At 37.9% G+C, this 57,671-nt stretch carries 55 protein-coding genes and 1 tRNA gene (1 of these 56 running past the window's edge); 37 read left to right on the top strand and 19 right to left on the bottom strand.

Annotated features, from left to right (window positions below; genetic code table 11):
- Positions 1 to 1,197, bottom strand: the 5' portion of a protein-coding gene (locus FRZ67_RS00270) for a Gfo/Idh/MocA family protein (RefSeq protein ID WP_147187611.1). The gene continues 162 nt to the left of window position 1, outside the view; 1,197 of the gene's 1,359 nt are visible here — the first part of the coding sequence; it begins with the start codon at positions 1,195 to 1,197; its stop codon lies beyond the left edge, outside the window.
- A 174-nt stretch (positions 1,198 to 1,371) separates the two neighbouring features.
- On the opposite strand from FRZ67_RS00270, the gene FRZ67_RS00265 reads away from it, so the two are divergent.
- The 11 genes from FRZ67_RS00265 to FRZ67_RS00220 all read left to right on the top strand — a co-directional run bounded on the left by FRZ67_RS00265 (position 1,372) and on the right by FRZ67_RS00220 (position 11,599).
- A complete protein-coding gene (locus FRZ67_RS00265) occupies positions 1,372 to 2,397 on the top strand; it encodes a DUF6807 domain-containing protein (protein ID WP_147187610.1) in 1,026 nt (341 codons plus the stop codon).
- A gap of 211 nt (positions 2,398 to 2,608) precedes the next feature.
- Entirely contained in the window at positions 2,609 to 3,202 is a 594-nt protein-coding gene (locus FRZ67_RS00260) for a LemA family protein (protein ID WP_147187609.1), read from the top strand.
- Positions 3,203 to 3,219: 17 nt separating this feature from the next.
- The gene (locus FRZ67_RS00255; RefSeq protein ID WP_147187608.1) at positions 3,220 to 3,681 is read left to right on the top strand and encodes a TPM domain-containing protein; all 462 of its coding nucleotides are present in this window, start codon (positions 3,220 to 3,222) and stop codon (positions 3,679 to 3,681) included.
- A 42-nt stretch (positions 3,682 to 3,723) separates the two neighbouring features.
- Positions 3,724 to 4,512, top strand: a complete 789-nt coding sequence (locus tag FRZ67_RS00250; protein WP_147187607.1) for a TPM domain-containing protein — start codon at positions 3,724 to 3,726, stop codon at positions 4,510 to 4,512.
- A gap of 183 nt (positions 4,513 to 4,695) precedes the next feature.
- A complete protein-coding gene (locus tag FRZ67_RS00245; RefSeq protein WP_147187606.1) occupies positions 4,696 to 5,445 on the top strand; it encodes a glucosamine-6-phosphate deaminase in 750 nt (249 codons plus the stop codon).
- Positions 5,442 to 6,629 carry an N-acetylglucosamine-6-phosphate deacetylase gene (gene nagA / locus FRZ67_RS00240; protein ID WP_147187605.1) on the top strand — a complete coding sequence of 396 codons (1,188 nt, stop codon included), beginning with the start codon at positions 5,442 to 5,444 and terminating at the stop codon, positions 6,627 to 6,629. Before FRZ67_RS00245 ends, nagA begins: the two co-directional genes overlap by 4 nt.
- Before the next feature lie 58 nt (positions 6,630 to 6,687).
- Positions 6,688 to 7,254, top strand: a complete 567-nt coding sequence (locus tag FRZ67_RS00235; protein ID WP_147187604.1) for a helix-turn-helix domain-containing protein — start codon at positions 6,688 to 6,690, stop codon at positions 7,252 to 7,254.
- A gap of 250 nt (positions 7,255 to 7,504) precedes the next feature.
- Positions 7,505 to 9,958: a heavy metal translocating P-type ATPase gene (locus tag FRZ67_RS00230; protein ID WP_225975458.1), complete on the top strand. Its 2,454-nt coding sequence runs from the start codon at positions 7,505 to 7,507 to the stop codon at positions 9,956 to 9,958.
- A 196-nt stretch (positions 9,959 to 10,154) separates the two neighbouring features.
- Positions 10,155 to 10,928, top strand: coding sequence for an MBL fold metallo-hydrolase (locus FRZ67_RS00225; RefSeq protein WP_147187603.1), 774 nt, complete (start codon positions 10,155 to 10,157; stop codon positions 10,926 to 10,928).
- 239 nt (positions 10,929 to 11,167) lie between these two features.
- Positions 11,168 to 11,329, top strand: a complete 162-nt coding sequence (locus tag FRZ67_RS23295) for a hypothetical protein (protein ID WP_158638267.1) — start codon at positions 11,168 to 11,170, stop codon at positions 11,327 to 11,329.
- A gap of 54 nt (positions 11,330 to 11,383) precedes the next feature.
- Positions 11,384 to 11,599 (top strand): heavy-metal-associated domain-containing protein, encoded by a 216-nt coding sequence (locus FRZ67_RS00220; protein WP_147187602.1) that lies wholly within the window; start codon positions 11,384 to 11,386, stop codon positions 11,597 to 11,599.
- A 235-nt stretch (positions 11,600 to 11,834) separates the two neighbouring features.
- Here the strand turns inward: FRZ67_RS00220 and FRZ67_RS00215 are convergent, their stop codons facing one another.
- The 3 genes from FRZ67_RS00215 to FRZ67_RS00205 are packed head-to-tail and all read right to left on the bottom strand — an operon-like array spanning position 11,835 to position 13,874.
- On the bottom strand, positions 11,835 to 13,169 hold the full coding sequence (locus tag FRZ67_RS00215; RefSeq protein ID WP_147187601.1) for an erythromycin esterase family protein: 1,335 nt from the start codon (positions 13,167 to 13,169) through the stop codon (positions 11,835 to 11,837).
- Positions 13,170 to 13,184: 15 nt separating this feature from the next.
- On the bottom strand, positions 13,185 to 13,673 hold the full coding sequence (locus FRZ67_RS00210; RefSeq protein WP_147187600.1) for a YbhB/YbcL family Raf kinase inhibitor-like protein: 489 nt from the start codon (positions 13,671 to 13,673) through the stop codon (positions 13,185 to 13,187).
- A gap of 12 nt (positions 13,674 to 13,685) precedes the next feature.
- Positions 13,686 to 13,874, bottom strand: a complete 189-nt coding sequence (locus tag FRZ67_RS00205; protein ID WP_147187599.1) for a hypothetical protein — start codon at positions 13,872 to 13,874, stop codon at positions 13,686 to 13,688.
- A gap of 294 nt (positions 13,875 to 14,168) precedes the next feature.
- On the opposite strand from FRZ67_RS00205, the gene FRZ67_RS00200 reads away from it, so the two are divergent.
- Genes FRZ67_RS00200 through FRZ67_RS00190 form a run of 3 tightly spaced genes read left to right on the top strand, consistent with a single transcriptional unit; the run spans position 14,169 to position 16,036 of the window.
- Positions 14,169 to 14,693: a YciE/YciF ferroxidase family protein gene (locus FRZ67_RS00200; protein ID WP_147187598.1), complete on the top strand. Its 525-nt coding sequence runs from the start codon at positions 14,169 to 14,171 to the stop codon at positions 14,691 to 14,693.
- Positions 14,694 to 14,703: 10 nt separating this feature from the next.
- On the top strand, positions 14,704 to 15,360 hold the full coding sequence (locus FRZ67_RS00195) for a dienelactone hydrolase family protein (RefSeq protein WP_147187597.1): 657 nt from the start codon (positions 14,704 to 14,706) through the stop codon (positions 15,358 to 15,360).
- A gap of 43 nt (positions 15,361 to 15,403) precedes the next feature.
- Entirely contained in the window at positions 15,404 to 16,036 is a 633-nt protein-coding gene (locus tag FRZ67_RS00190) for a phosphoribosyltransferase (protein WP_147187596.1), read from the top strand.
- Between the two features lie 33 nt (positions 16,037 to 16,069).
- On the opposite strand, the gene FRZ67_RS00185 is transcribed toward FRZ67_RS00190, so the two are convergent.
- A complete protein-coding gene (locus FRZ67_RS00185) occupies positions 16,070 to 16,534 on the bottom strand; it encodes an NUDIX hydrolase (protein WP_147187595.1) in 465 nt (154 codons plus the stop codon).
- A gap of 232 nt (positions 16,535 to 16,766) precedes the next feature.
- On the opposite strand from FRZ67_RS00185, the gene FRZ67_RS00180 reads away from it, so the two are divergent.
- The 9 genes from FRZ67_RS00180 (at position 16,767) to FRZ67_RS00140 (ending at position 28,398) form a co-directional block, all read left to right on the top strand.
- Positions 16,767 to 16,840, top strand: a tRNA-Pro gene (locus FRZ67_RS00180).
- A 167-nt stretch (positions 16,841 to 17,007) separates the two neighbouring features.
- Positions 17,008 to 17,829, top strand: a complete 822-nt coding sequence (locus FRZ67_RS00175) for a universal stress protein (protein ID WP_147187594.1) — start codon at positions 17,008 to 17,010, stop codon at positions 17,827 to 17,829.
- A 401-nt stretch (positions 17,830 to 18,230) separates the two neighbouring features.
- On the top strand, positions 18,231 to 19,325 hold the full coding sequence (locus FRZ67_RS00170) for a baeRF3 domain-containing protein (RefSeq protein ID WP_147187593.1): 1,095 nt from the start codon (positions 18,231 to 18,233) through the stop codon (positions 19,323 to 19,325).
- Positions 19,326 to 19,336: 11 nt separating this feature from the next.
- On the top strand, positions 19,337 to 20,155 hold the full coding sequence (locus FRZ67_RS00165; RefSeq protein WP_147187592.1) for a universal stress protein: 819 nt from the start codon (positions 19,337 to 19,339) through the stop codon (positions 20,153 to 20,155).
- A 136-nt stretch (positions 20,156 to 20,291) separates the two neighbouring features.
- Complete coding sequence (gene ppsA, locus FRZ67_RS00160; RefSeq protein WP_147187591.1) at positions 20,292 to 22,694, top strand: phosphoenolpyruvate synthase; 2,403 nt, start codon at positions 20,292 to 20,294, stop codon at positions 22,692 to 22,694.
- 10 nt (positions 22,695 to 22,704) lie between these two features.
- Positions 22,705 to 23,160 carry a pyridoxamine 5'-phosphate oxidase family protein gene (locus FRZ67_RS00155; RefSeq protein ID WP_147187590.1) on the top strand — a complete coding sequence of 152 codons (456 nt, stop codon included), beginning with the start codon at positions 22,705 to 22,707 and terminating at the stop codon, positions 23,158 to 23,160.
- A gap of 151 nt (positions 23,161 to 23,311) precedes the next feature.
- Positions 23,312 to 25,825: a cation-translocating P-type ATPase gene (locus FRZ67_RS00150; protein ID WP_147187589.1), complete on the top strand. Its 2,514-nt coding sequence runs from the start codon at positions 23,312 to 23,314 to the stop codon at positions 25,823 to 25,825.
- Between the two features lie 298 nt (positions 25,826 to 26,123).
- Entirely contained in the window at positions 26,124 to 27,338 is a 1,215-nt protein-coding gene (locus FRZ67_RS00145; RefSeq protein WP_147187588.1) for a PAS domain-containing sensor histidine kinase, read from the top strand.
- Between the two features lies 1 nt (position 27,339).
- Positions 27,340 to 28,398 (top strand): response regulator, encoded by a 1,059-nt coding sequence (locus tag FRZ67_RS00140; RefSeq protein ID WP_147187587.1) that lies wholly within the window; start codon positions 27,340 to 27,342, stop codon positions 28,396 to 28,398.
- Positions 28,399 to 28,452: 54 nt separating this feature from the next.
- Here FRZ67_RS00140 and FRZ67_RS00135 read toward each other — a convergent pair whose 3' ends face one another.
- The 7 genes from FRZ67_RS00135 to FRZ67_RS00105 form a co-directional block, all read right to left on the bottom strand.
- Positions 28,453 to 28,833 carry a hypothetical protein gene (locus FRZ67_RS00135; protein ID WP_147187586.1) on the bottom strand — a complete coding sequence of 127 codons (381 nt, stop codon included), beginning with the start codon at positions 28,831 to 28,833 and terminating at the stop codon, positions 28,453 to 28,455.
- Positions 28,834 to 29,071: 238 nt separating this feature from the next.
- A complete protein-coding gene (locus FRZ67_RS00130) occupies positions 29,072 to 29,515 on the bottom strand; it encodes an Hsp20/alpha crystallin family protein (RefSeq protein ID WP_147187585.1) in 444 nt (147 codons plus the stop codon).
- A gap of 350 nt (positions 29,516 to 29,865) precedes the next feature.
- Positions 29,866 to 31,512, bottom strand: coding sequence for an alpha-glucan family phosphorylase (gene glgP / locus FRZ67_RS00125; protein WP_147187584.1), 1,647 nt, complete (start codon positions 31,510 to 31,512; stop codon positions 29,866 to 29,868).
- 15 nt (positions 31,513 to 31,527) lie between these two features.
- On the bottom strand, positions 31,528 to 31,971 hold the full coding sequence (locus tag FRZ67_RS00120) for an Hsp20/alpha crystallin family protein (protein ID WP_147187583.1): 444 nt from the start codon (positions 31,969 to 31,971) through the stop codon (positions 31,528 to 31,530).
- 82 nt (positions 31,972 to 32,053) lie between these two features.
- Positions 32,054 to 34,654, bottom strand: a complete 2,601-nt coding sequence (locus tag FRZ67_RS00115) for a cation-translocating P-type ATPase (protein WP_225975457.1) — start codon at positions 34,652 to 34,654, stop codon at positions 32,054 to 32,056.
- A gap of 159 nt (positions 34,655 to 34,813) precedes the next feature.
- Positions 34,814 to 37,354 (bottom strand): magnesium-translocating P-type ATPase, encoded by a 2,541-nt coding sequence (mgtA, locus tag FRZ67_RS00110; RefSeq protein WP_147187582.1) that lies wholly within the window; start codon positions 37,352 to 37,354, stop codon positions 34,814 to 34,816.
- Between the two features lie 161 nt (positions 37,355 to 37,515).
- Positions 37,516 to 38,103 (bottom strand): DedA family protein, encoded by a 588-nt coding sequence (locus tag FRZ67_RS00105; RefSeq protein ID WP_147187581.1) that lies wholly within the window; start codon positions 38,101 to 38,103, stop codon positions 37,516 to 37,518.
- A 271-nt stretch (positions 38,104 to 38,374) separates the two neighbouring features.
- On the opposite strand from FRZ67_RS00105, the gene FRZ67_RS00100 reads away from it, so the two are divergent.
- Positions 38,375 to 39,133: an SDR family oxidoreductase gene (locus FRZ67_RS00100; protein WP_147187580.1), complete on the top strand. Its 759-nt coding sequence runs from the start codon at positions 38,375 to 38,377 to the stop codon at positions 39,131 to 39,133.
- A 123-nt stretch (positions 39,134 to 39,256) separates the two neighbouring features.
- Positions 39,257 to 40,264, top strand: coding sequence for a zinc-dependent alcohol dehydrogenase family protein (locus FRZ67_RS00095; RefSeq protein WP_225975456.1), 1,008 nt, complete (start codon positions 39,257 to 39,259; stop codon positions 40,262 to 40,264).
- A gap of 124 nt (positions 40,265 to 40,388) precedes the next feature.
- Here the strand turns inward: FRZ67_RS00095 and FRZ67_RS00090 are convergent, their stop codons facing one another.
- From FRZ67_RS00090 to FRZ67_RS00075, 4 genes are all read right to left on the bottom strand, one after another.
- Entirely contained in the window at positions 40,389 to 40,838 is a 450-nt protein-coding gene (locus FRZ67_RS00090) for a pyridoxamine 5'-phosphate oxidase family protein (RefSeq protein ID WP_147187579.1), read from the bottom strand.
- Positions 40,839 to 40,976: 138 nt separating this feature from the next.
- Entirely contained in the window at positions 40,977 to 42,011 is a 1,035-nt protein-coding gene (locus FRZ67_RS00085) for an AI-2E family transporter (RefSeq protein WP_225975455.1), read from the bottom strand.
- Positions 42,012 to 42,088: 77 nt separating this feature from the next.
- Positions 42,089 to 43,306 (bottom strand): hypothetical protein, encoded by a 1,218-nt coding sequence (locus tag FRZ67_RS00080; RefSeq protein ID WP_147187578.1) that lies wholly within the window; start codon positions 43,304 to 43,306, stop codon positions 42,089 to 42,091.
- 86 nt (positions 43,307 to 43,392) lie between these two features.
- Entirely contained in the window at positions 43,393 to 43,986 is a 594-nt protein-coding gene (locus tag FRZ67_RS00075) for a Crp/Fnr family transcriptional regulator (RefSeq protein WP_147187577.1), read from the bottom strand.
- A 176-nt stretch (positions 43,987 to 44,162) separates the two neighbouring features.
- On the opposite strand from FRZ67_RS00075, the gene FRZ67_RS00070 reads away from it, so the two are divergent.
- The 12 genes from FRZ67_RS00070 (at position 44,163) to FRZ67_RS23525 (ending at position 54,861) form a co-directional block, all read left to right on the top strand.
- Positions 44,163 to 44,645: a c-type cytochrome gene (locus tag FRZ67_RS00070; RefSeq protein WP_147187576.1), complete on the top strand. Its 483-nt coding sequence runs from the start codon at positions 44,163 to 44,165 to the stop codon at positions 44,643 to 44,645.
- 115 nt (positions 44,646 to 44,760) lie between these two features.
- Complete coding sequence (gene nosZ / locus FRZ67_RS00065; protein WP_147187575.1) at positions 44,761 to 46,752, top strand: Sec-dependent nitrous-oxide reductase; 1,992 nt, start codon at positions 44,761 to 44,763, stop codon at positions 46,750 to 46,752.
- A 312-nt stretch (positions 46,753 to 47,064) separates the two neighbouring features.
- Positions 47,065 to 47,640 (top strand): fasciclin domain-containing protein, encoded by a 576-nt coding sequence (locus FRZ67_RS00060; protein ID WP_147187574.1) that lies wholly within the window; start codon positions 47,065 to 47,067, stop codon positions 47,638 to 47,640.
- Positions 47,641 to 47,705: 65 nt separating this feature from the next.
- The gene (locus tag FRZ67_RS00055; protein WP_147187573.1) at positions 47,706 to 48,734 is read left to right on the top strand and encodes a nitrous oxide reductase accessory protein NosL; all 1,029 of its coding nucleotides are present in this window, start codon (positions 47,706 to 47,708) and stop codon (positions 48,732 to 48,734) included.
- 2 nt (positions 48,735 to 48,736) lie between these two features.
- The gene (gene nosD / locus FRZ67_RS00050; protein WP_147187572.1) at positions 48,737 to 49,981 is read left to right on the top strand and encodes a nitrous oxide reductase family maturation protein NosD; all 1,245 of its coding nucleotides are present in this window, start codon (positions 48,737 to 48,739) and stop codon (positions 49,979 to 49,981) included.
- Positions 49,978 to 50,679 (top strand): ABC transporter ATP-binding protein, encoded by a 702-nt coding sequence (locus tag FRZ67_RS00045; protein ID WP_147187571.1) that lies wholly within the window; start codon positions 49,978 to 49,980, stop codon positions 50,677 to 50,679. The genes nosD and FRZ67_RS00045 overlap by 4 nt, the downstream gene beginning before the upstream one ends.
- A gap of 94 nt (positions 50,680 to 50,773) precedes the next feature.
- The gene (locus FRZ67_RS00040) at positions 50,774 to 51,541 is read left to right on the top strand and encodes an ABC transporter permease subunit (protein WP_147187570.1); all 768 of its coding nucleotides are present in this window, start codon (positions 50,774 to 50,776) and stop codon (positions 51,539 to 51,541) included.
- A 180-nt stretch (positions 51,542 to 51,721) separates the two neighbouring features.
- On the top strand, positions 51,722 to 52,012 hold the full coding sequence (locus FRZ67_RS00035) for a cupin domain-containing protein (RefSeq protein ID WP_147187569.1): 291 nt from the start codon (positions 51,722 to 51,724) through the stop codon (positions 52,010 to 52,012).
- 5 nt (positions 52,013 to 52,017) lie between these two features.
- The gene (locus FRZ67_RS00030) at positions 52,018 to 52,422 is read left to right on the top strand and encodes a group III truncated hemoglobin (RefSeq protein WP_147187568.1); all 405 of its coding nucleotides are present in this window, start codon (positions 52,018 to 52,020) and stop codon (positions 52,420 to 52,422) included.
- Positions 52,423 to 52,516: 94 nt separating this feature from the next.
- The gene (locus FRZ67_RS00025; RefSeq protein ID WP_147187567.1) at positions 52,517 to 53,791 is read left to right on the top strand and encodes a PAS domain-containing sensor histidine kinase; all 1,275 of its coding nucleotides are present in this window, start codon (positions 52,517 to 52,519) and stop codon (positions 53,789 to 53,791) included.
- A gap of 15 nt (positions 53,792 to 53,806) precedes the next feature.
- Positions 53,807 to 54,745 (top strand): response regulator, encoded by a 939-nt coding sequence (locus tag FRZ67_RS00020; RefSeq protein WP_225975454.1) that lies wholly within the window; start codon positions 53,807 to 53,809, stop codon positions 54,743 to 54,745.
- A complete protein-coding gene (locus FRZ67_RS23525) occupies positions 54,724 to 54,861 on the top strand; it encodes a helix-turn-helix domain-containing protein (RefSeq protein WP_262713654.1) in 138 nt (45 codons plus the stop codon). The genes FRZ67_RS00020 and FRZ67_RS23525 overlap by 22 nt, the downstream gene beginning before the upstream one ends.
- 262 nt (positions 54,862 to 55,123) lie before the next feature.
- Here the strand turns inward: FRZ67_RS23525 and FRZ67_RS00015 are convergent, their stop codons facing one another.
- From FRZ67_RS00015 to FRZ67_RS23515, 3 genes are all read right to left on the bottom strand, one after another.
- Entirely contained in the window at positions 55,124 to 55,339 is a 216-nt protein-coding gene (locus FRZ67_RS00015; RefSeq protein WP_147187566.1) for a hypothetical protein, read from the bottom strand.
- A gap of 341 nt (positions 55,340 to 55,680) precedes the next feature.
- Positions 55,681 to 55,983: an oxygen-independent coproporphyrinogen III oxidase gene (locus tag FRZ67_RS23520; RefSeq protein ID WP_225975453.1), complete on the bottom strand. Its 303-nt coding sequence runs from the start codon at positions 55,981 to 55,983 to the stop codon at positions 55,681 to 55,683.
- Complete coding sequence (locus FRZ67_RS23515; RefSeq protein WP_225975452.1) at positions 55,974 to 56,750, bottom strand: radical SAM protein; 777 nt, start codon at positions 56,748 to 56,750, stop codon at positions 55,974 to 55,976. Before FRZ67_RS23515 ends, FRZ67_RS23520 begins: the two co-directional genes overlap by 10 nt.
- Positions 56,751 to 57,671: the final 921 nt, after the last annotated feature.

Below are 57,671 nucleotides of genomic sequence, written 5' to 3'. Positions count from 1 at the left end.
TTCCATCCAGTTGCGTACATGTGCCTGTGTAAGCGGGTCTCCGCCAGTATTAGCACCTGTATTTACTTTTACTGCCATATCATTTAAATTCATTTCCGGCAATAGGTTTGGCTGCATATTCATGGCTTTTGCATACTCTGCAGTAAGTCCGCCTTCCGGTGTAATTTTATTGGTATCAAGATTAAGCGTTCCGCCATTAGAGTAATAAATTTCTTTTACATCACCGGCACTGTTTGTTTGTCTTGAAGTAAACACTACCTGAAAACCATTGCTCATGTCATTAAGCGGGCCGTAATCAAATACTGCAGTTAATGTATCTGCATTTTGCCTGCCATCTTTCCAAACATAATTGCCACCATTCACAGATACACTGCGTGGGTGTGGTAATCCTGTAAACCAATGTACTGTATCTATTTGATGACACATCCATTGCCCTGGAATGCCAGATGAATAAGGCCAGAACAAACGATACTCTAAATAATGTCTTGCATTAAATGGAGCTGCAGGCCTGTTGATCAAAAATCTTTTCCAGTCTGTATCTTCTTCTTTTAATTGCGCAACAAGTTCTGGTCTGCGCCAACGCCCCGGCTGATTGACATTCCAGGTTAATTCCACCATTACTATAGGGCCAAACTTTCCCGACTTTATAAAATCATAGGCAGCTGCATAATTTGCACCGCTTCTTCTTTGAGAACCTATCTGCACGATCTTGTTACTTTCTTTCACTGCTTTCAACACAGCACGTGCATCTTCCATTGTTTCTGCCAATGGCTTTTCAGTGTACGCATCTCTTCCGGCTTTTACTGCTTCAATACAATGTGTTGCATGTTGAAAATCTGCAGTACTTATAAATACTGCATCAACATCTTTTATATTATACAATTCATCATTGTTCATGCATGCCTTAATATCATGTCCCAGTTTTTCTTTCCATATACCAACGCCCTCTTCTCTCCTTTTCTTCCATATATCACTTACTGCAATCACATCAAAATTCAATTCCTTATAAAGGTTCATAAAAGAAGGCATATGCGCATCCTTGTGTCGGTCTGAAAAGCCCACCACACCTACATTTACACGATCATTAGCACCTATGATGCGGTTATAACTCTTTGCACTTAAGCCCAATGTACCAAGGTAAGTTGCCGCACCCGTTAATGTTGTTCTCTTAATAAAATCTCTGCGTGAATTGTTCATGATAGCAATATTTATAAGTTGAATTTTATGAGCCTGACTTTAGTTTAATAATCATACATTCGTTGCGTCGCACTCTTGTGCATACTGTTCGTTATGCAGCATTTTGCAATCGCCATTAAAGTTATATATTTTGCAAATTATAAAACCAGTCACTAAAGATAACAGAGTTGATAAATGAAAAACTTTCTTCCATTATTTTTATTTCTTATTGCAACAAATCTCCAGGCACAGCAAATAAAAGTTGTGCAGGTAAAAAATCAGCAAAAGGTTCTGGTTACTGTTGATGGTAAGCCATTTACTGCTTTCTGTTACCCCGATAGTTTGGAAAAACCTTTTCTCTACCCGATCTATGCAACTGATGGTGAAATAATAACAAGAGGCTTTCCTTTGCAGCCAAGAGCCAATGAGCCTGTTGATCACCCACACCACATTGGGCTTTGGCTTAATTATGAAAATGTGAATGGACTTGATTTCTGGAACAACTCTTATGCGATTCCTAAAGATAAAAAATCGAATTATGGCTGGATAAGAACTGTACGCATCGTATTTATGAAAAGTGGTAAAGAAGGTCAGTTAACTTACGAAGCAAACTGGACCGATATACATAATAATATTCTTCTTAAAGAATTAACCACTTTTATTTTCAACTCACGTGGCAATACAAATATTATAGACAGGGTAACAACGCTTACAGCCATGCAGGATGTAAACATGCCCGACATAAAAGATGGTTTTCTGGGTTTGCGTGTAGCGCATGAATTAGAAATACCTTCAAAAGAAGACCGTGATTTTACTGATGCAAATGGCATTGTAATAACAGTAAAAGCAAGTGCAGATACACTTCCATCCGGTAACTATATTACGAGTGCAGGAAAAGAAGGTAATGATGCATGGGCAACAAGAGCAGACTGGTGTATGTTGTACGGCAGGAAAGGAAACGACAGCATCAGTATCGCCATTATTGATCATCCGAAAAATGTTGGATATCCTACTTACTGGCACGCAAGAGGCTATGGTTTATTTGCCGCCAATCCTTTGGGGCAAAAAAATTTTAGTAATGGAAAAGAATCACTCAACTTTAGTTTGAAAAGAGATGAAGGTGTAAGATTTCGTTACCGCATTGTAATAAATGCGGCAAAGGAGCGACTAACAAACGAAGTTATAGATAAAATGGCAAAAGAATTTGCAGGATTATATTAGTTGTAAATTGCGAACCATAATTGTTAAATAAGATTGCTAACGATAAGCTTCCTGTTTTGATTGATCATCAAGATTCAGCAGTACAAGAGTGCGACGCAACAAAAGTTTCATGCATGCACTTATGTTTGGTTCACAAAAATGACTTAACGTCATAATTTTTTAAACGGTATTTATTTTGATAACTATATTTAATAAATAAATTCATCAGCACATGAAAACAAAAAGCCTTGGTTTAATAGTCGTTGTAGCACTTATTCTTGTTCTTGGCGGTTGCGGCTGCAGCAGTTATAATGGTCTTGTAAAAGGTGATCAGAGTGTAAAACAGGTATGGAGCAATGTAGAAACAAACTACCAGCGCCGTACAGATCTTTACAGCAGCGTTATTAAGACAATTGAAGGTTCTGCCAACTTTGAAAAATCTACTTTAAAAGAAGTAATCGAAGCAAGAGCAAAAGCTACGAGTGTGCAGGTTGATATAAACGATCCTGAATCGCTTGCCAAATACCAGGCGGCACAGGGTCAGTTGCAAAGCGCATTTGGCAGGTTAATGGCTGTTGCAGAAGCATATCCTGATCTTAAAACAACAAAAGCTTTCCAGGATTTTCAAACACAGATCGAAGGAACTGAAAACCGCATCAACATTGCAAGGCAGGATTATAATAAATCAGTAAACGATTATAACCTGCAGGTAAAAACTTTCCCGAATAGTCTTTTTGCAGGCATATTTGGCTTTAAAGAAAAAGCATACTACAAAGCAGATGCGGGCAGTGAAAAAGCACCTGACGTCAATTTCAATATTAAATAATTTCTTACCTCAAACGCATGTTTGGATTATTCAGGAAGAAAACGCATGAATTCTTTTCCGCACCGGAAAAAGAAAAAATCCTTGCTGCCATAAATGAAGCGGAACGGAACACCAGCGGTGAAGTAAGGGTTTATATTGAAAGCCGTTGCAGTTATGTAGATCCCATTGACAGGGCTATGGAGATATTTTATAGCCTGAAGATGGATGCAACAGAATTACATAATGGCGTATTGGTATACGTTGCCATGAAAGACAGGCAACTGGCCATTTTTGCAGATGAAGGTATTTACAAAAAAGCCAGCGCAGCTTTCTGGAAAGAAGAAGTATCAAAAATGTTGTCCCAATTCAACAAAGAAAATTATGCTGATGGTATTGCCACTGTTGTGAAAGAGATTGGCGAATTACTACATGCCAATTTTCCTTACGATGCCGATACAGATAAGAATGAGTTACCAGACGATATAGTTTTTGGAAAATAAATTTCTCAAAGGTCCTGTCGCAAAGCGGGACTTCTTTATAAAATGAAAAAACTTTTATTCATATTATCCTTTCTAATTGTTGCTGCTGTTGGTTTTGCGCAGGATCTTTTGCCAAAGCCAAATCCGCCGCGACTGGTAAATGATGTAGCGAATGTTTTATCGCCAGAGCAAAGAGATATTCTTGAGCAACGTTTGGTAGAATTAGACAACAGTTCTTCTAATCAGATCGCTATAGTTACCATCCCTGATCTTAAAGGTTATGACGTGGCAGACTACGCTAATAAATTATTTCGCTCATGGGGCATTGGAGGATCAAAACACAACAATGGTATTCTTATTCTTGTAGCGCCAAACGAAAAAAAGGTAAGAATAGAAGTTGGTTATGGACTGGAAGGCGCCATACCTGATATAACTGCCAAGAGCATTATCGATAATGATATTATTCCCAATATAAAGAACGGAGATTATTACCGTGCTTTTGATGAAGCCATCACTTCACTTGGTAAAGCAGCCGCAGGAGAATATAACGAACAAAGAAAACGAGATGACGGAGGTGGCGGAGGCGGTTCTATTATAGGCTTCATTGTTATTCTCTTTGTAGTTATTATGATCGTTAGCAGAGGAGGTGGTGGCCGCGGTGGCGGTGGAATGATGAGTCGCAGAGGCTATAGCAGTTTATTGTGGCCGCTTATATTCAGCAATCTTGGCGGAGGTAACCGCGGTGGCGGCTGGGGCGGCGGAGGTGGAGGCGGCTTCGGTGGTGGTGGTGGCGGATTTGGAGGTTTTGGTGGTGGAAGCAGCGGTGGCGGCGGTGCCAGCGGAGGGTGGTAATAATTTCAATAACATATTACAAAAGCCGGGTTCTTTTTATGAGCCCGGCTTTTGTATTTCTATTAAGCTTTACTTGCGTCGCACTCTTGTACAGTATAGTTTAAATGCATCTTTCATACAAGGACAATTTGTTGCTAATGCAGTAAGAATAAAGTACAGCTAATAGCTTACTTTTAAAGTAGCATGAAGATTAATATTTATAATGACACACATGAATTAGGTAAAGCAGCAGGCACTACTGCAGCCCAATTAATACGTGAAGCCATTAAACAAAAAGGATCAGCAAATATTATTCTTGCAACAGGCACCAGCCAGTTCGAAACATTAAATCAATTGATAACAGAAAAAGAAATCGATTGGAGTAAAGTTGTTATGTTTCATCTCGATGAATATATTGGTTTGCCTATTACACATCCTGCGAGTTTCAGGAAATATTTACAGGAAAGATTTATATCAAAAGTTCCTAAATTAAAAGCTGCACATTTAATAAACGGAGAAGCGAATCCACAAGAGGAATGTGAAAAAATAGGAAATTTAATTTCAAAGCATCCCATAGATGTGGCGCTCGTTGGTATTGGAGAAAACGGTCATCTTGCATTCAACGACCCGCCTGCAGATTTTGAAACTGAACAGCCTTACATCGTTGTTACATTAGATGAACAGTGCCGCAAACAACAATTGGGTGAAGGTTGGTTTAAATCATTTGATGAAGTACCAACCCATGCAATCAGTATGTCTGTAAAACAAATACTGCGATCAAAACATATTATCTGTTCAGTACCGGATGAACGGAAAGCAATGGCTGTAAAAAACAGTTTGGAAAAACCAATCAATAATTTATATCCTGCAACTATTTTGCAACAGCATGAAGATTGTACTTTCTATCTTGATAAATTCTCTTCAGCACTTCTTTCCAAAAAGACATTGGCATGAATAAGCAGCGCTTAAAAATATTCAATGGAAAAATTATAACACCAGATAAAATAATTGATGGTGGTGCTGTTCTTATAACCGGCGATACCATCACTGCTATAAGTGAATCAGGCATTGAGTTTGAAGATGCCATTGAAATAAATGCAAACGGCAAATATATTTCTCCTGGCTTTATTGATATACATGTACACGGTGGTGGCGGGCATGATTTCATGGATGGTACAGAAACTGCTTTTCTTAAAATTGCTGAAACACATGCACAGTATGGAACAACATCAATGTTGCCAACAACTTTGTCGGCAAGCAAAACAGAAATATTACAAACACTTGCTGTGTACGAAGATGCCAACAGGAATAACATCAATGGCGCACAATTCCTTGGTATGCATTTAGAAGGTCCATACTTATCCATGAACCAATGCGGTGCGCAGGATCCTAAATATATCAGAGATCCAAACCCTGAAGAATATAAAGAAATATTATCACGTTCATCATCAATAAAAAGATGGAGTGCCGCACCGGAATTAAAAGGAGCATTTGAATTTGCAAATTATATAAAATCAAAAGGAGTACTGCCAGCATTAGCGCATACTGATGCTATTTATGAAGAAGCTATGGCAGCATTTGAAAACGGTTATACACTTGCCACGCATTTGTATTCAGCTATGACTGGTGTTACCAAAAGAAATGCATACCGCTATGCCGGTGTGGTTGAAGCTGCATACCTAATTGATGAGATGGATGTGGAAATTATCGCAGATGGTATTCATCTTCCTGCGCCATTATTAAAGCTGGTATATAAAATAAAAGGTGCAGACAAAACTGCACTGATCACCGATGCTATGCGTGGCGCAGCCATGCCCGAAGGTGAAAGCATCTTAGGCAGTTTGCACAATGGTTTAAAAGTAATTATAGAAAATGGTGTGGCAAAACTCCCCGACCGCAGCTCTTTTGCAGGTAGTGTTGCAACAGCAGACCGGCTTGTAAGAAACATGGTAAACATGGCAGGCATTCCCCTGATCGATGCTGTAAAAATGATCACCGCTACACCTGCACGCATTATGAATGTATCAGATAAAAAAGGAACTTTAGCAAAAGATAAAGATGCTGACATTGCAATTTTTGATAACAATATCAATATTGAAATGACGGTTGTAAAAGGAAAAATAATTTTTAAACGTTAAAAAAAAGCTATATGGCCTTATAAAATTTCCTCCTGTAATTTTGCTATGAAATTACAGTATGAAACAGCTTTACATAAAAAATATGGTTTGCGACCGTTGCATTATGTCGGTAAGGCATCAATTGGATGATCTGGGTTTAGATTATAAAAACATTCAACTGGGACAGGTGGAATTAAGTACAGAGCCCAGTGAATCACAACTGCAAAGCTTTCGTGATAGTTTAACAATAAATGGTTTTGAATTACTGGATGATAAAAAATCAAAAACGGTTGAAAAGATCAAAAATGCAATTGTTTCATTGATCCATGGTAAGGATGCAGATGAGTTTAACCTGAAACTCTCAGCTATGCTGGAACAGAAACTGGCTATGGATTATCATTATCTTACCACATTATTTTCTTCGGTAGAAGGTATTACCATTGAAAAATATGCCATACTGCAAAGGATCGAAAGAGTAAAAGAACTGCTGATGTATGATGAAAAAAACCTGAGTGAAATTGCTTATGAAATGGGCTACAGCAGCACACAGCACCTTTCTCAACAATTTAAAAAAGTAACCGGGCTAACACCCACACATTTTAAAGAGCTTAAAGAAAACATGCGGAAACCTCTGGACAAAATATAACGGATAATTTATAACACCTCTTATACAATGTATAACACAGTGGCTGCTTACACATTGTATTTGGGCTTCATCAGCGTGGCACTTCTCTTCTACCTATTTAAAGACCAGTCTCACTCCTCCCTGCTTCAAAGCACTACAGCAGCATCAACATGCCGCATTGCGATATACAGCATAAGTGTGCGACGCAACGGAAGTTAAATGCCATGCTGCAGACGGGCACAGTAAATGTATTTACAAATAATTACCTGAGATGGCGAGTACCAGGCTGCATCAATGCTATGAGGCTCCTGTTGCGTCGCACTCTTGTACGTCCTCATCATTATTGATCGATGTCAGCAGGTTTGGCGTTAATCAAAATAATATACAATTACGAGCAGATAATATAACAGCTGGCAACCCAAACAACAGGACCTTTGTGAAAAGATTTTTTATGGAACAGGAATTAAGAATTGAAAAGAAAATCTCTGCCAGTAGAAAAAGTAAGACTGATTTTATTAAAGAAACATTCCCCGTATTAGATATGACCTGTGCTGCATGCGCAATAAGTGTAGAGTCTATGCTGAAATCTGTAGACGGCGTAAAAGATGCAGGTGTAAATTTTGCCAACCAGGATGCGTGGGTAGAATATAACCCGGCTGTTGCTACACCCGAACTTTTGCAAAACACTGTGCGCTCCATTGGTTATGACATTGTAATTGAAAAAGAAAACCAACAGGAAATTAAAGAAGCATCACAGCAAAAACATTACGAAGCAGTAAAGCAACGTACCATTTGGTCTTCCGTACTTTCATTTCCTATCGTGCTCATTGGTATGTTCTTTATGGAAATGCCTTATGCAAATTACATTATGCTGATATTGGCAACACCGGTGGTATTTTATTTTGGCCGCAGTTTTTTTATTAATGCATGGAAACAGGCTAAACATCGTAAATCAAACATGGATACACTGGTGGCATTGAGCACCGGTATTGCTTATTTATTCAGCGCCTTCAATACTTTTTTTCCTGAATTCTGGCATGCAAGAGGTTTACATGCACATGTATATTTTGAAGCAGCCGCAGTGGTGATCGCATTTATTTCGTTAGGTAAAATGCTGGAAGAAAAAGCCAAATCAAATACCTCATCCGCCATTAAAAAATTAATGGGCCTGCAACCTAAAACGGTAACATTGATTCTTGAAAATAATCAACCAAGGGAGATTCCCGTACAGCAGGTAAAAGTCAATGATTTGTTGCTGGTAAAACCGGGAGAAAAAATTCCCGTGGATGGTATTGTTGCAAGCGGTGAATCTTTTGTGGATGAAAGTATGATAACCGGTGAGCCTATACCCGTAGAAAAAAATGCAGGCGAAAAAGTTTTTGCGGGCACTATCAATCAAAAAGGAAGTTTTCAGTTCAAAGCAGAAAAAGTTGGCGCTGAAACTTTGCTGGCACAGATTATTAAAATGGTGCAGGAAGCACAAGGCAGTAAAGCACCTGTACAAAAACTGGTAGATAAAATTGCAGGCATTTTTGTGCCGGTTGTTATTGGTATTTCTATACTCACATTTATTATCTGGATGTTATTGGGCGGGGATAATGCATTTACACATGGTTTACTTACAGCAGTTACAGTATTGGTGATAGCATGCCCTTGTGCATTGGGTCTGGCTACACCTACAGCTATTATGGTTGGAGTGGGTAAAGGCGCAGAAAATAATATTCTTATTAAAGATGCAGAGAGTCTTGAATTGGCACATAAAGTAACGGCCATCCTTTTAGATAAAACAGGAACGATCACAGAAGGTAAACCTGAAGTGACAGATATGCTCTTTACAGAGGGCTTTGATGCGGATGAATTGCAACCAATATTGATGGCGATAGAAATGCAATCAGAACATCCGCTGGCAGAGGCAGTAGTAAAACAACTGAGATCATTTGCGGTATCACCCGCAACGGTTGATAAAATAGAAAGTATTACAGGCAAAGGCATATCAGCATTATACCAGGGTAAACAATACCTGGCAGGAAATAGCAAGCTCATAGAAGAAAACGGAATAACGATTGATGCGCTGCAGACCAGCCAGGTTCAGTTGCTGCAACGTGAAGCAAAGACGGTAGTATTATTCTCTGCTGATAAAAAACTGGCTGGTATAATAGCCATCGCCGATAAAATAAAAAAGACATCAAAGGAAGCCATCCAAAAACTACAGGCTGAAGGAATAGAAGTGTATATGCTTACCGGTGATAACAAACAAACTGCCGCAGCCATTGCTGCTGAAGTTGGCTTACAACACTATAAAGCCGAAGTGCTGCCCGCAGACAAAGCTGCATTCGTAAAAGACTTACAGCAACAGGGAAAAATAGTAGCAATGGTTGGAGATGGCATTAACGATAGTCATGCACTTGCACAGGCCGATGTAAGTATTGCCATGGGCAAAGGAAGCGATATAGCAATGGATGTAGCTAAAATGACATTAATTACTTCTGACCTCAATAGTATACCGAAAGCTTTAAAGCTCTCTGGGAAAACAGTAAACACCATCAAACAAAATTTATTCTGGGCATTCATTTATAATCTTATTGGGATTCCAATAGCAGCAGGAGTCTTATATCCCATCAACGGATTTTTACTTGATCCGATGATTGCAGGCGCTGCTATGGCATTAAGCAGTGTAAGTGTTGTAAGCAACAGCCTCCGGTTAAAATTTTCAAAACTTTTATAATGAGTTTTTTTAATACGCCCTTTGTAGATTCAATCATCAAATTGTTCAATTGATGCGAGCCGCAAGAATATTTTTTTCACTAAAAAATAATTTTGCACCAGTCTTTTAATATTTATTATGGCACAAAAAACAGGCCTTTTGCAAACACAGTATATTATCCTGCCGTAATATTATAACAGACAATAAAAGTATTACAATGGAAAAGACAAACAGCAGGTTCCGTTTATTAAGACACGCCACATTGTTGATTGAAATGGCAGGCAAAAAAATTTTAGTAGACCCCATGCTGAGTAAAAAAGAGGCGATGGCCCCGGTACAGAATGCTTCAAATTCAAACAGGATGCCTTTGGTAGATTTACCTGTTGACGAGCGGGAACTGAATACCATCCTGGATAAAACCGATGCGATACTCGTTACGCATACACATCGTGACCATTGGGATATTGCTGCGCAGCAACAGATAAATAAAGAAAAAATGATCATCTGTCAGCCTGAAGATAAAGTCAAAATACGCGAACAAGGTTTTAGCAATGTAGAGTCAATCGACAAGGTATGGCAGTGGAACAATATAAAAATTCACCGCACAAACGGGCAACACGGCACCGGAGAAATTGGAAAACTAATGGGAACGGTGTCGGGGTATGTACTTGAAAATAATACTGAAAAACTTTATATAGCCGGCGATACTATTTGGTGCCCCGATGTAGAAGAAGCTATTACATTACATCAACCCACCCATATTGTTGTTAATGGCGGAGGTGCTCAATTTCTGGAAGGCGGCCCTATTACAATGACCACTAATGATGTGATCAAACTATCACGGTTAACTAAAACAAACATATCTGTAGCGCATTTGGAAACAGTTAATCATTGTCTCCAGCGCAGGCCGCATTTCCGCGCAGCAATCGTAGAGCATAATCTTACCAACCAGGTGATGATCCCAAACGACGGGGAGTGGGTCACTATTTAAATGCCACAGAATTCATAGCTTAGGCTTTCTCTGTAATTATTACTTACCCGAATCTACCTCATGGTTTTTTATTGTACCAGGCAGTAGTTTTTAATGGCGGCATCGTTGCGTCGCACACTTGTACTATTCATCAGTATGCATCTAAAACTAAGCCTGAAAATTATATAACTTATCTCCCCTATTCTATAACAACCAGCCTGCCTGCTGTGCATAATTTTACAGTACAAAAAACAAAGTATATGCAAACACATTCATTAAAAATAAGTGGTATGGGCAGCCAGCATTGTGTGATGGTAGTAAAAAATATTATCGCCAAACAGGATGGTGCTACACTTGATGAGATTGAAATTGGTAAAGCCGATGTTACGATCGATGAAACTAAAACATCAAAAAAGAAGTAATAGCGGCTATTGAAAAGATGGGATATAAAGTTGAACAATAAAAAAAATTAAAAGATGGAAACACTAAAATTCAAAACAACGATCAAATGCACAGGTTGCGTAAATAAGGTAACACCATTTTTAAACGAAGCAGCCGGAGAAGATAACTGGGAAGTGGATCTGCAAAATGCTGATAAGACATTGACAGTTGCAGCGGGTGAAAAAACAACAGCAGATAAAGTTATTAATGCTTTGGAGCAGGCAGGTTATAAAGGAGAAAGAATAAACTAACAGATGATGGCAGGTTTTAAAGTTGATTTGGTTGAATGGTTAATTATATGCCGGGATTATTCCCGGCATTATTGTTACTAATGATCTTATATATCTGTCACTGTTGCAATAAGCAATGTATTTCTATAAAAACCACTCATCGTTATGCTGCTGTACAAGAGTGCGACGCAACAGGCGATGACAAAGGAACTGTTGCCGGGTACATAAAAAAATTTGCTTTGTATTGCTTATTCCATCACACACCAAAAGGATATGTTTCCGGCATTTGTGCACCATCAGGTTCTATATGCAACGGGTGCAATGCTTTGGTTTCATCCAGGTAAATAAATGCATCGTAACGCATAGGCAAAATAGTAGGCACATAATTTCCATATTGCTCATACCGGGGGTTATACACTACACCAATAGCACGGTGACCAATATGATTTTCCATAAACACATCAGTCATAAAATCATCCATCATTAGTAATTTATTTGCTGCACCGGCTTTATGTAATAAATATTCCCAGCTTCCCTTTTCTGCTTCTGGCATTTGTATGCTATGCATAGGAGCGCCCCAGCTTCGACCTGCCATTACAGAACCTTTGTATGAACCAAAGCCTACAAGTACTACGCCTTTTTCGTGGTGCTGCATTCTTGCCAGTTCACCAATATTAAACATGCCTTCATCAATCATATCTGTTGCCCTTGCATCGCCAATATGTGTGTTATGCTCCCATACAATTACTTTTGAATTGGGACCATGGAATGTCAGTAAACGTTCCAGTGTATCGGCCATATGCCTGTCACGAACGTTCCAGCTATGCGGCCCTCCTTTGATCATGGCACGATAATATTTTTCAGCATTCACTGTTACCAATGCATTCTGTTCTGCATTAAAAACATTTTCATGATCTGTATTGTAACTAGGTAATTTTCGTTGTATCTCTTTCAGTAAATGCACCACTTCATTTTCGCATAATTCAGGCACAAACTGCAAAGCCCTTGCATAAGCTTGGCCTTCATCTTTCTTATAAGGTTCAAAACAATGGTAAGCTTCTTCTGCAACTTTCAATGCAGCCTTGTCTGTTTTTTGCAGGTACCGCATAATACTTTCCATACTCTCCCAAAGACTATACACATCCAGACCATAAAATCCGCTTTTCTTATTAGCAGCTAATCCTATATTGTATTGTCTTAACCAATCAGCCAGGGCTATTATTTCCCAGTTAGCCCACATCCATGTAGGCCATCTGTTAAACGCGCGTAAAACTTTAAATGCACTTTTATTATCTGCATCATATCCCTTTATAAAACGATTCAACCTGTAACAATCAGGCCAGTCTCCTTCCACTGCAATAAAATTAAAACCCTTTTCTTCTATCAGCCGTTTAGTGATATGTGCCCTCCAGGTATAATACTCATGTGTACCATGACTTGCCTCACCCAGCATTACAATTCTTGAATCACCTATTCGGTTGAATAATGGTTGCAGATCAACTTTGCTTTGTAAAGGGTGCGCCTTTTGTTTGATGGTGCTTATCGCTGCATGTTCATCAAACAATACTTCTTTTGTAAAATAGCGTCGCATGATTTTATAATTTTTTTACTGATCTCTTTTATACAATCCAACCAGTTCACCAAATGCTATAATATGCTTACTCATTTCCTTTTCTAACTGGGGTTTTCTTGTGTTTGCAGGTAAATTAAGTAAAGCATCAAGGGCATATACTTTATAGAAATAATGGTGTGTACCCGATGGTGGACATGGACCAGAATAATCATATTGTTGAAAGTCATTCATGCCTTTTATGCCATGCACCTGGTTTTCTTTGATGTGATGCGTTACAGGAATATTCCAAACTATCCAATGTACCCAGGTACCAACAGAAGCATCGGGGTCATCTACAATCAATACAAGACATTTGGCTTCTTCAGGAATGTGGTCAATATCAAGCGGTGGGCTAATATTACTTCCATCGCAGGTAAATGCAACAGGAATCATTCCGTCATTATTAAATGCAGTACTGTTAACTTTTAATGGTTTAAAATCAACAGCTCTCGTAGCTTCATTATGTAGTGTAAAATCGCTCATGTTATTTTACATTTAAGGTCCCTCACCTGGTGGCGGCACTTCAAAAGGAGGTGGTTCAAATGGTTCTTCATTTGGTATTATATCCGGGTTTTCCTCCGGAATCTTAATTGGCTCTTCCGGGTCATCCGGTGGCTTTATCTCCGGATGTTTTTCCGGCACGGGTGTTTCAAATGGCTTACCCGGCTGCTTTTTCGTTGGCATAAATATTTATTTATTGTTGTGTTTAAGCATTGTATTATTTATTATCCGCTTATCGTTGTAAGCATTTTTTTTATTTACAAACTGCATTACTGCTATATAGCTGCTGTTGTGTCACTCACTTGTACGTTCGGCAATACTATTCAGCCATAACACTAATTGAGCAGATCAAACGATTATCAAAACAAAAGCATTTAATGGTACCCGGCAATGAGCAAGGTCAAGGTTTTGTTTGATGGTGGTCATTCATCCAGAATATTTGGACAGTTAGATTTGTAACAATAAAATTGAAATACTATGGCAGCACATAACCAAACCATCACCACTTTGCATAACCTGCTGAATTATGATGCAGGTAAGTTTACCAGTGCCGAAGCACAATTACAACAAATCCTGCCTGAATGGATAAATAAAGCAGGTTCTATAAAACTCAAAAACACATTGCAGCGCTATCTTGATTTTATAGGAACGCATGTTCAAAACATAGAAGGCTTTTTTGAAGAGGAGAAGATCAGTTCAATAAGTCTCACAAACCGTATCATGCATGCATATATAGAAGAAACACAGGAGAAGCTTTCTCATTGTGCAGATACAAAAGTTAGAGATGCGTGCCTGCTTGCATGTATACAGGCAATCAATCATTTTAAGATCAGTATGTATGGCACTGCTACTGCGTACGCCAATGCAGTTGGCATGGAAAAACAAGCAGCCATTTTTCACGAAGCTGAAATAAACGAAAAACAAATTGACGACCGCTTATCGCAATTGGCAGAGCATGATGTAAATATGGAAGCAAGAACAACTATTGTATTACCACGGTAAACAAAAAAAGATGGATCTGCAATATAACGGCGAGGTACACATTCCCGTTGATAAAACAACAGTAGAGGGTGAATTGATCATTCCACATAATGCAGGTGCTGTTGTAATTTTTTCACACGGCAGCGGCAGCAGCAGGTTTAGCGTGCGTAATCAAATTGTCGCAAAATTTCTGCAGCAAAAAAACTTTGGGACGTTACTGTTAGATCTGCTTACCAAAGAAGAAGACAGGGTTTATAATAATCGTTTTAATATTGACCTGCTTACAAAAAGATTAGCCGGTGCGACTGAGTGGCTGGAAAGATTCCCATCCGCAAAAGAATGTCGCATCGGTTATTTTGGCGCCAGTACAGGCGCCGCGTCTGCTTTAAGGGCTGCAACTATGTTGCCACAAATACAAGCCGTAGTTTCCAGGGGAGGCAGGCCTGATTTAGCGATGAACGATTTAAAAAAAGTTCAGTCGCCTACACTATTGATTGTTGGCAGTTTAGACATTGATGTGTTGCAATTAAACAAGCATGCCTATTTGCAATTAACATGTGAAAAGAAATTAGAAGTGGTGGATGGCGCCACTCATTTGTTTGAAGAACCAGGTAAAATGGATATTGTTTCCGGACTGGCTGCTAAATGGTTTGAAAAGTATTTGCATTCTGCAACACAAGAAACATAATATATAGTCGCATAAACGGCAATTCACGATAAAATAAATTTATATGTTCCGCGACAGAATAGAGGCAGGTTTATTACTTGCAGCAAAACTAAAAAAATATAGGAATGATCCAGGTATTGTACTGGCTGTTCCAAGAGGTGGTGTGCCTGTTGCTTATGCAGTTGCTAATGAACTAGGGTTTCCCATTGAAGTCATTCTTACAAAGAAAATAGGTCACCCCTTTAATAAAGAATATGCTATCGGTGCAGCAAGCCTTACAGATTATTTTGTTATTCCCCATGAAAACGTTTCGGATGAATATATTCAAAACGAATTGCGGCGCATTCGTAGCAGGCTTAAAGAAATGCAAGCGAGATTTATGGATGACAGGGAGCCTGAAAGCCTGCAGGGTAAAACAGTAATAGTGATAGATGATGGTATTGCAACAGGTAATACTCTGCTAAGTACAGTGCAGGTATTGCGTAAAGGCAAACCCGGTAAAATTGTAATTGGTGTACCGGTAGCACCAAAAAGTGCAGTGCAAAAATTATCAAAAGAAGTAGACGAAGTAGTTGCGGTACTTATACCTGATGAATTTTATGGCGTAGGTGCATTTTATGAAAATTTTGAACAGGTAACTGATGAAGAAGTAATGTTCTACCTCGATAAATTAAGAGAATTGAAAAAGGCAGGATAAAAAATTTTGACGTCGGTTAAATAACAATAATCTCTATTGAATCTTGAGTTTCTGTTCAAGTTCGATGATAAATGGAACCTGGCCTTCAATAATTTTTTCTTTCGCTTCGGCCATAGCAAACCAGCCTGCCTTATCAATTTCAGGGAACTCTTTTTTCTTTCCTGATTTTGGTGGCCACTCCATTTCAAAGCTATTACTCTTTATTTCACCAACGTCTGCATCTTTAAGTAAAGACCATGCGTAAATGGTCTTCCCGCTTTTTTGTTTTGCAGGGGTTAATTCAATAAAAGCTCCAGAAACTTTTATTCCTGTTTCTTCTTCCATTTCTCTTTTTGCAGCATCCAACGGATCTTCCTCTTCTTCAAATTCGCCTTTGGGAATAGACCATGCACCCAGGTCTTTTTTCTGCCAAAAAGGTCCCCCGGGGTGCACCAGCAATACTTCTGGTTCATTTGCATGAAAACGATATAAAAGAATTCCAGCGCTTCTTTTTGCCATCCGGTAAAGATATTTATTTCATTTGCAGGAGACGAATGAAAGCCGCATAGTATTGTTCAGTATAAGGGTGCGACGCAACATAAGTTGCCATGAAAATATCAGCTGACGGGCCACGAAAAATAGCTTAAAAAATAGCCAATATGAAAAGGCGAGATCAATGATCATTATTTTATCCATCATTGATTTTGAGAAATAATTTATGTAGAATACATTTGTTCTCCTTAAATTTTTTCGGGATGTAGCGCAGCCCGGTAGCGCATCACGTTCGGGACGTGGGGGCCGCTGGTTCGAATCCAGTCATCCCGACTTTACATAGGCGAATTATAAAAAACCTGCAATATTGCAGACTTTTATTTATACTGCTTTGGTACTGATCAAGATCAACTAAACTGCCAATACACATCATTCTTCAATTTCCTGTACCTGCATAATTTCACACTTAGAAATTATAATAACCAGTTAATATTTCATTTATGAAAAAGATATTACTTGCTTTCGATGGAAGCAATGCATCAGAAGGCGCTTTTGAATTTGCCCGCAGGCTAAATGAACTTAGCCCCATCTTACTAACCGGCGTTTTTTTACCGCAGGCAGAGCTTGCCAACTTATGGAGTTACGCAGATGGTGTAGGAAGCCCCTTAATGATACCATTGGTAGAACCAGGTGAATCCGAACTCATAAAAGAAAATATTGAACACTTTGAAGAACGTTGCAAACATAGTGGCATTGAGTACCGTGTGCACAAAGATTTTTTTGACCTGGCATTGCCCGAATTAAAAAAAGAAAGCCGCTATGCAGACCTGCTAATATTAGGCAGTGAAATATTTTATGAAAATATCCATGCCGGTTCTCCCAATGATTATTTAGAAGATGCATTGGAGGATGTAAAATGCCCCGTGATCCTGGTGCCTGAAAAATTTGATTTTCCTGAAAACATTATACTCGCTTATGACGGAAGTGAAGAATCTGTTTTTGCAATTAAACAATTTGCATACCTGTTCCCCGAACTGACTAAAAAAGAAACTTTACTGGTATATATAAGTAATGAGGCGGAGGAAGATTTCCCCGATAAAATACAAATAGAAGAGCTTGCAGCAAGACATTTCAATAATCTTACCATGTCTAAGCTGGATATACCAAAAAAACATTTTAGTACATGGGCCTCAGAAAAAAGATCTGCAATCGTGGTAAGCGGCTCATATGGGCGGCATGGCCTGTCGCAGCTTTTTAAAAAGAGCTTTGTAAACGATCTTATTGCAGAGCATTGGTTACCCGTTTTTATAGCACATAAATAATTATTTATTCAACTCTTGGGGGTTTAGTTTAGTGGGCTGGTGTCGACCAGCCCTTTTCTGTTTTACCACAAACGCTAAAACCATTTGCAAGCTTTAAATACAACAAACAGAAAAGTGTAAATATATCAGAAAGATATTTTCTTTTGAGCCCGGCCTTAGTGCTACTATGGGTTCCACTTGCGTCGCACACTTGTACTTTCTTTTCTTTATTCAGCAATGAACAAAGCGTTGAAATGTGCGACGCAACGAACGCTCAATAATAATTCTTCTGCCGGCTACACAACATAAAAAAATTATTCAAACGCAGTATAAATGCTGATGATAATCAAAGAAAGCATTGATCAGTATCAGCATTTACCGGATTAGTTACCAGTAGTTTCGTATACTAAAACACTCCGGTTATGAGTTCAACTATCCCACCTGAAATACGCGAAGTAATGGATGCGGTACACTATCGTCCTGCCGTATCAATCATTGTTCCGTTTGAACCAAAAATGGGTTTAAAAGCAGAATTGTCACACAGCCTTAAAATAGCTGCCGACAAGGCTGAGCGGGAATTAATGCAAAATTATCCTGGTGAAATGTCTGTATTGGTAATGGAAAAATTAAGGGCCATCCTAAAGAACCTGAATTTTAATACCCATAAAAAAAGTATCGCGATATATGTATCACCGGTATTTGAGAAAGTGTTGTACCTGGATATAGCGGTAGAGGAAAAAATTATCGTAGATGAATCATTTGAAATTCGCGACCTTGTTTACAGTAAAAAACAATTGCATAAATATCTTGTACTGCTGATGGATGGTAAAGAAAGCAGAATTTATCTTGGAAATTCTTCATCCTTTGTAAACATCGTATCAAATATATCTGAAGTTGATGCATATGTAAATGAGTTGCCGGAAAGAGTATCTAATTTTTCAGACATGTCATCCCGCAGGGAAATAATAATGGATAAGTTCCTGCATCACATTGATGATGGACTGGATATTATTCTCAATGCTTATCAATTACCGCTTTTTGTTTTAGGCCCCGAAAGAATGGTGGGGCATTTTAAAAACATTACCAAACATAAAGCAGCTGTTATAGAATATATTTATGGCAACTACGAGGCCTGTACCTTATCAGAATTAAAAGCCATTCTTGAACCACACATAGCTGATTGGAAAACAGTAATACAAGCAGATCTCTTAAACCGGATGGAAGAAGCTATGGATAATAAAAAACTAGCTGTTGGCATGCATAATGTTTGGCGTGAGGCCATGCATAATAAGGGACGTTTGCTGGTAGTGGAAAAAGATTATATGTATGCAGCAGAACATGGAAGCAATGAGGATAAGATATATAAAATAAATGAGCCCTACAACAAATTTTCTTACATAAAGGATGCAGTAGATGACGTGATAGAAAAAATACTGGAAACCGGTGGGGATGTAGAATTTGTTGATAAGGATGTATTGAAAAAATATGGGCATATAGCGCTTATTCAACATTATTAAATATACTGTTTATGAAAACGATTCTGGTTGCTACTGATTTTTCTACTGCCGCTGCAAATGCTGCACATTATGCCGCTGAAATGGCTTTAGCCATTAATGCAGATTTATTTTTGCTGCATGTATTTCAAATACCTATAAATTATCTGGAAGTGCCTGCAGCCCTGAACGAAGCGCAAATGACACTTGATCCTGAAAGATCGCTTGCACAACTTAAAGAAGAACTCACCACTAAAACAAAAAATAAAATACCTATTGAAAGTGAAATAAGAACGGGCATTTTTTTTACCGAGTTAAATGCCGTTTGCGAACGTATAAATCCTTATGCCGTAGTAATGGGAAGCCAGGGTACCACAGCAGCTACGCGTTTGCTTTTGGGGGGGCATACAATATATGCCCTGAAAAATTTGATGTGGCCGCTTATAACTGTTTCTCCGCAGGCCACATTCTCGTCCATAAAAAACATAGGGCTTGCATGCGACTTTAATAAAGTAACCGATACAGTACCTGCTGATGAAATAAAAAAACTAGTAGAAGATTTTCATGCTAAACTTCATGTACTTAATACAGGCAGGCAAAGAACATATAATCCCGAAATTGTTTTTGAATCAGGCACACTGCGGGATCTGTTGAAAGATATACAGGCAGATTATCACTTTATACCCGGCGATGATAAGGACCAGGCAATTATAGACTTTGCAGAAAAAAACCATATAGATTTTTTGATCGTACTTCCAAAACGACATGGCCTGTTTGATAAACTGGTGCATAAAAGTCATTCGAAACAATTGGTATTACACAGTCATGTTCCGGTAATGGCATTACATAAATAAAATTAATATTACCTTTTCTTTAAAACACAAGTAAAGAATTTTAGGTACCAGGCTTACGAATTGATATAAGACTTTTGTTGCGTCGCACTCTTGTACATTTATTTCTTTATGCAGCATTTAAACAACTATAGTTATCATGCAATCATACATAAAAAAATTCAGTGAAATTAGTATAGCTGATATAGTTACAGTGGGCGGTAAAAACGCTTCTTTAGGTGAAATGTATTCCAAACTTTCTTCAAAAGGTATTGCTGTACCTAACGGTTTTGCCACTACTGCTTTTGCGTTTGAAAGATTTTTATCTTATAATGGTTTGTACAAACCCATACACGAAATATTAGCACATCTTGATAGAGATAAATTTTCAAATCTTTCAAATATTGGTGCACGCATTCGGGATCTTTTACTCAAAGCTGCATTGCCCGATGATCTGATGCAGGCAATAACCGATGCATACAAAGAGCTTGAACCAGATGATAATGCAGCAGTTGCCGTTCGCAGCAGCGCAACTGCAGAAGATCTTCCACAAGCAAGTTTTGCAGGTCAGCATGAATCTTACCTTAATATTAAAGGTGAAGATGCTTTGCGCAAGGCGGTTAAAAAATGTTTCGCATCTCTGTATACAGACAGGGCCATCAAGTATCGTGAAGACAATGGCTTTCCACATGAAAAAGTTGTACTGTCTGTAGGTGTGCAGAAAATGGTGCGCAGTGATAAAGCTTCATCCGGCGTGGGTTTTACGCTGGAACCGGAATCTGGCTTCCGGGATATTATTCATTTAAGCGGCGTATGGGGCCTGGGTGAAAATATTGTGCAGGGCACCGTAACACCGGATGAATTTTTTGTTTTCAAAACAACCCTGTTGCAGGGAAAAAAAGCTATTATCCAGAAGAAGCTGGGAGAAAAAGCAAAGACCATGATCTATAGCGATGATGAAAAAAATCCGGTTGTCAATATTACAACGCCAAAAGAAAAGCAGGAACAATTTGTATTAAGCGATGATGAAATAACAAAGCTTGCCAAATGGGCGCTGATCATTGAAAAGCATTATCAAAAACCAATGGATATTGAATGGGCCAAAGACGGGCTTACTAATGAATTATTTATTATACAGGCAAGGCCGGAAACTGTTCACTCACAAAAAAATCCATTGCTGGTAAAAGAATATAAGTTGCTCGATAAAGCTGAAGCCATAACAACCGGTGAAGCCATTGGTTCTAAAGTAGCAACAGGTATAGCAAGGATTCTGCAATCACCACATGAATCATACAAATTACAGCCTGGTGAAATTGTAGTTACAGATCTTACCAGCCCGGACTGGGATCCCATTCTAAAAAATGCCGTTGCCATCATTACCAATAAAGGCGGCAGAACAAGTCATGCTTCTATTGTAGCAAGAGAATTAGGAGTGCCCGCCGTCGTTGGTTGTGGTAATGCAACAGAAAAAATTACGGATGGATCTGTTATAACGGTATCCTGCTGCGAGGGAAAAACCGGTTATGTATATAACGGGAGATTAAATTTCAAAGAAACAGCGCTTGATTTCTCCAACATCAAAAAACCAGAGAGCACCGATGTAATGCTGATTGTTGCAGACCCTGATAAAGCTTTTAAACTTTCGTTCTATCCAAACGATGGTGTAGGATTGATGCGCATTGAATTTATCATTACTCATTCCATACAAATACATCCGATGGCCCTGGTAAAATTCAATGAACTAAAAGATGCAACCGTAAAACAAAAGATAGAAGAACTAACACATCATTATCCGGACAAAGAAAAATATTTTATAGATAAACTGGCAGAAGGTGTAGCCAGCATTGCAGCAGCATTCTATCCAAAAGATGTTATTGTGCGTATGAGTGATTTTAAAACCAATGAATATGCCAATCTTATTGGTGGTAAAGATTTTGAACCAATTGAAGAAAATCCCATGATCGGTTTTCGCGGCGCATCAAGATATTACAACGATCTGTATAAAGAAGGCTTTGGACTTGAATGTAAAGCCATTCAAAAGGTAAGAGATGAGATGGGTTTAACAAATGTAAAAGTGATGATCCCATTCTGCAGAACAATTGATGAAGGCAATAAAGTAATTGCCGTAATGAAAAAATATGGCCTTGAGCAAGGTGTAAATAATCTTGAAATATATGTAATGGCAGAGATACCCAGCAATGTGATACTTGCAGAAAAATTTGCACAAATATTTGATGGTTTCTCCATTGGCTCAAATGATCTTACTCAACTTACTTTAGGTATAGACAGGGATTCTGCCATTGTAAGCAATTTATTCAGCGAGCAAAATGAAGCTGCAAAAGAAATGATCGCCACGATGATAAGTAAGGCTAAGCAGGCTGGTGTTAAAATAGGTTTGTGCGGCCAGGCTCCCAGCGATTTTCCGGCGTTTGCACAATTTCTTGTACAGCGGGGTATTGATAGCATTTCTTTCAATGCGGATGCATTGCTGAAAGGGATTGAAAACATTAATAAAGCTGAATCAACTTTAGAAGCTGCTTATATTGATGATGAAGAATTATAAAAATACTTTCATGATCGATAAACTGAATGATCAGGAAATAGAAGAAGTGCTAAAAGAAAATATATTGGGTCGCATTGGTTGTAATGACGGCCTGAAAACTTATGTGGTTCCTGTCAATTATGTATATGATGGGAAATTTATCATTGCCCATTCTGTTGAAGGCATGAAGATAAAAATGATGAGAAAGAATCCTGATGTATGTTTTGAAGTAGATGAAATGAAAAGTTTTACCAAATGGAAAAGTGTAATTGTATGGGGGCAATACCAGGAGCTTACAGATAAAAGGGACAGGTATTATGCTATGAAATTATTTGTGGACCGAATGATGCATATGAAAATAAGTGCAACGGCAATATTACCTGAAACGGAGGGAAATATTGCTCATCCGCAAATGCAGGAAAAGATAAGGCCTGTTGTTTACCGTATTGTTATTACGGAAAAAACAGGACGGTTTGAAGATGAATAACCATTAGAGGCGCACATGCACAGCAGCGAAAAGAAACCTGAAGAGTGCGACGCAACGAAGCTTAATAGCAGCAATACAGTTTGGCCAAAAAAACATTACATTGAGTGTTGAAAGTAAATAGTACACTCATCATTAAATCTTTTGTAACCTGATGCCAGGAAAAGTAATTGAGTTGGGAAATGTAATAGGGTTATCAGGATCAGAAGTTCCCAGTCTGCAACTGCAGTATGGAAAAAATATTTTTCATGCAGAACCATCCCGTGGCTTTATTCATATTGTATGGGACGTTGTAAAAGAGCCCATGTTTATCCTGCTCTTTGTTGCCTGTTTATTGTATTTTATTTTAGGTGAAGTAAGTGAAGGTATTATGATGCTGGTAGCCATAATCCTGGTAACTGCTATTTCTCTGTACCAGGAAGTAAAAAGCAGCAATGCATTAAAAGCACTACAGGAATTTACAGAACCGAAAGTAACGGTGATAAGGGATGGCAAAGAAATTGTAATTGCCGCAGAAGAATTGGTTCCCGGCGATATTATGTTGCTTGATGAGGGAATGAATATTCCTGCAGATGCGATCATTCTACAGGCCAATGATCTTACTGTAAATGAATCGATCATCACCGGTGAATCTTTACCTGTAGATAAAAATGAAACAGAAAATTCGAATGCCCTGTTTCAGGGCACAACTATTAATAGCGGCAAATGTATTGCACAGGTAACTGCTACAGGCAATAATACCACACTGGGCAAACTAGGTAAAACAATTGGTACCTATCAACCCCCTAAAACCTTGCTGCAACAGCAGATCAATAAGTTTGTACGCCGTTTTGCCTTATTTGGCTTCCTTGGTTTTTGTATTATCTTCTTTGTAAATTATTTACATCACCGTGAATTTGTGACCAGCCTGTTATTTGCCTTAACATTAGCCATGTCTGTGATACCTGAGGAGATACCAGTTGCTTTTTCTTCTTTCATGGCATTGGGCACTTATAAGATGAGTAAACTGGGCATAATCTCACGACAACCGCAGATCGTTGAAAATCTTGGTGCGGTCAGTGTTCTTTGCTTTGATAAAACCGGTACACTTACTGAAAATAAAATGCAGGTAAAAACTGTCTATGATTATAAAAGCGACGCATTGCTTGAATTAGATCATGACAACCAACTGCAGGATGATGAAGTACTCTATTATGCAATGCTGGCCAGTGAAGTGAATCCTTTTGACGCAATGGAAAAAGCAATTTTAGAAGCATATCATTTATATACAAATGCCGGAATATATCATCCGCTGAAGATGATCTATGAATACCCGCTGGAAGGGCAACCACCTATGATGACGCATGTATATGAACATGACAACACAAAGGTTGTAACAGCAAAAGGCGCTGCGGAACGCATCATTAATATTTGTCATTTAAATGAGAATGATAAAAAGAAAATTTCAGCATATGTAAAATTGCTTGCCACCAAAGGATACCGTGTTATTGGCGTAGCCGGCGCTGCTCATACGGAGCAGTTATTCCCATCTTTACAGGATGACTTTAACTGGCAGTTCAAAGGCTTGCTGGCATTATATGATGCCCCAAAGAAAAATATTGCAGCTGTACTTCAACAATTTTATAATGCAAAGATTGAAGTAAAACTGATAACAGGAGATTACCCCGAAACTGCCATGAATATTGCTGGCCAGGTTGGTTTGGTCAACCATCTTAATAGTGTTACCGGCGATGAGGTGATGAATATGACACAAGACTCTTTAATGCAGCTTGTAAAAAACACCAATGTATTTGCCCGGATGTTTCCAGATGCTAAAATGAAAGTGATTGATGCAATAAAAGCTAACGGAGAAATTGTAGCCATGACAGGTGATGGCGTTAATGATGGCCCCGCATTAAAATCTGCAAATATTGGTATTGCGATGGGGCAAAGAGGAACAGAAATTGCACGGCAGGCAGCAGATCTTATTCTTACTGATGATAACATCGAAAGCATGGTAACGGCTATCAGAGAAGGAAGAAAAATCTTCAGCAATTTAAAAAAAGCGATCCGCTATATTATTTCCATTCACATTCCTATAATTCTTACAGCTTCGCTGCCGCTTATATTTGGATGGGTCTATCCCAACATCTTCTCTCCTGTTCATATCATTTTTATGGAATTGATAATGGGTCCTACCTGTTCAATTTTCTTTGAAAGAGAACCGGTAGAAAAAAATATTATGCAGCAAACTCCGAGAGAAAGAAAAGATAGTTTATTTACAAAAAAGGAATTACTGGTAAGCTTTGTGCAGGGAATTATTATTGCTGCAGGAGCTTTAGGCCTTTATCATTATTTTATGAACAATGGCGCCACGCTTGAACAAACAAGAACCATTGTGTTTACCTCACTTATTGTAAGCAATATATTCCTCACGTTTGCAAACCGTTCTTTTTCCAGAACTATTTATTATACCAGCCGTTACAAAAATAATCTCGTTCCTGTTATACTTATTGTGTCGGTTTTATTCCTGCTTTCTTTGCATTTTATTCCTTTTGTACGCAATCTTTTTCAACTCGCAGCAATTACGCAAGTTCAGTTCTGGCTTTGCTCTGGCGTGGCATTCGTATGTGTAATGTGGTTTGAAGTATATAAATCATTTTTTAAAAACACTGTTACCACCAGTTAAAAACATTGCGCATAGTCAGGCCAGTGGCTGACGTTAATCATAAACATCTTTCCTGCTTTTAAAGAGCTTAGTAACATGAAATAATATGCATGTGCCGGAATTTTTTATGTACCAGGCACAGGAATTATTATTGGGCTTCGTTGCGTCGCACACTTGTACTTATAGTTCGGAAGTCAGCAAGAAAATCGGATGAAGTAATAGTCTTTCGGCCTTGCTGACTTTTATTCAACAGTATAAGTGAGTGACACAACAGGCGATGCCATAAAAGACAATAGCCTGTAAAATAAATTATTGATGAATGCCACATTCCGTTAAAAATAAAAAAGAGAGCTCGAATTATTTTGAAGCGATTTTCAATTATGCTACTATGGGTATTATAATTGTGGATTTTTCAGGAACTATTACAGCCATTAACCCATTTGCATTACAGGAATTTGGCTATGCCGATGATGAATTAACCGGCAGACCAATTGATCTGCTTATCCCGGAGCGTTTCCGGAAAGACCATGCGGTATATCATGTAGAATATTTTAAAGACCCAAAAAGCCGGCCGATGCATTCTGGCAAAGACCTGTTTGCCATTAAAAAAGACGGTACAGAATTGCCGGTAGAAATAACCCTCAGCTATTTTAACAAAAACAATGAAAAATTTGTAATGGCTTTCATTAATAATATTTCCGAACGAAAACAAGCGGAAGCAGAAATAATAAAGTTACACGATGAGCTGGAATCTACCGTAGAGCAACGTACACTGGAACTTACGCATGCGATGCGCCAGTTAGAAATTTCAAAAGAAGAACTTTCCCGGTCATTAAAAAAAGAAAAGGAGCTTAATGAATTAAAATCGAGATTTGTTACTACAGCATCGCATGAATTCCGCACACCGCTTAGCACTATATTATCTTCAGCCTATCTTATAGATAAATATACAACTACAGAAAGTCAGCCAAAACGGGAGATACACCTGCAGCGAATTGTTTCTTCTGTAAACATACTGATAGATATACTGAATGATTTTCTTAGTGTAGGTAAAATTGAAGAGGGTAAGGCAGAGGTAAAGATTACCCGGTTCAACATCAAAGAATTAACCGCAACTATAAAAGAAGAAATAAAAGATAACCTGAAAAAGCAGCAGCAAATAACGTATCGGCACGAAGGCGATCTTTTTGCACAGCTTGATGCATCTTTCCTGAAACATATCATCATGAACCTGGTTTCAAATGCAAGTAAATTTTCTTCTGAGACAGGAATAATAGAAATAAAAACCAGTTGTATTAATAACAAAGTAACTCTTTCCGTAAAGGATAATGGTATAGGCATTTCAAAAGAAGACCAGCGTCATCTAACGAAACGATTCTTCCGCGGCACCAATGCAGTAAATATACAAGGCACAGGGCTTGGCCTGCATATTGTTTCCAGGTATGCCGAGCTGATGAACGGCACTTTACAATGTAAAAGCGAACTGGAAAAAGGGACTGAATTTATCATAATTTTTTATACGCAAAAAAGCTAACATGAAAAAGATCTTAATAATAGAAGATAATGAAGATATACGCAGCAACACTGCAGAAATACTTCAGTTGTCAAATTATAAAGTAATTGAAGCAGCAGATGGAAAAACCGGCATAGAAAAAGCCATTGAGCACAAGCCAGATCTTATTATCTGCGATATAATGATGCCCGGTCTTGATGGTTATGGCGTGCTGCATGCAATCCATAAAAATGAAGCAATAAAAAACACGCCCTTTATTTTCTTAACCGCTAAAACAGAACGAAGTGATTTTCGCAAGGGTATGGAACTGGGTGCTGATGATTATATTACCAAACCTTTCAGCGGAACTGAGTTATTAAATGCTGTAGACAGCCGGTTAAAAAAACTTGATCAGTTGAAGCAGCATCTAGCGCCTGGTCTGCAGGGATTGGAACAATTAATGCAGGCAAGCACAGGCAATACTACACTTAGCTCTTTTACGAAAGACAGAGACACCAACAAATATAAAAAGAAACAAACTATCTATGCGGAGGGCAACCACCCTAACAAGTTGTATTATATTTTAAAAGGCAAAATAAAAACATACAAGAGCAATGAAGATGGAAAAGAACTGGTAACCGGTTTATTTGGTGCCGGTGAATTTATAGGCTATATAGCATTGCTTGAAGGCGCTACTTATAAAGACACAGCAGAGGCAATTGATGAAACGGAACTGGCTGTAATACCTAAAGAAGATTTTGACGAACTACTGAATAAAAATACAGCCGTCTCAAAAAAATTTATGGAATTGCTGGCTGGCAATATTTCTGAAAAAGAAAATCAGTTGCTGGGTCTTGCTTATCATTCACTGAGAAAAAAAGTTGCTGATGCACTTTTAATGCTCAAGAAAAAATACCATCATAATAAAGCAGAAAAATTCACCATCGATATGAACCGTGAAAGCCTGGCAAGCATGGCAGGCACCGCCACCGAATCTTTTATCCGTACACTTAGCGACTTTCGGCATGAAAAGATCATAGACATCACAGATGGAATTATTACTATTACTGACCCATTAAAACTGGAACAGATGCTCAATTAAAAAAGCAACTATAATTAGTTATTTGATAAACAATCTCAATTTCTGCGTGCCGGGTTACACTATATTTTCTGAAAGGTAACTATTGAAATCATGTTTAAGCCTACCAAATTGTTTCTCCACATCCATCATATCAGCACGCAATTTGTGCAGCTTTCTGCCAACTTCTTTTACGATCTTCCCGTCTTCAAACACTTCACGCATCAACAGTTTATCCAGTTCTGCAACATTATTACGCAGTAAATTAATACATTCATCTATTTTTATAAAACGTGTTTGAAAATTCTCAACACTATCAAGCAAATCATTATTAAATCCATCTCCCAAAACTTCAGCGACCCTGTTTTTCAAATAAACATTTTCATCCATCATAAAAGCAAGTAACCTTTTCCAGGCATCGCTTTCATATTGCAACTGTGTTAATTTCAACTTAAACATAACATCTGGTTTTAATAAGGTATCGATCATATTTCACAATGCCGGTCTTTTTTTTTGAACCACATCTTAATTGTAAAACTATATTTTTTAAAAACCCCAAACCAAAACACTTATCAGCGTTAATCATGATTGTGATCACCCGGCAATAGAAAAACCCCGTCAAACCAGCAGACGGGGTAAAAGACTATAGGGTTACAGGAATAGCAACGGCTCTATAGGGCCATGTAAATAGCAATGATTATTTAACGGCAATTTGTTTTGCAGCAGTTTTTTTTGCTTCTTCTTTACGCGGCAAAGAAATTTTAAGCACACCATCTTCATACTTTGCTTCAATCTTTTCTTTATTTATTTCTTCAGGCAAAGTAAAGCTGCGGCTAAAAGAAGAATAATTATATTCCTTGCGTGTAAACTTTTTGTCTTTTTCTTCTTTATTTTCTTCCTTCTCGCTGCTTATGGTAAGCATGTTACCATCTACATCAATTTTAAAATCATCTTTCTTCATACCGGGTACCGCCAGCGATACGAGGTAATCATCTTTCTGTTCTACAATATTTACTGCAGGCACATTCATTGTACGGCCCAGCAGGCCACCACCATCAAACCATTCGTTCCATGGTTTAAAAAAATCATCAAATACAGATGGCATTCTTTCGCTTAGTTTAGCTAATGCTTGAGTTCCCATAAAACCTCCTTGTTTTTTGTTATTTTAAAATATACTTGTTTATTGAGCAAATGTATTTCGCAGTGTACAGACAATCAAGGACTATGGTCAGCGGATGCAATGAGATTAATCAGCAGTAAGAAAAATTTTTTTGAGCCAGGCGTTCATCACACTGCTCATCTTACGTTGCGTCGCACTCTTGTACTGAAGAAGATATAGCACCGTGAAAAGTCAAAAGTGAGAAGTGAAAAGGGTTTTCGATTTGTCTTTTCATTCGTTTCATAAAAATTCAGAAAGTACAAGTGTGCGACGCAACAAGTGCCATATGGCAGCACTACAGTTTGGTACATAAAAAATGTATTGAACTGTTCTTAGCTATAAAGTTTTTGATAATATTCTTTTACCATGCGGTTGCTGTCGAATTGAGGAGCCACATCTCTTAAACCATTCTTTATAATTTCTATCCAGCGGTTAGGATAATCATAATACATGGGAAGCACTTCTGTTTCGAGCAGGTGATACAGACTTTCTGCATCCGCATCATCCTGTATGTGATCGGGCAAACTAATATCGCATGGAGGAACTATAAAACTGTTTATTTTATCTTTTGCAAATTCAGGAAACCAGCCATCTGGTAATCCAACATTTACAGTGCCATTCATGGCAGCAGCTATACCACTTGTACCGCATGCTTCATGTGTAAGACGCGGAAGGTTAAGCCAGATATCTGCACCCTGTTTAAGCTGGCGGGATAATTTTATTTCATAACCCACCAGAATAGAACAGTTGGTGTATGTTTTGCAAACGTTTACAATCTTATCGAAAACGCCGATGGCTGTATAGTCCATTGGGTAAGGCTTTCCAGCCCATATGATCTGCACGGGTCTTTCTTTATCTGTAACCAGGCGATGAAATCTTTCCATATCGTGCAGTAAAAGATCTGCCCGTTTATACCCTGCAAATCTTTTTGCAAACACAATGGTACAGATCTTCTCATCATAAATTTCTCCGCATTGGTCTGCTACTATTTCAAACAGGTTACGCTTGCCTTCTGTTTTTTTTTGAATGATAGCGTTATCATCTTTTTTTTCTAATGCCTGGTACATATCATCATTGTGCCAGTACGTGTAGTTCTGTCCATTTGTAATAGCAATGATATCGCAGATACCTTTTTCTTTTGACCACAAACCACATAGAGTACGCTGGTGCATTTTTGAAACAGCGTTTGCTTTTTTGGCCATTCTGAGCGCCGTTAATGTATGATCCAATTCTCCATTAAAAGTTTGTGAAATGGCTTTTATTTCTGTAACCGGCACATCACAAAAAAATCCCATTTTCTCTAAAAGACTGATACTTGTTTTTTGATTGCCGGCTTCTTCAGGTGTATGATTGGTAAACACCAATCGTTTCTGAACTTCCTGCAGGCTTTTATATTTATTGTATAAATAAAAGGCAAGTGGTAATGCATGTGATTCATTCAGGTGGTATATCTCAGGTTCCCAATTCAATACCTCAAGTAATTTGGCGCCACCTTCACCAAGCAGGATAGCTGCAGCAATTACTGTTTCAGGATTTGCATCATATAATTTATGAGAAATGGTTTTAGCGAGGTAATCGTTTTCAGGCAAGTCAGTACTAAGAAAAAAAAGTGGCGCCGTGTTAAAGATAGCGGGTGGTAAATAAAAAGCTGTTACCCATACATCATGCCTGGATACTTTGATGGTAAATTTTATATCTGTGGGCTCGAGGAATCCATAAATTTTTTCTTCGAACAATACATCCATGGTCTGGTCCTGCTTACGTACCTGGTCGTAATAGCCATATTTCCATAAAATACCGATGCCCACTATATTTTGCTTTAATTCAAAAGCACTGCGCATGTGAGACCCTGCAAGGAATCCCAAACCTCCTGCATATGTTTTCAAAGGCTGGTGAATGCCATACTCCATGCAGAAATAAGCCACTCTTTTTTTAAACTCAGGATTTGCAGTGTAGGGAAAGGTGAATGAAAAACTCATGTAATAAATGGGGTATTAGTAAACAAATACCTGGTTGATGGCCGAACCGGAGCGTTTACCGTTTTTAGGTATATAGAAACTTAAAATACCCTGCCTGTATTCAGCACTTATAAATTCAGTATCTACATTGCCTGGCAAAATAATTTTTCGCGCCAGGCAATCGGATTCAAATTCATGTATTTTGAGTTTCCTGTTACGTTCTTTCTCCTCTTTATGCAGTACCATAACAGATAAGATATTATTCTCTTCAATACGAACTAATATATCTTCCCGTTTTACACCGGGTATAACCATTTCAATCCTGAAGCAATCTTTAAATTCATCCATATTTACAGGTGGTTTTGCAGCGTCTTTACCGGTAATTTTTAATTCTGCCAATAATAATTCTATTTCAGGCATAGGAATATATTCTCCCGGATAAACGTTGCACGGTTTCGCAAATGATATATTATCTGTCATTGGGAAATGTATTAGTTTGGTGAAGATAGCATAATGATCAGCCCGTTTTAATGATGATGATTACCGGAAACCATGATTGGTATCATTGCCTGCTTCTGATGGATGCATGTATGACTTTCTTAGCTTCTACAACTACAAAAACAACCATTGAAACAGCAATACAAAAAACCAAATCCTTTATGGATAAGGGCTCAGTTTTGAATATCATATTCAGGAAAGGAAAGTAAATAATAGCCAATTGCAGGATAAATGTAATAACTACTGTAAAGATCAGTGCCCTGTTTGAAAAAATTCCCTGACGGAACAGAGATAAAGTTTCAGATCTTATAGCCATTGCATATGTTAACTGGCCCAGGCAAAGAACAGTAAATACCATTGTCTGCCAATGCGAATCATTAACATGTATAGCGTAGGCTTGCGTACCTATGGTTAATGATGCCAACAAAAGACCAACCCACAGTACATGAATTCCCAAGCCGTCATCAAAAATGCTTTGCTTAGGATTTCTTGGCGGACGATGCATAATATTTTCTTCTGCTGATTCTGCTGTAAGAGCCAACCCGGGCAGACCATCTGTAACAAGGTTAATCCACAAAATATGAATGGGTAATAACGGAATAGGTAAAGAAAAAAAAGGAGCCAGGAAAATTGTCAGTATTTCAGCAGTATTACCCGTAAGAACGTAACGTATAAATCTTCTTGTGTTATCGAAAATTTTTCGCCCCTCTTTAACAGCTTTTACTATGCTGGCGAAATTATCATCTAACAATATCATATGTGCAGCCTCTTTTGCAACATCTGTTCCCGTTATTCCCATCGCTACACCAATATCAGCACGTTTTAAAGCCGGTGCGTCATTTACACCATCGCCGGTCATGGCCACATAGGCTCCTTTTTTTTGAAGCGCTTTTACAATATTTAGCTTTTGCTCCGGTGACACCCTTGCATAAACTTTAATATCATCTACTATCTCCAGCAGATCACGGTCACTCATACTACTTAATTCTGCCCCGGTAATAATTCTATCATCTTCTGTTTCAATAATATTAAGTCGCCTGGCAATAACTGCAGCAGTAACCGGATGATCTCCGGTAATCATTACAGGATTAATACCTGCTGTTTTACATTCCTGTACAGCCTGTCTGGCTTCTTCCCTTGGAGGATCGATAAGTCCGGTTAAACCTTGCAGGTTTAGCTGCTCTTCGATTGTATCCGGGGTAATAGAAGCAGGTAACACATCAAATTTTCTTGTTGCAAAACCTAATACACGCAATCCTTTTCCCGTCATATTATCCAATGGTTTCTGCCATTTTTCAACAGAGGAAGGATCTTTTATTTTTTGTAGTAAAACTTCTGTGGCACCTTTAGTAAAGGCAATAAATTCATCACCATAACGGTGAATGGTGGTCATACATTTTCTTTTAGAATCAAAAGGAATTTCTGCTACACGTGGATATTGTTTTTCCATTTTAGTTTTATCATACCCGGCTGCTGATGCAAATTCAAATAAAGCAATTTCGGTAGGGTCGCCAATCAGGTTATTGTCCTTATCTCTGTACACATCATTATTTAATGCCATTGCCAACATAAGCAATCGATATTCATTGCCTGAATATTTTTCAGATGTGTTGCAGTTGTCATAAATAGAAAAATCATTACCTGCAATTTCTTCCACTGTCATTTTATTAAGGGTTAGCGTTCCCGTTTTATCTGTACAGATATAGGTGACTGACCCTAATGTTTCTACGGCTGGCAGCTTTCGTATCAACACATTTTTTCTGACCATTTTTTTGGCGCCTATTGCAAGAGCAATCGTTATCACAGCCGGCAAGGCTTCAGGTATGGCGGCCACAGCAAGTGAAAGTGAAGTCATTAACATGAGTATCACATCCTCCCCTTTCAGAAACCCGATAGCAAATACAACAAAACAGATGAAAAGGATTATATAAGCAAGATTTCTTCCGAAGGAAGCCAGTCTTTTTTGAAGAGGTGTCTGCACTTCCGGCTGCTGAAGTAAACGGGCTACTTTTCCTAATTCGGTATTCATACCGGTAGCAATAACTACTCCCTTTCCGCGTCCGCCGGTTACAAAAGTTCCTTTAAAAGCCATATTTGTATAATCTCCAAGCGGAAGCACCTGTGCGTTTAGTGTATCAGTTTGTTTTTCTACAGGTAATGACTCGCCTGTAAGAGAAGCTTCATTTACTTTCACCTGTACGGCTTCTATTAAACGTATGTCTGCAGGAAGAATATTTCCCGCCTCCAGTAAAATAATATCACCGGGCACAAGGATATCTGAAGGCATTGAAAGGATGGTATTATCCCTGAATACCTGAACGTTTGTTGCTGTCATTTTCCTTAAAGACTCCATTGCTTTTTCTGCGCGATATTCCTGTATAAAACCAATGACAGCATTGAGGATAACAATCGCAACAATAACAAGCGTATCTGTAACATCTCCAAGCAAACCTGAGATAATTGCGGCAACTACCAGTATAAGTATCATAAAGTCTTTAAACTGCTGCAGCAATAAAAGCCATGCAGATCTTCTATGTACCTGGGTTATTTCATTAGGTCCATATTCCAGCAGCCTTTTTCCGGCTTCTGTAGTTGATAATCCTTCTTTAGAGCTACCGGTTATTTCTAATACTTTGTCAATATCTTCAAGATGCCAGTTCATCATAATATTAAAAATTTACAGGCTGATAAACCTTTGAAAAGAAAGCTATAACAGTTTATTTCATTGCTGATAAAGATATACTGATAAAGTGCTTGCGACGCAAGGGACGATGACATCTATACAACAGTTGGTATTAAAAACAATAAAATATTCTATCTATATTTATAATGCCCGCATACTTACTTTCATCTGTTTTCTTTCATTTATTCTGAAGAAAATTATTTTCAAAATATCTGCAGTTATAATATAAGCAACCAAAATAAGCGTAATAGTTATCAATTGTTGTGTATGGGCTACAGAAAAGCCTAACAGATCTGCAAATGGTGAGAGCGGAAGATATATGGTAATACAAAACGCAATTATTCCTGTTATCAACAATAACCTGCCCGGTTTGCTTTTGATAAAAGATTTTTTAGTGCGTATAATAAAAAGTATCAACAGCTCGGTAATAGAAGATTCTAAAAACCATCCTGTTTGAAATGCAGAGCCGGAAAGCCTGAAATAAAAATAGAGAAAATAAAAAGTTATAAAGTCGAACAGTGAACTGTGCAATCCAAAAACAATCATAAAACTACTGATCATTTTGAGGTTCCATTTACCGGGCTGCACAAGATCTTCATCGTCTACATGATCGGAGGCGATGCTGAGAAATGGAAGATCTGTAATAAGATTGGTGAGTAATATCTGTTTGGGAAGCATTGGCAAAAAAGGAAGAAAGAGCGATGCACCTGCCACACTGAACATGTTCCCGAAAGTTGCGCCTGTAGTTATGAAAATATATTTCATAGAGTTTACAAAAGACCTTCTCCCCTCGTATACACCATCAGCTAATACAGATAAGTCTTTTTCCAGCAAAACAAAATCAGCAGCTTCTTTTGCTACATCCACTGCGTTGTTTGTAGAAATACCGATGTCTGCAGCGTTAATTGCGGCGGCATCATTGATACCATCTCCAATATATGCTACAGTAAGTTTTGATTTTTGCAATGCCTTAATGATAAATTCCTTTTGCTGCGGCTCAATTTCTGCAAAAATATTCGCGGCTTTTGCTTTTACTACAAAAGCCTCTGGTGTAAGCTTGCGCAATGCTTCTCCGGTAACTATTACAGGATTCTGCATACCGATCTTTTGCGCTGCATGCGAAGCTGCATAACGGTTATCTCCTGTAATGATCTTTATGCTGATATGCAACTCTTCTAAACGCTTTATAGATGCAAGCGTGCTTTCCTTTAAAGGATCTTCGAGTAGTATAAAACCAAGAAAGACTAATTGCTGCTCGTCATCCCTGGCTATTTTATCTTTTTCTATTTTCCTGTATGCAAGCCCCAGAACCCGGTACCCCTCTTCACTAAATGAGATATACTTATCTGCCAGCAGTTTTCGTCTTTGTTCATCAAGCGGTTCTGTTTGTTCATTTTCAGTTTCAATCTTATCACATATTTCCAATACATTATTGAAAGCGCCTTTAGTAATAAAAAACTTTCGCTCATTAAAATTAACAGCGACGCTTAGTCTCTTACGTATAAAATCATAAGGTATCTCGTTGATCTTTTTATAACCATTGATGGTTATGTTTAATGACTTTATCGCATCATCTATTGGATTACTAAATCCATTCTGTAATGAAGCGTTTAAGAAGGCATACAGCCTTATGCGCTCATTTGTGGCACCATGTGCATCTACAATATCTTTTACCATAACATTTCCTTCCGTTATAGTTCCGGTCTTATCCGTACAAAGCACATTCACTTCACCAAAGTTGAATATGGAAGAAAGTTTTTTTACAATCACTTTCTTTTGCAGCATTCTTTTTGCCCCGGCTGACATAGCGAAAGTCATAATAGCAGGTAATAATTCCGGCGCCATGCCTACAGCCAGCGCCAAAGAAAAAAGTACAGAATCAAAAAGTGGTTTATGAAAATATAAGTTTACTACCAGGATGATCAATGATAAAATAACAGTAATGCGCAACAGGAAAAAGCCAAAATGTTTGATACCTTTTTCAAAAGCCGTTTCAGTTGTTTCAGTAAGGCTGTGTGCCATATGTCCGAATATTGTGTCATTCCCTGCCTGAAATACAATAACAGTGGCAGTTCCACTGATAACATTGGTACCCTTCCATAAGCAATTGCTTTTTTTTACAAGTGGTAATTCATCTGCAATCTGCCCGGCAATTTTCTCAACCGGATAAGACTCACCGGTAAGTGTACTTTCATTAACATGTAACTCATTGCTTTCAATAATGCGGCAATCAGCGGGAATAATATCACCCGCATCCAATATTAAAATATCACCGGCTACTATTTGCTGTGTCGATAGTTGTAATTCCTGTCCATCACGTAATATGGTATGTTTCATAGAAATCATACCGCGCAGTTTTTCCATGGCTCTGCCTGCATTGAGTTCCTGGAAGAATCCCAATAACCCTGTGGTTACTAAAATAAAAAGAATGATAAAACTATCTGAAGATTGCCCCAGGATAGCAGACAGAATTACTGCAATCACCAACAACAATATCAATGGATTTGTAAACTGCCGTATAAATAATTTTGCCTCTTTTTTAAAGCGGCTTTCCGTACGGGACAACTTTGCCTGTTCTTTCATTCTTGTTTCTGCAAGTGAAAGCGATAAACCTTTCTCACCAGATTGAAGCTGCATATACAGTTGTTCAAGTGGTATCGATGAAAATTGCTGATCTGCCATTTAACGGTAAGGTTTTTATACCAATTATATTTTTATGTTACAAACCCCATTATTGCTATCATCTTCGTTGTGTCACTCACTTGTACGTTCTGTAATTCTTTTCAGCAATACGGTTCTTATATTAGTCACGATTCGATTTAATACGGTAAACCAGAAACATATCATGAAGCTTCCTTTATTTTTTTAATTTTTACAATTAAAAAAATTGCAATTGTCAATATAATGGCAACAAATATTATATGCTGCCACAATGCTAATTCATGCAATACAGCATTCAACTGTTTCTGAAAAAAGATACCAATAAGCATATATACGGTAACATAAAAAACTGTTACAAGAGAATTAATAAAAAGAAAAAGCTTCCACGAAATACCTGAAGCAGCAGATATTACAGGACTCAGGAAACGAAGCTTTGGTAACAATGCCATTACGATAAGTGTTTTAACTGCATTTTTTTGAAAATTCATTTTAATCTTATCTGCAAGGTGTTTGTTTACTTTTCCGGTAAGTTTTTCTACAAGTTTATTACTCTTTAAAGAAAGATAGAAAATTAAATTATCAGCTGTAAGCAAACCGGCAATAGCGATAACACCACAAACTACTGGCTCTAATTTTGTATGCATTGATGTATAGCCAACAGTTATCAATGCCACTTCTTCCGGAACAGGAGTAACCTGTTCAATAAAAGCAAACCATAAAAATATACCAATATAAGAAAGATGATAAATATAGTCTGGCAGCGATGACATACTTAAAAATGCATTTACAGCTTTAATTGATATGGCTTATCTGTATTGATCCTTTATTCGATATGATGCCAAAATCAATACAGATGAAACGGATTACGGATTCTTCTTTTATTTTGTTCTGGTATCCGTGAATTTCATTTGCAACGCAGGGAACGCTGCCAAATGTATCAAAAGCAGGTATTATAAATATACTTTACAATCAACACAGCAGATGATAGCTGTCATTTATTTTCTGATATATGGTTAATAGCTTTAGCCTTAAAATAATTTTATGGAAAAAATATTTGAAGGTAAAGTTGCGCTTGTAACCGGAGGCAGTTTTGGCATTGGCCGTGCAACGGCAATTGCATTTGCAGGAAGGGGTGCAAAGGTGGTTATAGCAGATATGCTTGATGATAAAGAAAACGATGTTGTAAAATTTATACAAGGCGAAGGCGGAACTGCTGCATTTATTAAATGCAATGTCTCTGTAAGCGCTGAGGTTGGAAAGATGACAGAACAAATAATTTCAACTTTCGGGAAACTTGACTTTGCATTTAATAATGCAGGTGTTGAAGGCGCTACCGCAATAACACATGAGTGCAGCGAAGAAAACTGGGACAAAACACTTGACGTGAATTTGAAAGGAATTTGGTTATGCATGAAGCATGAAATTCCATACATGCTAAAAAATGGAAAAGGAGTTATTGTCAACTGTGCATCTGTGGCCGGCTTAAATGGATTTGTTGGCCTGCCCGCCTATGTTGCAAGCAAACACGCAGTTGTTGGTTTAACCAAAACATCAGCGCTTGAATACGCCAAAAATAATATTCGTGTAAATGCAGTTTGCCCTGGTGTAATTCATACAGCAATGATAGATCGGATTACCGGCAAAGACAAAGAAGTGGAAAAGCAATATACAAGTATGGAACCTGTTGGCCGTATGGGTACTCCTGAAGAAGTAGCAGAAGCAGTGGTATGGTTATGCTCTGATGCAGCTTCTTTTATTACAGGTATTGCAATGCCAGTGGATGGCGGATTTAATGCATAGCAAAAGAAACAGCAACAACGTTTTCTTTTGATCATCAACCATGAATTTATCTTTAAATTATCAGAGCGTATGCTTTGCACAGTGCATCTTTTTTTTATTAATCTATAAAATTAAACCGCAGCTATGCAGCTTCCTGTAACTATGCGTGCAATGATTTTTGAACGATCAAAAAACCCATTGGTACTTAAAACAATTCCGATACCGTTTCCTTCACAACGGCAGGTTTTAATAAAAGTAATTGCATGTGGTATATGCAGAACTGATTTGCATATAATTGATGGCGAACTTACGCGGCCTAAACTTCCGTTGATACCTGGGCATGAGATCGTTGGCATTGTTGCACAAACCGGGGATAATATAAAAAATTTAAAAGAAGGTGATCTTGTTGGAGTTCCCTGGCTTGGTTATACCTGTGGCACCTGCAAATATTGTTTAAATGAACAGGAAAATCTTTGCGACAAGGCAGGCTTTACAGGCTATACAATTGATGGCGGATATGCTGAATACACTGTTGCCGATGAAAAATATTGCTTTCCTCTACCCTCCCTGTACGGCAATGCCTCAGGTGCACCGTTGCTTTGTGCAGGACTCATTGGTTATCGTTCATATAACATGATCAATAAACACGCAATCAATATTGGCATCTATGGCTTTGGTGCAGCGGCACATATTTTAATACAGGTTGCGAAATACCAACACAAAAAAATATTTGCTTTTACAAGAGAAGGCGATACAAAAGCCCGGCAGTTTGCATTACAACTAGGTGCTGCCTGGGCAGGAGATTCGTTACAAACTACTCCTGAAAAACTTGATGCTGCCATCATCTTTGCTCCTGTTGGAAGCCTTGTGCCTAAAGCATTACAGGATGTTGACAAAGGTGGAATGGTTGTGTGCGGCGGCATTCACATGAGTGATATACCTTCTTTTCCCTATCGTATTTTATGGGAAGAAAGATCTGTTCATTCTGTGGCAAACCTTACAAGAAAAGATGGAGAAGAATTTTTGAAGATCGCACCGTTAGTCCCTGTACAAACAGAGATAAAAACTTATCCCTTGGCGCAAGCCAATGAAGCTTTAAATGATTTAAGAAACGGGAATATACAGGGCGCTGCAGTGCTGGTAATGCAGTAATATTTTTAGTAATATTTTTGATACCGGCTTTGGCAAGTATAGCATCGTCCCTTGCGTCGCAAGCACTTTATCAGTATATCTGTTATTAGCTTGTATGCACCTTATCAATAGCAACTCAACTATTCTATTGCTTTTCAAACCTGCCAGTAACTTTTTTTATTTTTATTCTGTACATCACGTGTTTAACTCTTGTACTGTCATCTACTTTACCTGTGGCTGCATGTTCATGTACATGTATAGTGCTGCTTGTCATTAATGAAAAAACGCGACCGAATAATACCTCACGGGCTTCATCAGCTTCTTTATTTTTCAGCTCTTCAAATTTTCCTAATACAACCACACTCTGCCAGTTCCGCATATCTGTCATCATATCCACTTCAAAACATACATTCGGATTTTTACGAAGTATATTCAGCTTCATGCCTTCATTCGTCTGCCCATAAATGTATGATCCGTCATAAGTATAGGTTACCGGTACAATATAAGGCTGTTTGCCATCTGTACAAGCCACTCTTCCAATCACCTGGCTGGAAAGTACATTATTGATTTGCGTTTCATTTAGTGTTCCTAGCATTGTCTAAATTTGAATTCTTATTATAACAAATCTACCCAGCATCACAGTCTTTACTTATGATCACCATCAGCCAAAAGATTGACTGTGCTCATAATTGAGAAAGTCAAAAAATAGAAAAGCTATAATAGTTTTATAATATTACCTGCGACTTAACAGCACGTTAATTGGTTTCCACTCTTCAATATTATCACTAATGATCTTAAGAATGGCTACAAACGGAATGAACAGTATCATTCCCGATACACCCCAAACAATACCACCTGCAATAATTGCGACCAACATAGCAAATGTACTTACATGCAATTGCGTGCCTACCACTTTTGGAAAAATTACATTAGCTTCAAGGTATTGAACAAAAGAAAATACAGCAATCACTCCCACCGGATACAGGATATTTCCTGTCTCCAGCCACACTACTGATATAGGCAATAAAGCGCTTATAAAAATACCGATATAAGGAATGATGGTCATAATGGCACAAAGCATTCCAAAAAGTACGGGATGTTTTACCCCTAATGCAAATAAGCCAATGCTATTAAGTATACCAACTATAAGGTACACTAAAACCATTCCCTTTATGTAGTTAAAATAAGTGTGTATTGTTTGCTGCAGGATATTATCAAGTTGGTGCTGATAATTACCTGGTGTTATCAACTTGATATACTGAACAAAAGTTTTGCGGTGATACATAAACAAAGCAGTATAAACAGGGGTAAGAAAAAGAATAAACAACGTATTGATCGTTGTTTGAAGTGTTGATTGCAGCACACTGCCGATCGTTCCGGAAAATCTTTCAACCCAGTTATTTTTCAGATCAGTGGCTACCCCAATATTATTGCTCATCCAGGTCTGCATTTGCTGAACTGATACTTCCAGTTTGCTAAGTATAGCAGGTGCATCCTCGCTAAATACATTTAATTGCCATGCCAGTAATATAAATAATGAAGAAAAAAGAAGCGTTATTATCAGCAGGCAGGCAGCAATAGCAAGGTATCTGCTCCATCCATGCTTTTCAAACCACTTACATACGGGATACATAACAATAGCAATCAACAAGCCTAAAAAAAGCGGAATAAAAAGTGTTTTACCAAAATATAATATAATAGCAGAAAAAAGAATGATCTGCAAATATCTTAAAACTGGCCAGCCTGGTTGTGTAATAAGTTTCATCATTTTACCGGTGCAAATTGATCAAATAAAAAATGCATAAAACTGACGGAAGTGAACAGTTTGGGTGATAGAGATCAGTTTTATTTCCAGATGTACCTGTTTATAAATGCCAAGCCCAAAAACATGATCACCGCTGCAGACAATAAAAAATAATTAATATAAGCAATGTTATTATACATTATACCATTAACACCCTGCAGCATTAATAATATTTCATTGATAATAATACCGGAGACAAATAAGATCAACCCTTTTTTCAATATAGACAAATATTCTATTTTGGTTATAGTAAGAAAGTACCCAATTAAGAAAATAGAAAGCACACCCAGCAATACAAGGTGCAGATAACCTATAACGATAGGCCTGAATCCATAAGCCACCATATTTAATGAAGGAATAGTTGATCCTGCCTGCAATAATAATTTTATACCAAGTGCTATGCAACTCAATATCCATAGCCATTTCACCGGGTTGCTTATGATATTTGTAATGTCTGTTGCATGCTGTTTTATATGCTTAATCAACATAATAAAGCCAATTATTTGTGCAGCTCCCGAAGCAACGACCAAAACATAAAGCCATAAAGGCATAGGCAGCCATAAAACAGAAAGAAGATAAGCAGGTATTGATGCGGCAAAAAATAACCAGAACATTTTTTTTGATGAGTTTGTATTTACTGCAATGTCTCGATCAATTAACCACTGTATTAACAAACCCATCGCTGTAAAGAAGAACCAGCCGTTGTATTGAAAATGCAGGAAAAAATAAACTGCCGCCAGGTACCATTCCTGCGATGCGATCTTATTTGCCATCATGTACCCTAAAGCAAATGCGCCAAGCGAAGAAACTGCATTGAATACTAATGCGGCTTTAAACCAGTAATGACTGATACTTTTTAGCGGTAACTTATTCAGGTCTCTCCAAACTACGAATGCAAATACGTAGGCATCAAACACAGATAGTGTAGAAAATGAAATTGATACGGCAGCATAACCCTCAAATGGAAAAGAAAAGAGCATACCATAAGCACTGATAAGGTTTATCCAAAGCAGCGCATTATATTTTCGCAAATCAAGGTCTCTCTTTTTGCTTTGAAGGTATTGAACAATAAAAGCCATCAACAATTGCGAAAGCCAGCCTGAGAAAGCGAAATGAGAATGTGCATGCAGTAAAAATTTTTGATCAACAAAGGGTAAAGCGAATGCGATTTTGTATCTTAAAATAATTCCAATAAAACTTACGATCAATAAATTAAGAAATGGAATTTTCATCCAGGTTGATAAAGAAAACTGCTTCATAATTTTTTTCTTGTATGTCGCCAAATGTTATACAGATTAAAGGATTGCGACGCAACAGTTGATGCTACGAAGTGGAAGAGCTGGTATCATAAAAAAACTTTTCCTTTTTCTATATGCAATTCACCACGCTCATGTAGTTTACGCATAATGCGTATTACTGTTTCCGTGCGAAGCCCCGTCATGTCTGCAATTTGCTGTCTTGATAATTCTACTTTGTAAGGCTCATTATTTCTGCAATTATTTTGTTGCTTCAATAAATGCAACATGGTTTTTATTCGGTGCTCAGGCGTTTCACCTGCAATTTCTTTTGAAAGGATTGATTTATTATAAATGCGTGCCGCAAGTATTCTGGTAATACTTAAATGTATATCAGGATATTCTTTGAGTATGTACAAAAAATTTTCTTTGGTTATGCGCATCACCACACATGCTTCGTTTGCAATTGCAGTTGCAGGATATGGTTCATCCAAAAACAAAACAGGCTCACCAAAACTTTCTCCCTTTTTAAATATTCCTTGTATAAACTCTTTGCCATCATCATTGATATTAGCCATACGCACGGTTCCTTCCATTACCTGGTAATAAAATAAAGGCTTATCACCTTCAAAGAAAATAGGCTGATTCTTTTCATACTTTCTAAAAGTTCCGCCCCATGCAAGTAACAGGTCTTGTTGTATCATGTAAACGCCGGATAAAATTGCTTATATCATATTAAATGCAAATTTTTCAAAATAAATCAGCATAAAATATGACAAGAATCATGTATCAATTTTTTGTGTTTTATGATTGCAATCATATCCTCAAGCTATTTCCTGTTCTAATCTTGTACTCCAAAATCAAACTCAAAACACAAATTATGAAAAAGGTATTCGGCATATTCATCGCAGGCTTCTTATTATATGCCTGCAGCGGTGGTACAAAAGAAAACAATGCAAATACAACTGCAAATTCAGATGCAGTAAGTGCAACTGATAACAGTGCAAATCCTTCGTACGATCCCAAAAGAGGCGAAGGCAAGTTTACGAAAGTTGATATTGGTGCAACGCTTGATGCAACAATGGCTGATGCAGGTAAAAAAGTTTATGATGTAAAATGCTCTGCCTGTCACAAACTCACCACTGAAAAACTGGTTGGTCCCGGCTGGTCTGGTGTTACTTCAAGACATGCGCCTGAATGGATCATGAATTTCGTGACCAACACAGATGCAATGATAGATAAAGATCCTGCAGCGCAGGCACAGCTTGAAATTTGTTTGGTAAGAATGCCAAACCAAAATCTTTCCGATGATGACGCAAGACATCTTTTAGAATTCATGCGCAAAAATGATGGTGTAAAGTAAAATGTTTTTGAACCCTGCTGCAATGCTATGTAACACTTGTTGCGTCGCACTCTTCAGCGCTTAGCACATCATTGCGCAATTAATAATAACATCACTAATATCTAAAACGATCAATATGAAAATAATAAAAACAGGTTTGGCAGTAACAGTTGCACTGGCAACTTTGCTTGGCTTTGACTCCTGTAAACCTAAAAATGCGGCAAGCGCTGTAAGTGGCGATGCTGCAGCAAAAGCATACGTTGCCCCGGGAAAGTATGATGAATTCTACAATTTTGTTTCCGGAGGTTTTAGCGGACAATTGGCTGTATATGGATTACCATCCGGCAGGTTGTTCCGCACCATCCCTATTTACTCACAAGATCCCGAAAGTGGCTGGGGCTATAGCGAAGAAACAAAACCCATGCTCAACACATCACATGGTTACATACCATGGGATGATTCTCACCACGCAGAACTTTCTCAAACAAATGGAGAAATAGATGGTCGCTGGATCTTCGTAAACGGCAACAACACACCACGTGTGGCACGTGTAAATCTTTCAACATTCCGCACAGATGAAATTCTTGAAGTGCCCAACAGTGCAGGTAACCACAGCAGTCCATTTATAACATCCAACACAGAATATGTTGTAGCTGGTACACGCTTTAGCATACCAATGGATAATGCAAATGGAGATGTGCCTATTAACACCTACAAACAAAATTTTAAAGGCACCGTAAGTTTTATCAGCGTTGATAAAACAACAGGTAACATGAAAATTGCATTCCAGATTCTTTTGCCAGGTATTGACTTTGATCTTGCCCATGCAGGTAAAGGACCTTCAGAAGGTTGGTTCTTCTTCTCCTGTTATAACAGCGAACAGGCAAACACTTTACTTGAAGTAAATGCTTCACAAAAAGACAAAGATTTTATTCTTGCTGTTAACTGGAAAAAAGCAGAAGAATATCTGGCACAAGGCAAGGCGCAAAAGGTTACAACAAAATATGCCCACAATATATATAGTGAAAAAACGCACTCTGCAACTTCAACCATAGAAACAGAAGTTAATATGCTTGACGCAAAGAGTCTTGAAGGCATGTGCTATTTTATTCCATGCCCAAAATCTCCACACGGTTGCGATGTTGATCCAACAGGTGAATACATTGTTGGTTCAGGCAAGCTTGCAGCATTGATTCCTGTGTTTAGCTTTCAAAAATTACAAACTGCCATTAACAACAAAGACTTCGAAGGAAATTATGGCGGTATCCCTGTAGTTAAGTACCAGTCTGCATTGTACGGCGAAGTACCAAAACCAGGTCTTGGTCCTTTACATACAGAGTTTGATGGCAAGGGAAATGCATACACTTCATTCTTTGTTTCTTCTGAAATAGTAAAGTGGAATGTAAAAGATTTGAAAGTATTAGATAGAGCCCCAACTTATTATTCTATTGGTCACTTGTGTGTGCCCGGTGGTGATTCTAAAAAACCTAATGCAAAATATGTTATTGCTTATAACAAAATAACAAAAGACAGGTATTTACCAACTGGTCCTGAACTTACACAAAGTGCACAGCTATTTGATATCAGTGGTGATAAGATGCAATTGATACTCGACTTTCCAACTGTTGGTGAACCGCACTATGCACAGGCTTGTCCCGCAGATCTTATCAAAAAGAACAGTGTGAAGTTTTTCAAAATAGAAGACAATGCCAATACATATGTTTCTAAAGGTGAAGGTGAAACAAAAGTGGTAAGAACAGGAAAGAGAGTAGATGTGTACATGACCGTTATTCGTTCTCATATAACTCCTGATAATATTGAAGGCATTAAAGTGGACGATGAAGTTTATTTCCATGTTACCAATCTTGAACAGGATTGGGATATACCACACGGTTTTGCCATCAAAGGAAACAACAATGGAGAATTACTTGTAATGCCCGGCGAAACACAAAGTGTAAAATGGTTACCCGCAAAAACCGGTATCTATCCAATGTATTGTACAGATTTCTGTAGTGCACTGCACCAGGAAATGCAAGGCTACGTAAGGGTTTCAGCTGCAGGTAGCAATGTGCCACTTTTGTTTAGCACGGGTAAAAATCTTCCCCCGGCAGATAGTACAGCAAAATAATACACATGAGAAAAAGGAGTAAGTCAGTTACTTACTCCTTTTAAAAAGTTCATTGAAAAGTTTTTTTATTATGAGCCCTGCAATAGTACTTGTAGCATCGTTGGTTGCGTCACTCACTTGTACATTCAGAACTATTTTGAACAATGTGAAAAGCGAGAGGTGAAAAGCAAAACATTTCTGCACGTTTATTTTTCACTTTTGACCTTTCACTTGCTGATATATGCAATACAGCACAAGAGTGCGACGCAACAACAGCCGTATAGCAATCCTGCTGTTGGTTTCATAAAAAACTTCACTATCAAAACAATTAACATGAAAAAGATTATAAAAATATTTTCACTCGCTTTGGTCACAGGAATTTTTTCCTGCAACAACAATGCAACTGAAGATGCAACAAACACAACAGCAGCAGTAAGCACAGAGCAGGCTGCAACAGGCGGACAGGAAAATGTGCAGGACGATGAGTCTGAAAAAAATGTTGTGAAGATTGCAATGGGCTCAAAAGATCATACAACACTGGTGGCTGCTATTAAGCAGGCAGACCTTGTAACATCCCTTTCCAATGCAGGGCCATTTACAGTTTTTGCACCAACCAATGCAGCATTTGATGCACTTCCGGCGGGCACTGTAGAGGGTTTGATGAAAGATGATAAGAAAGCAGACCTCCAAAACATTTTACAGTATCATGTTTTTCTATCAGCATTAAAAGCAGAAAGTTTAACAGACGGTCAAACACTTGGAATGGTGAATGGAGATAATGTAACAGTTAGTGTGAAAGATGGTAAAGTTACATTGAATGGCAATGCACATATTGTTGCATCTATTCCTGCATCTAACGGTATTATACATGTAATAGATGCAGTGTTATTGCCGCCTGCTAAAAAATAAACATGATCTAAAGCTGTTAGGTTTTTAAAACCAAACAGGTCTGAAAGAAAAGTAAAAATTATTTTATGAAAAAAATGTTGCCATTGTGGATGCGTGTGATAATATTTATTTGCGCATTGGCACTTGTTGGTGTATTGTTTATGCCGTTCTGGAGAATAGAGCTGGATGCACCGCAATATCCTGAAGGTTTATTATTACAGATCTATACCGGCAAACTGGGTGGGGATGTTGACATCATTAATGGCCTCAACCATTATATAGGAATGAAGACCTTACATGCAGCAGATTTTTTTGAATTCAAAATATTGCCATATCTCACTGCAGGCTTTGCCGCACTGTTTATATTTACTGCATTCAGAGGGACCAGCCGTGCATTGCGTTTTTCATTTATCGCATTGCTGGTATTTGGTGTTGTTGCTATGACAGACTTTTGGAAATGGGAATACAACTATGGTCACAATCTAAACCCTGAAGCAGCTATCAAAGTTCCCGGCATGGCTTATCAGCCGCCATTGATCGGTTATAAACAACTGCTGAATTTTGGAGCATATTCTGTTCCTGATATAGGTGGATGGATCTTTATTGCGACAGGCGTTATAATTGGTGCGTTAATGTTTTATGACATTATCTTAAAAAAGAAAGAAAAAAAGGTTTTAAAAGTGAGTTCAAAGATGGCTGGAATAGTTGCCGTAATGTTTGCAATTTCTATTACCTCATGCAATACACAGCCGCAGGCAATTGAAGTTGGAAAAATGAATTGCGACTTCTGCAAAATGACAATCATGGATACAAGATTTGCATCAGAACTTATTACTACAAAAGGCAAGATATACAAGTTTGATGATACGCATTGCCTGCTCTCCTATTTGCATTCAGGTAACATGGAAAAAAAAGAAATAAAAGAAATTTATTTTGTTGATTACAGTAATCCAAAGGAATTTATTCCATCAACTGCTGCATTTCTTTTAAAGAATGAAATATTGCATAGTCCTATGAACGGCAATATTGCTGCATTTGGCAATACTGATGAAAGAGCAAAACTGCATGCACAAATAAACGGAGATACTATTACCTGGAGCGATCTATATAACTAATAATGCGAAATATTTTTATCATATTATTTTTCTTTACTGGTAATCTTTTATCCATAAATGCTTTTGCTTCTACACTTCATATTGGCACCAAAGAAAAATTTTCTGCAATAAAGCAAGCGCTTGGGATTGCTAAAGATGGCGATACATTAATAGTGCATGGAGGGGAATATCATGAACAAAATATAGTTATTGATAAGAAAATTTATTTGAAGGGGATAGACAAACCTGTGCTGGATGGTGATGGGAAATACGAAGTACTAACAGTGCATGCGAACGATGTTTTAATTGAAGGGTTCACCATCCGGCGCACAGGTTTTTCCAGTTTGAATGAATTGGCTGGCATAAAAATTTACAATTGCAGGAATGTAACTGTTACGCATAATACTTTTAAAGAAGTGTATTTTGGTATTTACATACAAGGCGCCATTAATTGTATAGTAAGAGATAATGAGTTAAGTGGTAATGGTGGCACAGAAACAACCAGTGGCGACGGCATTCATTGCTGGAAGAGCGATAGCCTGCAGATCACGCATAATACTATTCATCAATTTAGAGATGGCATCTACCTTGAATTTGTTACCTCATCACTTATCTGGAGAAATACCAGTGAAAAAAACATACGTTATGGCTTGCACTTTATGACGGCGCATAACAATGCTTACATCACCAACATCTTTCGTTTTAATGGTGCAGGCGTTGCGGTTATGTACACACATGGCGTAAAGATGTTCAACAATTATTTTGAAGACAATACCGGGGATGCAGCCTTTGGTTTGTTACTGAAAGAAATTTCCGATAGTAATATTTCCGGCAATCATTTCATGAATAACACGAGTGGTATTTTTATGGAAGGCGGCAATCGCATCGTGGTGCAACGCAATCTTTTCAAAGGTAATGGGTGGGCTTTAAAGATAGAAGCCAACTGTTCAGATGTTGCTGTTAGTAATAATAACTACCTGGCCAACACATTTGATATAAGTACCAACGGAAGCCTTGTATTAAATACGTTCAACAATAATTACTGGGATAAATATGAAGGCTATGATATTAACAAAGACAATATTGGCGATGTTCCTTACAGACCTGTAAGCATGTATTCAATGCTGGTAGAACAAAACCCAACATTAATGATGCTGTACAGGAGTTTTATTACAACATTAATGGATAAAACAGAAAAAGTATTACCCAGTCTCATTCCCGAAGATTTGATAGATAACAGGCCACTCATGAAACCATTACCATTATGATCATCGCAAACAATGTAAATAAATCATTTGGCAAGCTGCAGGTATTGAAAGATGTATCCGTTAACTGCGAAGAAGGGCAATGCATTGCATTGATTGGTCCTAATGGAAGCGGTAAAACAACTTTTATAAAATGCCTGCTGGGTATGGTTGTACCCGATAATGGCTTTATCACTTTTAAAGGCAGCAACATTATACACGATTGGGAATACAGGAAACATATTGGTTATATGCCACAAATAGGCAGGTATCCTGATAACATGACCATCGCACAGGTTTTTGAAATGATGAAAGACATTCGCAAACACAAAACGAATATTGACGAAGAACTGATTCATGCGTTTGGTCTTGATAAACTAATGCAGAAACGTATGCGTACCTTATCTGGTGGTACCAGACAAAAAGTAAGTGCCGCACTTGCATTCTTATTTAATCCTGATGTATTGATATTAGATGAACCCACTGCAGGGCTCGATCCCGTTGCATCAGAAATTTTGAAAGAAAAGATCATCGCAGAAAAACAAAAAGGTAAACTTATTTTGATCACTTCTCACATACTTAGCGAACTCGATGATCTCATTACGCAGGTTATGTATTTACAGGAAGGTCAGTTACGTTTTCATAAGTCCATTGAATTATTACGTAAAGATACAGGTGAAGAAAAACTGGCAAAAGCAATAGCAAGAGTGATGCAATCGTGAAACGTGAATCGAGAATAAATATCAGTTAACAGTAAGCTTCTTCAAAGTCCCTCTCCTTTGGAGAGGGACTTAGGGTGAGGTTAAAACAAGGTAAATGAAAAAAATCATAAAATATGTAATGCTTGACATACTGCGCAGCAAGATCATCATTGGCTATACTTTGTTTCTGCTTGCGGTATCATTAAGTGTCTTCAGCCTGGAAGACAGCAGCAGCAAGGGTTTAATCAGCCTGTTGAATATCATCCTCATAATTGTGCCGCTTGTTGCCATAATATTTTCTACCATTTATGTCTACAACAGCACTGAATTTATTGAGCTGCTGGTAAGTCAGCCTGTTAAAAGAAGAACCTTGTGGCTAAGTATTTTTATTGGTCTTTCCTTTGCATTTCTACTGGCATTTTTTATCGGCGCAGGCATTCCCATTTTATTGTATCAGCCCGATGCCACAGGAATAACAATGCTTTTAACAGGCATGCTGCTTTCCGTAATTTTTGTTTCCATTGCATTACTCGCATCTGTAAAAACAAGAGATAAAGCCAGAGGCATTGGTCTATCCATTTTATTGTGGTTTTATTTTTCCATCATTTTCGATGGGCTGGTTTTATTTATATTATTTCAATTCCAGGATTACCCTATGGAAAAACCCATGCTCCTTTTTTCAGCCCTAAACCCAATTGATCTTACCCGGATACTTATTTTATTACACATGGATATGTCAGCACTCATGGGTTACACAGGCGCTATATTCAGAAATTTTTTCGATAGCGCAACAGGCTCTGTAATTGCTTTATTCATTTTATTGTTGTGGGCATTTTTGCCATTGTGGTTTTCTGTAAGAAATTTTTCCAGGAAAGATCTTTAGATATTTTGTTTACGGGCTACGGTGCAGGTGGCATCGCCGGTTGTGTCACTCACTTGTACATTCGGAAAAGCCGTCGACAGTTGACAGTCGACTGTCGACAGAGGGATAAACAGTACAAGTGTGCGACGCAACGAAAGTATCATAGCATTACTAAAGCATGGCTCAAAAAAAATTATTATTATGAAAGTAGAAAATATTTACCAGCAGGCAATACATGATAGCATTAGTAAAAAGCAATTGTATAAAAATGAACGTTTCCATGTTTTACTGCTGCAAATGAAAGAAGGCGAATTATTAAAAACACACACCTCTCCCACAGATGCATTCTTACTGGTATTAGATGGAGACATATTATTTTTGCTGGTAGAAAAAGAATACCTGTTGAAAAAGGGTGACAGCTTTACCTTTAGGGCGGGAGAGAAACATGCAGTGCAGGCATTAACGGATACTTCTTTCTTACTTGTAAAATAAATGCTATGAAAAAAGACATTGAAAATATTGAGGATATAAAACTTTTGATAAACAGCTTTTATGATAAAGTGAAAGCAGATAAAACCATTGGCTATATATTTAATGATATTGCTAAAGTAAATTGGGAAAAACATTTACCGGTGATGTATAATTTCTGGGAGAATGTAATATTTTTTACCGGCTCTTATAATGGCAACCCAATGACGGCGCATGTTAAGATGCATAGCATAGTGCATTTTACTACAGATCATTTTGAGCAGTGGATAAAATTATTTACATCTACCGTTGACCGGCTTTTCGAAGGCGACAAAGCTGAGCTTGCCAAGCAAAGAGCTATAAGTATAGCCACAGTTATGCAATTGAAGATATTACACGAAAACAGCCCGATACAACAGATAAATAAAACATAGTTCCCTGCTTCATAAACTCACATGAATTATTCTGCCGTTTATGCTGTAATTTCCCTGTAAATTATATTTGTAAATAACAAGGGAATGAATCAGTATGAAGGATAATAACGACAAGCAAATTGTTTCAATTTCTGTTGACGGCAGTCAGCAGCTGGAAGCACTTTTTAATTTTGCTTCCATTGGTATTGTTGTAACGAACCATAACGGTGAGATTCTTAACTTTAATAAGTTTGCAGAGAACCAGTTTGGCTACACGAAAGAAGAGATAGTAGGGAAAAGAGTTGAAGTACTCTTACCACAGGCAATACATTCGCGGCATGTAAATTATCGCCACCAGTATTATGAACATCCTGAGCCAAGAGTAATGGGCCATGGCAGGGATCTTTATGCAACCAATAAGAATGGCGGTACTTTCCCCGTGGAAGTAAGTCTTAGTCATTACAAAATAGGGAACGAAACTTTTGTAATTGCTTTTGTAATTGATATAACCGTTCGCAAGAAGCAGGAAAGTCTTGTATTGGATCAAAAGAAAGAGCTGGAAAGAGTAACTACAGAGATCAGGGAAATGAATAGCGAACTGGAACAAAAAATAGACGATCGCACAAAAATGCTGCGGGAAGCATTGGTAGAGCTTGAAAAATCAAAAGAAGAACTTAGCGAAGCTTATGAAAATGAAAAAGAGTTGAGCGAATTGAAATCAAGATTTGTAACCATGGCTTCTCATGAGTTCAGAACTCCTTTAAGTACTATTCTTTCCTCGGCTTACCTGCTTGAAAAATATACCGAACAACTACCCGATGAAAAAATAAACAAACATATACTTCGCATCAAAGCTGCAGTAGGCGGTATGAAAAGTATTCTGGAAGATTTTCTTTCGCTGGGTAAACTCGAAGAAGGCAGGGTAAAAGTGCAGATGGAAAAAACAGAGGCTGTAACCGTAATTGAAATAATCCGGAACGTAATACAGGAAATGGATGGTATGCTAAAAACCGGCCAGCACATTCAGCTTAACGATTCTATTTATAACGATGTATTGGTTGACAAGCAGCTTTTAAAAAATATTCTCATCAACCTGGTATCAAATGCAATTAAATTTACACAGGAACACTCAAGCATTAATATCTCCTGCGATCTATCAGATGTGGATCTTATTATTGCCATCAGGGATAATGGCATTGGTATTTCACAGGAAGACCAGGAGCATTTGTTTGAACGTTTCTTCAGGGCAAAAAATGCAGCAAACATACAGGGCACAGGGCTTGGATTGCATATAGTAGCCAAATATCTTGAGCTGATGAATGGAAGAATTGAAATTAAAAGCAAACTTGAAGAAGGTTCAGTATTCACCATTTATATTCCACAAAATTAATTTTCAACTGAAGGCATGAAAACAATTCTGATCATAGAAGACAACATGGAAGTAAGGGAAAATACCGCAGAGATCGTGGCACTTTCCAATTATAAAGTCCTTACTGCGGAGAATGGAAAACAGGGCGTAGAAATTGCTTTGAAAGAATTACCAGACCTCATCGTATGCGATATTATGATGCCGGTGCTGGATGGCTATGGCGTGCTTCACCTGTTAAGTAAGCACAAAGAGACATCTGCCATTCCTTTTATTTTCTTAACAGCAAAATCAGAAAAAACAGATCTGCGAAAAGGTATGGAAATGGGCGCCGATGATTATATAACAAAGCCATTTGATGGCATTGAATTATTAAATGCAATAGAAGCAAGACTAAAAAAGGCTTCATTGGTAAAAAACCGTTATGAAGGCCCGGGAGCAGTAAATGATTTTCTTGCAGATGTTCAGAAAACCGGTAAGGTTAAACTTGTATCAGATGAACGCGAAGTAAACGCTTACAGTAAAAAATACTCACTTTATAAAGAAGGGCAGCGCCCCCGTGCTGTGTACCATATTATATCAGGCAAGGTAAAAACAGCAAGGTGCAATGATGATGGAAAAGAATTTATCACGGGCATATACGGGCCGGGAGATTTCTTTGGCTACACACCTGTAATGGAAAATACAAGCTATAAAGAAGAAGCGCAAATACTGGAAGATGCACAGTTAATGCTTATACCACGTGAAGATTTTCTTCAACTCATATCAGGCGATATGCAGATAGCACAAACATTTATAAAGATCATTACACAGAATATAGCCGAGAAAGAAGAAAGCCTGCTAAACCTTGCTTATAATTCATTAAGAAAAAAAGTTGCGTTCGGCCTTATACAGTTATTGGAAAATACCGCACAGAGCAGGAAGAAAATCCAATACTCAATCTTTCCCGCGAACACATGGCACAATCAGTTGGCATAGCTACAGAATCACTGATAAGAACGCTTGGAGATTTTAAAGATGAAAAGCTGATAGATATTCAACATGGTAAAGTAATCATTACAGATGAAAAAAAATTGAGGAACCTGCCTTATTAATTTTTAGGTACCCGGCTTTGTTTTAACTGAAGTATCTATTATTTTAGTTTCAGTTAATACTGTAGATATATTGTAAGTCAGCTACAGCATTTTATGGCATCTTCGTTGCGTCGCACACTTGTACTGTAAAATAGCTGTGAGCTTTTAGCTGCGAGCCACGAGTGAAAGACCCGAAGCTCAAAGCTCGCCGCCCGAAGCTGAAATGTACAAGTGAGTGACACAGCGATGCTGAAGTGACCGTTGTTGCTGGACACAAAAAAAATTATTCTTTCACCGGCGGAAGTTTCATTTCAGAACTGATAAATTTTCCTGCATTGTTCTGCTCTTCCAGTGTCCAGTTTTCTGTGAGCGAAATCGTATTCCACACATTTCCGGATTTTCGTGATATCTGCACAAGTAAACCCAACTGTTGTATGCAATCATCTTCAACCTGTGCAATGGTGCGTTTGTTTTCTATTCTAAGTTTTACTGGCATCATTGCATTGGTTATATTTTTATACTGTCCTGAGGTAAAACCTTCCTGGATTTTTGCAAGCTTTGACTATTGCTTTGCAGTTTTGAGAATTCTATTTTCAGAAAGGGATAAAAACTGCTAAAAATTTCCTGTATGTCTGATACCAGTGTGTCTTCTGTGATTAATATTTCCCTGGCCTGGTTTGTCATTTTTGAAAATAGTTACGCTTGTCTTTGTAATTTTTATGCTTTAAGTCGCTCTGTATGGTTACTGATTTTACAAAGCTATAATGTTGTAAAGGCTAAATAATTAGCCTGCATCACCTGCCGTTATGATTGTGATCAGCAAAGAAAAAAGCCTGCAGATCATATAGCTTTGCTAAATAAAAGTTTTTCATTTTCAATTTTATTTCGCTGCAGATGCAAATCAAACGCACTGCAAATATTCCTTATAAAATAATGTCCCTTCTCAGTTAACACGCAACCATCTGAATCAAACTGAACAAGTCCATCCTCCGCCAGTAATGATAGCTGAGAAAAACTGTATTCTTTCAGCAAAGGCAACTGCTCTTCTGCGAAAGTTGTTTTACCGATACAGCTTATATCTTTTATATTTTTCCTGAAAAGCAGGTCTTCCTGATTAAGTATGTAACCTTTTTTTATAGGCAATTATACTCTTCAAGAGCAGTGTAGTAGCCGCTTAATGTTTTATCATTCTGGGCAAACGCAGTGCCTGCATCACTTATAGCTGATACACCAAGGCCCAGCAGCACGCTGGTATGTTGCGTGGTATAACCCATAAAATTCCTGTGTAAACTTCCGTCTATACGTGCTTTATACAATGCATCATGCGGTAAAGCAAAATGATCCATACCTATATCTGCATAACCATTTTCAAGTAATAGTTGCTTGCCGGTCAGGTATAATCCTATTTTATCTTCAGCAGATGGAAGGTCTGTTTCATCAAAGAGGCGTTGTGCTTTACTTGTCCAGGGCACGTGTGCATAACTGTAAAAAGCAATACGATCGGGCATTAATGTTATTACCTGTTCTATTGTTTTCTTTATACTATCTTTTGTTTGAAAAGGCAAGCCATAGATAAGATCAAAATTCACAGAAGTAAACCCAGTTGCTCTTGCATTTTCAGTTGCCGATTTTACATGTTCAAACGGCTGAATGCGGTTTATGATCTTTTGCACAGTTGGGTCATTATCCTGCACGCCATAGCTAATGCGCCTGAAACCTAGTTTATATAAAGTTTCTAATTGTTCAATGGTTGTATTATTAGGGTGGCCTTCTATGCTAAACTCATGCAAGGGATGAACGATGGTATCTTTTAGAACTAGTTGAAGTATTCTTTCCAGGTTGGTGGCAGAAAAAAATGTGGGTGTGCCTCCTCCGAGATGTAATTCTCTTATTACCGGCGCCTGTTGCATCAGCTCCCTGTAAAGTTCCCATTCCTTTTCTAACGCAGCAATATATCTTTCTTCTACGCTGTATTAGTTGTAATTTTTTTGTTACAACCGCAATAGGTGCAAAGACTTTCACAAAAGAAGATGCAGGTAAAGGCTGATACCCTGACCGTTCGCTGCTGCAAATTTTGTTTGAATAATATTTTTCCACTCTCCTGTGTCTATTGTTTCCTTCCACGAAGGAACAGTTGGATAGCTTGTATACCTGGGAACAGGCTGTTATATTTCCTTATCAATGCAGCAGGTACATCAAAATCATTTTTCATCGTACGAAAATAGAAATGCTTTCTGCCAAACAATATGATTCTGGTCAGCCTCTTTCCTGGGTTACATGACCATGATCATGTTTATAGTTGAGACGCATCAGCAACGCAGGCGTTCATTGAGGATAGCTTTGCAGCGTTTACATAAAATCAACATGGACCAACAGACTATTCATCAACAAACAACCTGTTATCATTGTGGGGAAGATTGTGGTAAAAATCCACTGGTGCTTACGGAAAAAATTTTTGCTGTGAAGGTTGCAAAATGGTATACGGCATATTAAACACAAATGGCCTGTGTGATTATTATTCCATTTCAAAAAATCCCGGTAGTAACAGAAAGGTAGTTGTACGAAAAGATAAATTCAATTTTCTTAATGATGAAAAGATACAGCGCTCTCTTCTTGATTATACCGATAAAACCCAATCCCACGTTACCTTTTACCTGCCCCAAATACATTGCAGCAGTTGCCTGTGGTTATTAGAGAATCTACACCGGCTTAATGAACATATTATAAGCAGTAAAGTAAATTTTGTAAAAAAAAGAAGTAAGTATAATATTCAACCATACAGGCATTTCTTTAAAACAGGTAGCAGAACTACTTACGAGTATCGGATACGA

The organism is Panacibacter ginsenosidivorans, from assembly GCF_007971225.1.
GTDB lineage: Bacteria > Bacteroidota > Bacteroidia > Chitinophagales > Chitinophagaceae > Panacibacter > Panacibacter ginsenosidivorans.
This window is presented reverse-complemented; position numbering and strand designations above follow the sequence as displayed.

Bases quoted from the DNA above. Each gene is read 5' to 3' on its own strand.
- FRZ67_RS00025 (WP_147187567.1), top strand. From the start codon at position 52,517: ATGAAGGATAATAACGACAAGCAAATTGTTTCAATTTCTGTTGACGGC.
- glgP (WP_147187584.1), bottom strand. From the start codon at position 31,512: ATGAGTTTTTCATTCACCTTTCCCTACACTGCAAATCCTGAGTTTAAA.
- FRZ67_RS00120 (WP_147187583.1), bottom strand. From the start codon at position 31,971: ATGACAGATAATATATCATTTGCGAAACCGTGCAACGTTTATCCGGGA.
- FRZ67_RS23515 (WP_225975452.1), bottom strand. From the start codon at position 56,750: ATGCAACAGGCGCCGGTAATAAGAGAATTACATCTCGGAGGAGGCACA.
- FRZ67_RS23295 (WP_158638267.1), top strand. From the start codon at position 11,168: ATGCAAACACATTCATTAAAAATAAGTGGTATGGGCAGCCAGCATTGT.
- FRZ67_RS00055 (WP_147187573.1), top strand. From the start codon at position 47,706: ATGAAAAAAATGTTGCCATTGTGGATGCGTGTGATAATATTTATTTGC.
- FRZ67_RS00075 (WP_147187577.1), bottom strand. From the start codon at position 43,986: ATGATACAACAAGACCTGTTACTTGCATGGGGCGGAACTTTTAGAAAG.
- FRZ67_RS00145 (WP_147187588.1), top strand. From the start codon at position 26,124: ATGCCACATTCCGTTAAAAATAAAAAAGAGAGCTCGAATTATTTTGAA.
- FRZ67_RS00220 (WP_147187602.1), top strand. From the start codon at position 11,384: ATGGAAACACTAAAATTCAAAACAACGATCAAATGCACAGGTTGCGTA.
- FRZ67_RS00015 (WP_147187566.1), bottom strand. From the start codon at position 55,339: ATGATGCCAGTAAAACTTAGAATAGAAAACAAACGCACCATTGCACAG.
- FRZ67_RS23525 (WP_262713654.1), top strand. From the start codon at position 54,724: ATGGCACAATCAGTTGGCATAGCTACAGAATCACTGATAAGAACGCTT.
- FRZ67_RS00020 (WP_225975454.1), top strand. From the start codon at position 53,807: ATGAAAACAATTCTGATCATAGAAGACAACATGGAAGTAAGGGAAAAT.
- FRZ67_RS00085 (WP_225975455.1), bottom strand. From the start codon at position 42,011: ATGATGAAACTTATTACACAACCAGGCTGGCCAGTTTTAAGATATTTG.
- FRZ67_RS00100 (WP_147187580.1), top strand. From the start codon at position 38,375: ATGGAAAAAATATTTGAAGGTAAAGTTGCGCTTGTAACCGGAGGCAGT.
- nosD (WP_147187572.1), top strand. From the start codon at position 48,737: ATGCGAAATATTTTTATCATATTATTTTTCTTTACTGGTAATCTTTTA.
- mgtA (WP_147187582.1), bottom strand. From the start codon at position 37,354: ATGGCAGATCAGCAATTTTCATCGATACCACTTGAACAACTGTATATG.
- FRZ67_RS00210 (WP_147187600.1), bottom strand. From the start codon at position 13,673: ATGAGCGATTTTACACTACATAATGAAGCTACGAGAGCTGTTGATTTT.
- FRZ67_RS00175 (WP_147187594.1), top strand. From the start codon at position 17,008: ATGAAAAAGATATTACTTGCTTTCGATGGAAGCAATGCATCAGAAGGC.
- FRZ67_RS00035 (WP_147187569.1), top strand. From the start codon at position 51,722: ATGAAAGTAGAAAATATTTACCAGCAGGCAATACATGATAGCATTAGT.
- FRZ67_RS00215 (WP_147187601.1), bottom strand. From the start codon at position 13,169: ATGCGACGCTATTTTACAAAAGAAGTATTGTTTGATGAACATGCAGCG.
- FRZ67_RS00130 (WP_147187585.1), bottom strand. From the start codon at position 29,515: ATGGGAACTCAAGCATTAGCTAAACTAAGCGAAAGAATGCCATCTGTA.
- FRZ67_RS00155 (WP_147187590.1), top strand. From the start codon at position 22,705: ATGATCGATAAACTGAATGATCAGGAAATAGAAGAAGTGCTAAAAGAA.
- FRZ67_RS00265 (WP_147187610.1), top strand. From the start codon at position 1,372: ATGAAAAACTTTCTTCCATTATTTTTATTTCTTATTGCAACAAATCTC.
- FRZ67_RS00090 (WP_147187579.1), bottom strand. From the start codon at position 40,838: ATGCTAGGAACACTAAATGAAACGCAAATCAATAATGTACTTTCCAGC.
- FRZ67_RS00045 (WP_147187571.1), top strand. From the start codon at position 49,978: ATGATCATCGCAAACAATGTAAATAAATCATTTGGCAAGCTGCAGGTA.
- FRZ67_RS00250 (WP_147187607.1), top strand. From the start codon at position 3,724: ATGAAAAAACTTTTATTCATATTATCCTTTCTAATTGTTGCTGCTGTT.
- FRZ67_RS00230 (WP_225975458.1), top strand. From the start codon at position 7,505: ATGGCGAGTACCAGGCTGCATCAATGCTATGAGGCTCCTGTTGCGTCG.
- FRZ67_RS00115 (WP_225975457.1), bottom strand. From the start codon at position 34,654: ATGATGAACTGGCATCTTGAAGATATTGACAAAGTATTAGAAATAACC.
- FRZ67_RS00070 (WP_147187576.1), top strand. From the start codon at position 44,163: ATGAAAAAGGTATTCGGCATATTCATCGCAGGCTTCTTATTATATGCC.
- FRZ67_RS00165 (WP_147187592.1), top strand. From the start codon at position 19,337: ATGAAAACGATTCTGGTTGCTACTGATTTTTCTACTGCCGCTGCAAAT.
- nagA (WP_147187605.1), top strand. From the start codon at position 5,442: ATGAATAAGCAGCGCTTAAAAATATTCAATGGAAAAATTATAACACCA.
- FRZ67_RS00140 (WP_147187587.1), top strand. From the start codon at position 27,340: ATGAAAAAGATCTTAATAATAGAAGATAATGAAGATATACGCAGCAAC.
- FRZ67_RS00185 (WP_147187595.1), bottom strand. From the start codon at position 16,534: ATGGCAAAAAGAAGCGCTGGAATTCTTTTATATCGTTTTCATGCAAAT.
- FRZ67_RS00040 (WP_147187570.1), top strand. From the start codon at position 50,774: ATGAAAAAAATCATAAAATATGTAATGCTTGACATACTGCGCAGCAAG.
- FRZ67_RS00260 (WP_147187609.1), top strand. From the start codon at position 2,609: ATGAAAACAAAAAGCCTTGGTTTAATAGTCGTTGTAGCACTTATTCTT.
- FRZ67_RS00205 (WP_147187599.1), bottom strand. From the start codon at position 13,874: ATGCCAACGAAAAAGCAGCCGGGTAAGCCATTTGAAACACCCGTGCCG.
- FRZ67_RS00105 (WP_147187581.1), bottom strand. From the start codon at position 38,103: ATGTCATCGCTGCCAGACTATATTTATCATCTTTCTTATATTGGTATA.
- FRZ67_RS00200 (WP_147187598.1), top strand. From the start codon at position 14,169: ATGGCAGCACATAACCAAACCATCACCACTTTGCATAACCTGCTGAAT.
- FRZ67_RS00190 (WP_147187596.1), top strand. From the start codon at position 15,404: ATGTTCCGCGACAGAATAGAGGCAGGTTTATTACTTGCAGCAAAACTA.
- nosZ (WP_147187575.1), top strand. From the start codon at position 44,761: ATGAAAATAATAAAAACAGGTTTGGCAGTAACAGTTGCACTGGCAACT.
- FRZ67_RS00245 (WP_147187606.1), top strand. From the start codon at position 4,696: ATGAAGATTAATATTTATAATGACACACATGAATTAGGTAAAGCAGCA.
- FRZ67_RS00225 (WP_147187603.1), top strand. From the start codon at position 10,155: ATGGAAAAGACAAACAGCAGGTTCCGTTTATTAAGACACGCCACATTG.
- FRZ67_RS00095 (WP_225975456.1), top strand. From the start codon at position 39,257: ATGCAGCTTCCTGTAACTATGCGTGCAATGATTTTTGAACGATCAAAA.
- FRZ67_RS00060 (WP_147187574.1), top strand. From the start codon at position 47,065: ATGAAAAAGATTATAAAAATATTTTCACTCGCTTTGGTCACAGGAATT.
- FRZ67_RS00195 (WP_147187597.1), top strand. From the start codon at position 14,704: ATGGATCTGCAATATAACGGCGAGGTACACATTCCCGTTGATAAAACA.
- FRZ67_RS00030 (WP_147187568.1), top strand. From the start codon at position 52,018: ATGAAAAAAGACATTGAAAATATTGAGGATATAAAACTTTTGATAAAC.
- FRZ67_RS00135 (WP_147187586.1), bottom strand. From the start codon at position 28,833: ATGTTTAAGTTGAAATTAACACAGTTGCAATATGAAAGCGATGCCTGG.
- ppsA (WP_147187591.1), top strand. From the start codon at position 20,292: ATGCAATCATACATAAAAAAATTCAGTGAAATTAGTATAGCTGATATA.
- FRZ67_RS00080 (WP_147187578.1), bottom strand. From the start codon at position 43,306: ATGAAGCAGTTTTCTTTATCAACCTGGATGAAAATTCCATTTCTTAAT.
- FRZ67_RS00255 (WP_147187608.1), top strand. From the start codon at position 3,220: ATGTTTGGATTATTCAGGAAGAAAACGCATGAATTCTTTTCCGCACCG.
- FRZ67_RS00235 (WP_147187604.1), top strand. From the start codon at position 6,688: ATGAAACAGCTTTACATAAAAAATATGGTTTGCGACCGTTGCATTATG.
- FRZ67_RS00170 (WP_147187593.1), top strand. From the start codon at position 18,231: ATGAGTTCAACTATCCCACCTGAAATACGCGAAGTAATGGATGCGGTA.
- FRZ67_RS00150 (WP_147187589.1), top strand. From the start codon at position 23,312: ATGCCAGGAAAAGTAATTGAGTTGGGAAATGTAATAGGGTTATCAGGA.